This window comes from Ancylobacter sp. GW821-FHT10E12 (assembly GCF_058809335.1).
The window spans coordinates 56,424-113,703 of the sequence record NZ_JBXASN010000015.1; the positions used below are offsets into that span (position 1 = coordinate 56,424).

Here is a 57,280-nt window from a genome sequence, read left to right on the forward strand (position 1 = left end):
GCAGCTTGGGCCGCCCGCGGCTCCGCCTCGGCACGGCGGCGGTTTCACCCGGATTTGCTCCATACCCGTCCATGTCGCTCCTCGCCCGTTCCGGTGAATGGATTTGACATCCGTCTCCATTGCTCATTATAGATACTTAGCAGTTTTATAAATGAAAGAGCACCCCTGATGTCGTGGCGCCGCCCGAAAACTTTCGACGAAATGCCCGGGCGGGAACGGCCGCGACTGGGGATGGCCAGCGTTTGCGTGCTGGTCCTGGCGCTGGCGGGCTGCTCGGAATCCTCCTTGCCGCAGGCGCCCCCGGCGGCCGGGCGCCCGGAAGTCGGCGTCGTGACGCTGCGCCCGAGCTCGGTGGCGATCACCGCGGAACTGCCGGGCCGGACCACGGCCTCGCTGGTGGCCGAGGTGCGCCCGCAGGTCGGCGGCATCGTTCGCGAGCGGCTCTTCGAGGAAGGCGGCGAGGTGAAGGCGGGGCAGTCGCTCTACCGGATCGATCCCGCCAGCTATCAGGCCACGGTCGACAGCGCGGTGGCCGCGCTGCAGAAGGCGGAGGCCTCCGTGCCCAGCGCGCAGTCGAAGGTCGAGCGCTATGAGGGTCTCGCGAAGCAGAACGCGGTCAGCAAGCAGGATCTCGACGATGCCGTCGCCGCCCTGGCGCAGGCCCGCGCCGACGTCGCCTCCGCCAAGGCGAGCCTGGAGACGGCGCGGATCAACCTCGCCTATACCGATATCACCGCGCCGATCGGCGGCCAGATCGCCAAATCGACGCTGACGCCGGGCGCGCTGGTCACCGCCAGCCAGGATACGGCGCTCACCACCATCCGCACTCTCGACCCGATCAACGTGGACGTGACCCAGTCGAGCACCAACCTGCTCAACCTGCGCCAGGCGATCGCGCAGGGCCGCATCAAGCTCAGCGGCGAGAACGTGTCGGGCAAGCTCAAGCTCGACAACGGCACCATCTATCCGCATGTCGGCCGGCTGGAATTCTCCGAATCCTATGTCGACCAGACGACCGGCACCTTCGCGATGCGGGCCGAGTTCCCCAATCCCGACCGGCTGCTGCTGCCGGGCATGTATGTCCGCGCCGTCGTCGAGGAGGGCGTCGCGCCGAACAGCTTCCTCGTCCCGCAGCGCGGCGTCACCCGCAACACCAAGGGTGAGCCGACCGGCCTCTTCGTCGATGCCGACGGCAAGGTGGAGCAGCGCGTGCTGACCGTCAGCCGCAGCGTCGGCAACAACTGGCTGGTGGATTCCGGCGCCCGCGACGGCGACCGGCTCATCGTCGAGGGCAGCCAGATGACCCGCCCCGGCCAGGAGGTCGCCGCCGTCGAGGTGGTGATCGACGACACCACCGGCGAGGTGCGCGAGCGCGGCCAGCAGAGCGCGGCGCCGGCCGGCACGGGCACGCTGGCGGCGGGCAGCACCGCCACCACCGGCACCGTGCGGGAGTAGCGCGCCATGTCCCGCTTCTTCATCGACCGGCCGGTCTTCGCCTGGGTCATCGCCATCGTCATCATGCTGGGCGGCGTCCTGGCGCTGCAGACTCTGTCCATCTCGCAATATCCGCAGATCGCGCCGACCACGGTGCGCATCACCGGCACCTATCCGGGCGCCGATGCCCAGACCGTCGAGAACTCGGTGACCAAGATCATCGAGCAGGGCATGACCGGCATCGACAATCTCGACTACATGACGGCGACCTCGACCTCCACCGGCCAGGCCCAGCTGAACATCACCTTCACCAGCGCCGCCGATCCCGACGTCGCGCAGATGCAGGTGCAGAACAAGCTGCAGCTCGTCACCTCGCAGCTTCCGGAGATCGTCCAGAGCAACGGCCTGACCGTCACCAAGTCCTCGTCCGGCTTCCTGATGGTGATCGCCTTCGTCTCGACCGACGGGCGCCTGAACGCCACCGATCTCGCCGACTATGTCGACAGCACGCTCAACGACACGCTGAAGCGCGTCGAGGGCGTCGGCGAGACGCAGCTGTTCGGCGCCAGCTACGCCATGCGCGTCTGGCTCGATCCCGACAAGCTGGCCAAATACCAGCTGATGCCGAGCGACGTGGCGTCGGCGATCGAGGCGCAGAACGCGCAGGTCTCCGCCGGCCAGCTCGGCGGGCTGCCCGCCCGCACCGGCCAGCAGCTCAACGCCACCGTCACCGCCCGCAGCCGGCTGCAGACGCCCGAGCAGTTCCGCAACATCATCCTGAAGAGCAGCACCGACGGTTCGCTGGTGCGCCTGAACGACGTCGCCACCGTCGAGCTCGGCGCCGAGAGCTATACCACCTCGTCGGGCTATAACGGCATGCCGGCGGCCGGCCTCGCCATCAGCCTCGCCACGGGTGCCAACGCCATCAGCACCTCCGAGAACGTGACGGCGACCATCCAGCGGCTTTCCACCACCTTCCCGCAGGGCGTCGAGGTGGTCTATCCCTATGACACCACGCCCTTCGTGCGGCTCTCCATCGAGGAGGTGGTGCGCACGCTGATCGAGGCGATCGTCCTCGTCTTCGTGGTGATGTTCGTCTTCCTGCAGAATCTGCGCGCCACGCTGATTCCCACCATCGCCGTGCCGGTGGTGCTGCTCGGCACCTTCGGGGTGCTGGCGCTGTTCGGCTATTCGGTGAACACGCTCACGATGTTCGCCATGGTGCTCGCCATCGGCCTCCTGGTCGACGACGCCATCGTGGTGGTCGAGAATGTCGAGCGCGTCATGCAGGAGGAGGGGCTTTCCCCGCGCGAGGCGACGCGCAAATCCATGGACGAGATCACCGGCGCGCTGATCGGCATCGCCACGGTGCTGTCCGCCGTCTTCGTGCCCATGGCGTTCTTCGGCGGCTCGGTCGGCATCATCTACCGGCAGTTCTCGGTGACCATCGTCTCGGCGATGATCCTGTCGGTGCTGGTGGCGCTGATCCTGACCCCGGCCCTGTGCGCGACGCTGCTGCGCCCGGCAAAGGGCCACGGCAGCGAGGGGCATGGCAGCAAGGAGCACGGCAGCGAGGGACACGGCAACCGCGGCGGCCCCTTCGGCTGGTTCAACCGCGCCTTCGAGCGCGGCACGCAGGGCTATCGCACCGGCTTGCAGGGCATCCTGAGCCGGCGCCGGCGCTTCCTCGCCCTGTTCGTGCTGATCGTCGTCGCCATGGGCTGGATGTTCGCGCGCCTGCCGAGCTCGTTCCTGCCGCAGGAGGATCAGGGTATCCTCATCACCTCCGTCCAGCTTCCGGTCGGCGCCACGCAGGACCGCACGCTGCGCGTCCTGGACAAGGTCAAGGAGCACTTCCTGAAGGAGGAGGCCGATGCGGTGGAAGGCGTGATGACGGTCTCCGGCTTCGGCTTCGGCGGCCAGGGCCAGAATGTCGGCATCGCCTTCGTGCGGCTGAAGGATTTCGACACGCGCACCACGTCGAACCTTTCCGCCCAGGCGGTCGCCGGCCGCGCCATGAAGGCCTTTGCCGGCATTCGCGACGCGCGGGTCTTCGCCCTCGCGCCGCCCGCCATCCAGGGCATGGGCAATTCCAACGGCTTCAGCTTCTTCCTGCAGGACATCAACGGCGCGGGCCACGCCAAGCTGATCGAGGTGCGCGACCGGCTGCTCGCGGCGGCGGCCAAGGACCCGCGCCTCGCCAATACGCGGCCGAACGGGCAGGAGGACGAACCGCAATTCACCATCGACATCGACCAGGAGAAGGCGCGCGCGCTCGGCCTCGGCCTCGGCGACATCGACGACACGCTGTCGATCGCCTGGGGCAGCGACTATGTGAACGACTTCATCGATCGCGGCCGCATCAAGCCGGTCTATCTGCAGTCCGAGCAGAATTTCCGCATGCAGCCGGAGGATCTCGGCAAATGGCATGTGCGCAACGACGATGGCGGCATGGTGCCGTTCTCCTCCTTTGCCTCCAGCCGCTGGACCTTCGGCTCGCCGCGCCTCGAACGCTATAATGGCGCCGCGGCGGTCGAGATACAGGGCGAGGCGGCGGCGGGGGTGAGCTCGGGCGAGGCCATGACCGCCATCGACGACCTGGTGGCGCAGCTGCCGGCCGGCTTCTCGCATGAATGGACCGGCCTCTCCTACCAGGAGCGGCTCTCCGGCAGCCAGGCGGCCTCGCTCTACGCCATCTCGGTTCTGGTGGTGTTCCTGTGCCTCGCGGCGCTCTACGAGAGCTGGTCGATCCCGTTCGCGGTGATGCTGTCGGTGCCGATCGGCGTGTTCGGCGCCCTCTTGGCGGCGCTGATGTTCGGCCAGACCAACGACGTCTATTTCAAGGTCGGCCTGCTCACCACCATCGGCCTCGCCGCCAAGAACGCCATCCTGATCGTCGAGTTCGCCATCGAGCGGCAGGCTCATGGCCTCGGGCTGGTGGAGGCGACGCTCGATGCCGCCCGCCAGCGGCTGCGGCCGATCCTGATGACGTCCTTCGCCTTCATCCTCGGCGTGACGCCGCTCGCCATCGCCAGCGGCGCCGGGTCGGGGGCGCAGAACGCCATCGGCATCGGCGTGATGGGCGGCATGATCGCCGCCACGCTGCTCGGCGTGTTCTTCATCCCCCTGCTGTTCGTCGCGGTGCGCTCGCTGTTCAAGGGCCGCGCCCACGCGCCGGCCGACGCGCCCCCCACCGCCCTTCCCGACGCCCCTCCGCGGAACGCTTCCTGATGTCCTTCTCCCTCATCGTCCGGCTGGCGGCGCTCGCGCTTGCCGGCACCGTCCTTGCCGGCTGCGCCGTCGGGCCGGACTACGTCACGCCGACGCTGGCCGTCCCCGCCCATTGGGGGGCGAGCAAGCCGAAGCAGGCCCCCCGCCCGCCCGAGCTGGCGCAATGGTGGAAGCAGTTGCGCGACCCGCTGCTCGACGAACTGATCGAGGAGGCGGTCGCCGGCAATCTCGACGTCGCCACCGCCAAGGCGAAGATCCGCCAGGCGCGGGCCAGCTATCGCCAGTCGGTCGGCGCGCTGCTACCGAGCCTCGACGGCTCGGGCTCGGCGACGCGCAACAGCAATGGCTCCAACGTGTCGAGCAGCGGCGACGTGACCATTTCCGGGCCGTTCACCCAGTATGATGCCAGCCTCGACGCCAGCTGGGAGCTCGACCTGTTCGGCGCCAACCGCCGTGCGGTGGAGGCGGCGCGCTACGGCCTCGACGCGGCGGAAGAGGAGCTCCGGGCGACGCTGGTGACGCTCGTCGGCGACGTCGCCGCCTATTATGTCGATGCGCGCTCCTACCAGGCGCGGGTGGCGCTCGCCCGGCGCACCGCTGCCTCGCAGCGCGAGACCGCGGCGCTGACCCGCACCAAGTTCGACGCCGGCGCCTCCTCGGCGGTAGACGTCGCCAACGCCTCCGGCCTCGCCGCCAGCACCGAGGCCGATATCCCGGCGCTCGAATCCTCCTATGCGGAGGCGGCCCACCGGCTGTCCGTGCTCACCGGCCGGCCGCCCTCGGCGCTGTCGATGCGGATGCGGCAGGCAAAGCCGATCCCCAATCCCCGGCTGCCGATCCCGACCGGCATTCCCGCCGACGTGCTGCTGAGCCGCCCGGACCTGCGGGTGGCCGAGCGGCAATACGCCCAGTACACTGCCCAGATCGGCCAGGCGCAGGCGGCGCTCTATCCGAGCGTGAGCCTCACCGGCAATGTCAGCTCCTCGGCGCTGAAGGTCGGCGACCTCGGCAAGAGCTCGTCGATCAGCTGGTCCTTCGGCCCGTCGCTCACCGTGCCGATCTTCAATGGCGGGCAGCTTGCCGCCGCCGTCGACGAGGCCGAGGCGCTGCGCGACCAGTATTTCCTCGCCTATCGCGCCGCGGTGCTCACCGCGCTGGAGGATGTGGAGAATGCCAGCGTCGCGCTCGGCCAGGAGCGCATCCGCCAGGGGACGCTCGCCGTTTCGGTGCGGCATTACCGCGAGGCGACGCGGCTGGGCCGCTCGCTGTACCAGTCCGGTTCGTCGAGCTTCCTGGAGGTGCTCGACGCCGAACGCTCGCTCTATTCGGCGGAGGATTCGCTGATCCAGAGCCGGGCGGCGATCGCCACCGACTATATCGCCCTCAACAAGGCGCTGGGCGGCGGCTGGGACGGGGCGATCGACACCTCCCGCCCGGAGGTGGTCGATACCGGCACCGGGCCGCATTTCGCCCGCGCGCCCTCGCCGCGCCTGCCGCAGCCGGGCGCCGGGCAGGGCGACGTCCGATGAGCCGGGCCGCCGCAGCCCTCTGCGCGGGGGTGCGGCGGCGCGGACATGCGTGACCTTCGGCCCCGGCGCCTTGCTCCGCTCAGGCGGCGAGGTCGGCGGCGTGGTCGCGCGCATAGGTCTCCAGCGTGCGCGGCGCCTTGCCGGTCAGCGTCTCGACATCGCCGGTGACCGCCGCGGTCCAGCCCTGCCGGACCGGATGGAAGATCGAGGCGAGGAAGCCGGCATAATCGGCCGGGACGCCGGCGCCGGTCAGCATGCCGATGAAGGCGGCGTCGTCGATCGCGTCATAGGCGACCGGCTTGCCGAGGGCGGATGACAGGATCGTCGCGGCCTGCGCATAGGAGAGCGCCTGCGGGCCGGTGAGATTGAAGGCCTTGCCGTCGAAGCGGCCGGTAGTCAGCGCGGCGGCGGCGCTGCCGGCAATGTCGCGCGCGTCGATGAAGCTCGACATGCCCTCGCCGGCGGGAACCGCGATCCGGCCATGGTCGATGCCGGGTTTCCAGAAGACATGGAAATTATCGGCGAACCAGTTCGGCCGCAGGATCACATAGAGCGTGCCGGATTTCTCAAGCGCGATCTCCACCTGCCGATAGGGGATGGAATCGTCGGCGACGCCGAAGACGCTCTGGAACACCACCTTGACCCCGCGGGCGGCCGCCGCCTCGATCACCGGGACGAGCAGTTCCCGCGCATTCACATAGCCGGTGGGCAGCCTCACATAGGCGCGGTCGACGCCTTCGAAGGCCGGGCCGAAGCTCGACGGGTCGGCAAGATCGAACGCGACGCCCCTCCGCGCCGTCCACGGGCCTGCCGATGCGGGAGGCCGCCTTCACCTTTTCGCCCGCCGCGACCAATGCCTTCACCAAGGGCCTGCCGACATTGCCGGTGGCGCCGAGCACGAGAATCTTGCCTGTCATCGTAAAATACTCTTAGTATCTAATGGAAACTATCTATCCGTTGTATAGATAGTTCCGATAAGGGTGACGCGGAAGAGAGCACTTTCAGCGCACCTGGTTTCCCCGAGGAAACCGATAGCCGGCGAAAGGACGGAGGGATCGATGAGGCGGGCCTACGACGTCTATCAGGACAATTGCCCGACCCGCCGCGTGTTGGACCGGCTGGCGGATAAATGGGCGCTGCTGATCCTCGACCGGCTGGAGGACGGGCCGGTGCGGTTCAACCACCTGCGCCGCGACATCAAGGGGATCTCGCAGAAGGTGCTGTCGCAGACGCTGAAGAAGCTGGAGCGCGACGGGCTGGTCTCGCGCTCGATCTTCGCCACCGTGCCGGTCACGGTGGAATACGCGCTGACCCCGCTCGGCCGGACCTTGACGCAGACCGTGTCGGCGCTGGCCCATTGGGCCGAGAGCAACATGGACGCGGTGGCGAGCGCGCAGGCGAGCTATGACGCTGCCATGAAGAAGGATTAAGGGTGCTGCCGAGAGCCGGGATCCGACGAATCAGCGAGAGCGTGACCGTGAATATCAGCAGCCTTTACGACGCCTGCGATGCCGTTGCCCTAGCGGAACTGGTCCGCCGCCGTGACGTCAGCCCCGACGAGCTGCTCGACGAAGCGCTGGCGCGCGTGGCGGCGCTCAATCCGCAGCTGAACGCCGTCACCATGCTGCAGGAAGCCACGGCGCGGCGCCTCATCGCCGAGGGCCTGCCGGACGGGCCGCTCGCCGGCGTGCCGTTCCTCATCAAGGATCTCGGCGCCGAGGCGATCGACTTTCCCTCCAATAACGGCTCGCGCCTGTTCGCCGACACCCGCTACGGCAAGGATTCAGCGATCTATGCCCGGCTCAAGGCGGCCGGCCTCATCACCTTCGGTCGCACCACCTCGCCGGAAGGCGGCGTCGGGCCGACCACCGAGGCCGCCGTCTATGGCGGGCCGACCCGCAACCCGTGGAACCCCCTGCATACGCCGGGCGGTTCCTCCGGCGGCGCGGCGGCCTCCGTCGCCTCCGGCATCGTTCCCGCCGCGCATGGCTCGGATGGCGGCGGCTCGGTGCGCATCCCGGCCTCATCCTGCGGCCTGTTCGGCTTCAAGGCCACCCGCGCCCGCCTGCCGGACGGGCCCTATGTCGGCGAAGGCTGGGCCGGCATGGCCATTGACGGTTTCCTTACCCGCTCGGTGCGCGATACCGCCGTGCTGCTCGACGCCACCCATGGCGCCGATCTCGGCGCGCCCTATGCCGCGCCGCCGCTGGAGGCGGGCTTCCGCCAGGCGCTGGAGCGGCGCGACGGCGGGCTGAGGATCGCCTTCGCCACCACCAGCCTGACCGGCGAGGCGATACACCCCGAATGCCGCGCCGCCGTCGAGGCGGCGGCGAAGCTGCTGGAGGGCCTCGGCCACCAGCTGGAAGAGGCACGCCCGGTCGCCGACACCTCCGGCATGATGGCCGCCTGGACCCGGATCGTCGCCTGCGGCACCGCGCTGTCGGTGGAATCCGCCGTGCGCCGGCGCGGCACGCCGCCCGGCGAGGGCGAGATCGAAAGCGTCGCGCGCACCGCGATCGACTATGCGCGCACGATCAGCGGCAGCGACTATCTGGAGGCGATCAACCGGGTCCACGCCTATGGGCGCGAGATGGCGGCCTTCTTCCTGAATTACGACGTGCTGCTGACCGCGACGCTCGCCGAGACCCCGGCGAAGCTCGGCCGCTTCAACCATGTCGGCAAGGAATATGTCGACTACCGCATGGGCCCCGGCGGGGTGTTCGCCTATTCGCCCTTCACCGCCGCCTTCAATGCGTCGGGCCAGCCGGCGGCGTCGCTGCCGCTGCACTGGAGCGCCGACGGGCTGCCCGTCGGCGTGCATCTCGCCGCCGCCTATGGGCATGACGAGATGCTGCTCGGCCTGTGCGCCCGCATCGAGGAGGCGGCGCCGTGGTTCCAGCGCCGGCCGCCGGTCAGCTACGCGGCGCTGCGCTCATAGGTGAGCGCGCCGCCGCAGATGGTGGCGGCGACCTTGAGCGTGTCGATCTCCTCCGGCGGGGTGGCTTCGATGTCGCCCGAGAGGATGACGACATCGGCCAGGGCGCCGGGCGTCAGCCGGCCCTTGCGGCCCTCCGCGAACTCGGCGAAGGCGCCGTCGGTGGTGAAGCCGGCGATCGAATCCGTCAGGCTCTGCCGCTCGTCCGGGGCGCCCTCGAAGGCCGGGAGCCGTGTCATCGCGGTCTTGATGCCCAGCAGCGGGTCGAGCGGCGCCACCGGCCAGTCGCTGGCGAAGACGAGGCGCGCGCCGGTATCGCGGATCGTCTGCCAGGCATAGGCGCTGCGCATGCGCTCGCGCCCGACCATGGAGAGGATCGGCTCCGGCGGATAATAGCCGCCCGGCGCGTGCGTCGGCTGCATCGAGGCGATGACGCCGAGCTGCGCGAAGCGCGGCAGGTCGGACGGCAGCAGCATTTCGATATGCTCGATGCGGTGGCGGCTGTCGCGGGCGCCATTGGCGCGGCGCGCCGCCTCGTAGCCGTTCAGCGTGCGGTTGACCGCCGCGTCGCCGATGGCATGGACGGTGATCTGGAAGCCGAGGCGGTCGATCTCGGTGCAGATGGCGTCGAACGCGTCCGGCTCGAAGAACGAGGAGCCGCGCTCCCCCGGCGCGGTGCAGTAGTCCTCGACCATGTGGGCGGTGGTCGATTCGACGACGCCGTCCATGAAGATCTTGACGAAATCGGCCTTGAGCCGGTCGGAGTGCCAGCGGCGGCGCATCTCGACGGCCTTCTCCAGCTCCGACAGAGCCATGCCGGGTGTGAGGCGGAACGGGACGCGGCCGCGGACGATGAGCTCGCCTGCCGCCTCGATCTCGCCCAGCCGTTCGAGCTGGTAGAAATTGCCGTCCATGTTGTGGAAGCTGGTAATGCCGAGCGAGGCGCAATAGGCCAGCGCCTGCTTGATGATGTCGCGGTCGATGGCGCGCTGGGCGCTCGTCGGCGGGGTCGACGGCTCGTGGCCGGACAGGCCGAGCATCTCGCGCCCGCCGGTCGGCGTCAGCGCGGCGATGGGGGCGAAGGCCTCGAACTCGCGCAATTCGCCGGTCGCCAGCCCGTCCGCGCCCATCACCACCTCGTTGCCGGGCGGCATGTCGAGGCCGTGCAGCAGGCCGGCGGCTTTCAGTGCCGGCGTGTTCGCCCACATGGTGTGATGGTCGCTGGCGAAGAGGGCGAGCGGCCGGTCGGGCAGCACGCGGTCGAGGACCTGCCGGGTGATCGGCTCGTTGTCGCCGAACATGAAATAGGCGGCCTGCTCGGCGATCAGCATCGGCGAATTCGGCTCCGCCGCCGAGCGCTCGCGTATCGCCGCGGCGATGCGGTCGAAACCGGTCATGCCGGCGAGCGACAGGCTGCGCAACTGGGCGCCGCCGGTGAACAGATGGATGTGACTTTCGACGAAGCCGGGCAGCACCGAGGCGCCGCCGGCGTCGATCCGGCGACGTGCGGAGGGTGCCGCCCCGGCGATGTCGGCCCGCGTGCCGACGGCGAGAATCTGCCCGTCCTTCAAGGCGATAGCCTCGGCGGTGGGGCGCCCCGGATCCATCGTGACGATGCGGGCATTCTCGATGATGATGTCGGCAACCGGCATGGGCGACTCCTTTTTGATCACATTCATACCGACCCGCCTTGCCGGAATCCAACCCGTCCCATAGGCTGATCGACATAAGAATATCGGCGCACGGAAATACCGCGGCGTCTCCAGAGAACGACAACGATCGACGGGTGCGAAGTATGCCGGAGCCTGCAGCGGCACAGGACAAGCGCGTTGCGATCGAGGCTCGGGGTATCGTCAAGCAGTTCGGCCAGGGGCCGAGTGCGCTGCGTGCGCTCGACAATGTGTCGATCTCCATCCGCGAGAACGAGTTCTTCACCCTGCTCGGGCCTTCCGGCTGCGGCAAGACCACCCTGCTCAGGCTCATTGCCGGCTTCGAATATCCCAGCGAAGGCGCGATCCTGCTGCATGGCGAGGATATTGCCGGCCTGCCGCCGTTCAAGCGGCCGATCAACACGGTGTTCCAGAGCTACGCGCTGTTCCCGCACCTGACCGTGTGGGAGAACATCGCCTTCGGCATGCAGATGCTCGGCCGGCCGAAGGCCGAGATCGCCTCCCGCGTCGCCGCCATGCTGAAGCTGGTGCACATGGAGGAGCTTGCCCGGCGCCGCACCGACCAGATTTCCGGCGGCCAGGCGCAGCGCGTGGCGCTGGCCCGCGCCCTGGCGCCCGGCCCCAAGGTGCTGCTGCTCGACGAGCCGCTGTCGGCGCTCGACTACAAGCTGCGCAAGGAGATGCAGATCGAGCTGAAGCGCATGCAGCACGAGACCGGCATCACCTTCGTGTTCGTCACCCACGACCAGGAAGAGGCGCTGACGATGTCGGACCGCATCGCGGTGATGTCGAAGGGCAAGGTGCTGCAGATCGGCTCACCCTGGGACATCTACGACAAGCCGGCGGAACGCTTCGTCGCCGACTTCATCGGCGAGACCAATTTCCTCACCGCCTCGGTGCTCGGCATCCAGAACGGCGTGGCGAGGGTGCGGCTGAAGTCGGGCGCCGAGATCGCGGCGACCATCGCCGAGGGCCTGCAGCCGAAGAGCGAGGCCACGGTCGTGGTCCGGCCGGAGCATGCGCGCGCGGTGCCGGAAGGCGGGCAATTGTTCGGCACGGTCGACAACGTGGTCTATTTCGGCACCGACACGCATATCCACGTCAGGCTGGACGATGGCGAGGTGTTCACGGTGCGCCAGCAGAACGCCCGCACCCGGTCCTGCGGCTTCCAGGTCGGCGACCGCGCCGGCATCGAGATCGCCGCCGACGCCGCGCAAGTGCTGAGGGACTGACCATGGCCACCGCAGCCGAGATCGCCAGGCGGAGGGAGCGCGAGAGCATCGCCTCGCGCTGGCTGCTCTCGGCGCCGGCGCTCGTCATCATCTTCGTCGCGGCGACCGGTCCGCTCTTCGTGATGCTCGCCTATTCCTTCATGGCGAAGGGCGATTACGGCGACGTGAAGGTCGGCGAGTATTCGCTCGACGGCTGGTTCTCGGTGTTGTTCCAGCGCGACATCTTCGACGACACGCTGACCTTCGCCGATGCGCATCTGTCGATCCTGTGGCGCTCGGTGCGGCTGTCGATCATCACCACGCTGGCGACGCTGCTGCTCGGCTTTCCGACCGCCTATTTCATCGCCACCCGGCCGCGCAGCACCCGCGAGGTCTGGGTGTTCCTGGTGACCATCCCGTTCTGGACCAACCTGCTGATCCGGGCTTTCGCGATGCAGCAGGTGATCCGCAACGAAGGCGTCCTGAACTCGCTGCTGCGGGCGCTGGGCATCATCGATCAACCGCTGCAGATCCTGTACACCGACTGGGCGATCCTGTTCGGCATGGTCTACGTGTACCTGCCGCTGATGGTGCTGCCGCTCTATGCCAGCATGGAGAAGCTGGACTTCCGGCTGATCGAGGCCGGCTACGACCTCTATGCCGGGCGGCTCGCCGTGCTGCGGCGGATCATCATCCCGATGGTGAAGCCCGGCATCGTCGCCGGCTCGATCCTGGTCTTCATCCCCTCGCTCGGCGCCTATGTCATTCCGCGCGTGCTGGGCGGCGGCAAGAACTTGATGCTCGGCAACCTGATCGAATTGCAGTTCGGCGCCGGCCGCAACTGGCCGCTCGGCGCGGCGATCTCCATCACCCTGATGGCCATCGTGATGCTCGCCCTGCTGGTCTATGTGCGCAACGCCTCGCGTTCCGGGGGGCAGCATGGCTAGGCGGCGCTTCGACATCCGTGCCCAGCCGGGTTTCGCCGCCGTGGCGATGTTCACCTTCGCCGTGCTCTACCTGCCCATCGCCACGCTGGTCGCCTATGCCTTCAACGCCAGCGAGTCGGTCACCACGTGGGGCGGCTTCTCGCTCAGGTGGTTCGTCGATGCGTCGAGGAACGTCGCCGTGCAGGACGCGGCCTGGCGCTCGCTGATCGTCGCGGGCTGGGCGGCGTCCCTCGCGACGGTGGCCGCCACCATGGCGGCGATCGCGACGACGCGCACCGCGCCCTATCGCGGCCTCGGCTTCAAATATGCCTTCATCAACCAGCCGCTGATGGTGCCGGAGATCGTCACCGCGGTGGCACTGCTGATCGTGTTCTCGCGCATCAAGGTCTGGACCGGCTATTCCGGGCTCGGTTACCTGATCCTCGCCCATACCGCCTTCTGCATCCCCTTCGCCTACCTGCCGATCCGCGCGCGGCTGGAGAGCATGGACGCCTCGCTGGAGCGCGCCGCCGCCGACCTCTACGCCACGCCCTGGATGGCGTTTCGAAGGGTGACGCTGCCGCTGCTGCGGCCCGGCATCATTGCCGGCTTCATGCTGGCTTTCGTGATCTCGCTCGACGACGTCGTCATCACCGAGTTCGTCAAGTCGGGCGGGCAGGACACCTTGCCGACCTACATGCTCGGCCAGATCCGCCGCACCGTCACCCCCGAGGTCAACGCCATCGCCGCGGCGTTCCTGGCGCTGTCGGTGGTGCTCGTCACCGTGTTTTTCTTCATCAATCGCCAGAAGACCTGAACCACAACAAAGCCTTCGGAGACGGAATATGAACTGGAAGATGACGGTCGCGGGCGCGGCCATCGCGGTCATGGGTTTTGCGGGCAGCGCCGCAGCCGAAGGCGCGCTCAACATCTATAACTGGGGCGACTATACCAGCCCCGAGATGATCAAGAAGTTCGAGGACACGTACAAGGTCAAGGTCACGGTGACCGACTACGATTCCAACGACACCGCGCTGGCCAAGGTGCGCGCCGGCGGCCATGGCTTCGACATCGTGATGCCCTCCGCCAACTACGTGCCGATCTGGATCAAGGAAGGCCTGCTGCTGGAAGCGCGGCCCGACCAGATGGAGAACTTCAGGAATGTCGACCCGCGCTGGGTCGACGTGGCGTGGGACAAGGGGCGCCACTACACCGTGCCGTGGCAGTGGGGCCTCACCGGCATCGGCGTCAACAAGAAGGCCTATGGCGGCGACATCAACACCTCGGCGATCTTCCTCGATCCGCCGAAGGAGCTGGTCGGCAAGATCAATGTCGCGCCGGAAATGAACGACGTGCTGTTCGCCACCATCAAGTATTTCGGCGGCGACTGGTGCACGGCTGACAAGGACGTCTTGAAGAAGGTGCGCGACAAGCTGGTCGAGGCGAAGCCGAAATGGCTGGCCATGGACTACAGCGTCACCGAGAAGCTGCCGGCGGGCGACTACTCGGCGGTGTATTACTGGAACGGCGCGGTGATGCGCTCCCGGCTGAAGAACCCGGACATCGCCTTCGGCTATCCGAAGGAAGGGTTCCCGTTCTTCATGGATAGCGCCGCCATCCTCAAGGACGCCAAGAATGTCGAGAATGCCAAGCTGTTCCTGAACTTCATCATGGACCCGGAAAACGCCGCCATGATCTCGGCCTTCGCCAAATATGCCAACGGCATCAAGGGCTCCGACAAGTTCATGCCCGCCGACATGAAGGACGCGCCGGAGCTCGTCGTTCCCGCGCAGTTCGAAAAGGCCGGCGAGTTCCTCACCGCCTGTCCGCCGGAGGTCAGCCAGCTCTACACGCGCATCTGGACCGACGTGAACAAGTGACGCGCCTTTTTGCGGGGACGGGACGGCCATCCCGCCCCCGCGAGCGCGTGAAGTAACCGCTCACCGCGGCGGTGTTCCCGCCGTCACCGAGCGAACGAAGCCGACCGTGTCGGACAGCGCCGGCGCGAGCAGGCGCAGCGGCGGCGAGAACGCGCCGATGATGCCGCGATGGTCGACGCCGGCATAGAGCACGTCCGTCACCGATCCGCCGCGCTGGCGGATCCGGTTCGCCAGCCGGGTCGTGTTGCCGGGATCGACCGTGGTGTCGAGCCGCCCGGCGGCCAGGAACATCGGCGCTGCCTTTCCGTCGACGAAGTTGATCGGCTGTGTCCGCGCGAGCTGGTCCGCCGGACCGAATATCGTCTTCAGCGTCGCGTCTTTGAGCGGCAGGAAATCATAGGGCCCGGCGAGGCCGACCATGCCGGCGATGTCGCGGCGATTGTCCAGCCCGACGCGGCCGAGCCACTGGGCATCGAGTGCCAGCATCGCGGCGATATGCGCACCGGCGGAATGCCCCATCAGTACGATCCTGCGCGGATCGCCGCCATATTCGGCGGCATGCTCGCGCGTCCAGCGCACCGCCTGCGCCCCGTCGCGCAGAAAGCCGGGAAAGCGCACGTCCGGGTAGACCCGGTAGTCTGGGATGATGGCGAGGATGCCCCGATCGGCGAGCGCGGCGCCGACGAAGCGATAGGTCTCCCGATCGCCCTCCTGCCAGCTTCCGCCATAGAAGAACACCACCACCGGGCGGGGGTCGCTGCCGCCGCGCGGTCGATAGAGGTCGAGCCGATGCCGCGCACCGGGTGCGTAGGGAATGTCGGAGCTGAGCTGGTACGAGCCGAATCTGGCAAGGCCGTTGAGGGCATCGACCGGCGAGAACAGCATCGCATATCCGAGACCGGTGGCCGCTGCCATCAGGGCGAGGCCGACGAGAGTCGGGCTGGCGCCCGATCCGCGGCGGATGGAGGGGAAGGTGGATCGAGGCGGACGAAGGTGGTCGACCGGGCCGGCGGCAACGCGCCAGCCGGCATCCACGGCCATGCCTTCCGCGGCCATGCCTTGCGCGGCCAAGCCTTGCGCGACCATGCGCCGGACCGGCCCGAAGAGATACGAAACGAGGCGAGACATCGAGAGCATGATGTCTTTACGGCGAGCGGCCCCGAGCGGATCACCGAAGGCCCGGCGCGCCGCCGGGCCTTCTCACGGGAGCAGCGGCATCCGGTTCACCGGCCGAGGCGCTTCGCGTGCCAGGTGATATGGTCGGCCATGAAGGTCGAGATGAAGAAGTAGGAGTGATCGTAGCCCTCGCGCATGTTCAGCGTCAGCGCGATGCCGGCCTGTTTGCAGGGCTCCACAAGCAATTCGGGCCGCAATCCGGTGTTCAGGAACGGATCGGCGGTTCCCTGATCCACCAGCAATTCGGGAAAGCGCCGGCCGTCTTCGATCAGGGCGAGCGCGTCATATGCGCGCCAGGCGGCTTCGTCCTCGCCGAGATATTTGGCCAGCGCCGGCCGCGACCAGTCCGCCGTGCTGGGCTGCACGATGGGGGCGAAGGCCGAGCAGCTAACGAAGCGGTCCGGGTGCTTGAGCGCGATGGTCAAGGCGCCATGGCCGCCCATCGAATGGCCGAATATGCCCTGGCGGGCCATGTCCGCCGGGAAGGCCGAGGCGACCAGCGCCGGCAGTTCCTGCGCGATATAGGAATACATCCGGTAGTGCCGGTGGAACGGCGCCTGCGTCGCGTCGAGATAGAAGCCCGCCCCCGAGCCGAACTGCCAGTTGTCGGGTTCATCGGGCACGCCCTCGCCGCGCGGGCTGGTATCCGGCGCGACGACGATCACGCCATGCTCGGCCGCCGCCGCGCGGTACTCGCCCTTCTCCATGACATTGGCATGGGTGCAGGTGAGGCCGGACAGATACCACAGCACCGGTACCGGGCCATCGGCCGCCTGCGGCGGCACGAAGACCGCGAAGGTCATCGGCGTGCCGGTGACCGTGGAATCATGCCGGTAGACGCCCTGCACGCCGCCATGCGACTTCGCCTTGGAGACCGTCTCCATCCGTAGCTCGCCCATCAGTAGATCACGACCGAGCGGATCGACTTGCCCTCGTGCATCAGATCGAAGGCAGTGTTGATGTCTTCGAGCGGCATGGTGTGGGTGATCAGGTCGTCGATATTGATCTTGCCCTCCATGTACCAGTCGACGATCTTCGGCACGTCGGTGCGCCCGCGCGCGCCGCCGAAGGCCGAGCCGCGCCAGTTGCGCCCGGTGACCAGCTGGAACGGGCGGGTGGAGATTTCCGCTCCCGCCGGCGCGACGCCGATGACGATCGAGGTGCCCCAGCCGCGATGGCAGGCTTCCAGCGCCTGGCGCATCACGTTCACATTGCCGGTGCAGTCGAAGGTGAAGTCGGCGCCGCCATCGGTCAGGTCCTGGATGGCGGAGACCACCTTGTCGTTGCCGACGTCTTTCGGGTTGATGAAGTCGGTCATGCCGAACTTCCGCGCCATCTCGACCTTGGCCGGGTTGATGTCGACGCCGATGATCTTGTCGGCGCCGACCATCCGCGCGCCCTGGATGACGTTCAGGCCGATGCCCCCGAGGCCGAACACCACCACATTGGCGCCCGGCCACACCTTGGCGGTATAGACCACCGCGCCGATGCCGGTGGTGACGCCGCAGCCGATGTAGCAGATCTTGTCGAACGGGGCGTCCTCGCGCACCTTGGCGAGCGCGATCTCGGGCAGCACGGTGAAGTTCGAGAAGGTCGAGCAGCCCATATAGTGGAAGATCTCGCCGCCCCGACCATTGACCGGCTCGCAGGAGAAGCGGCTGGTGCGGTCCGGCATCAGGCCCTGCCCCTGGGTGGCGCGGATCGAGGTGCACAGGTTCGAGCGCTGCGACAGGCAGGTTTTGCACTGCCGGCATTCCGGCGTGTAGAGCGGAATGACGTGATCGCCCACCTTCAGCGAGGTGACGCCCGCGCCGATCTCGCGCACGATCCCGGCGCCCTCGTGGCCGAGGATGGCGGGGAACTTGCCCTCCGAATCCAGCCCGTCGAGCGTATAGGCGTCGGTGTGGCACACCCCTGTCGCCATGATTTCGACCAGCACCTCGCCGGGCTTCGGCCCACCGATCTCGATGGTCTCGATGGTCAGCGGCTTCTTGGCTTCCCAGGCGACGGCGGCGCGCGATTTCATGGCGCAAGCTTCCTTTTGTGATTCTGCGAGGGCGTAGATTCGAATGCAGGCATAGGTGATGTCGATAGGGTCATCCACCTCATATCCGTATCGCCCGCCGCGGACGATGCAATTCTGGCGGCGCGGTCGAGCGGCCTGCCGAAGGCGGGCGACGCGCCGCGATGCGACGGCATTCTCGCATATGAACGGCGGCCGGATGCGCCGAATCGTGCCGAAACCTATGATGTCCGGCGCAGTTCGGTCCATTTCTGGGGCGCGCGATCGTCATGGGCCCACGGCCCGCCGCCGTGCCGAGAACGGGCTGATCCAGGTGGCGACGGCGAGGGAGGACGGGGTCGAGCGCGTCCTTACGCCGCTGATAGCCAGGGACGGCGCCGGTCTCCGATCAAGGTCGGAATTGGGTCGCGCCGTCGCCTCCGGGCGCCGCGTGCGGAGCCGGGCCGTCTATGCGCGCCTCACTCGCCGCGCCACTCCGGCGTGCGCTTTGCCAGGAAGGCCTCGACGCCCTCGCGGAAATCCGCCGAACCATAGGTCAGCCGGATGAGGTCCGCGTCGCCGGCATGCGGATCGTGCGCGAGCCGGCGCACCATCTCCTTGGTGACGCGCAGCGTGATCGGCGCATGCGAGGCGAGGCGGGCGCATAATTCGTCCACGCGGGCGTCGATCTCCGCCACCGGCACCAGCGTCACATAATCGGCCGGCAATTCCTCGGCCTTCGGCATCTCGGCGAGCAGCAGCATGCGCTTGACCATGCTCACCCCGAGCGTCGCCACGAGCCGCTGGACATTGGAGGCGGAGAGGCAGTTGCCGAGCGTGCGGGCGATGGGCACGCCGAAACGCGCGCCCGGCGTCGCCACGCGGAAATCGCAGGCATTGGCGAGCGCCATGCCGCCACCCACGGCCCAGCCTTCGACCACCGCGATGGTGGGCACGGCGAGCCCTTCCAGCACGCCCACATAGCGCTCGACCTTCTCCTCGTAGGCGATGCCGTCGGCGCCCGACGAGAAGGCGCGGAACTGATCGATGTCGGTGCCGGCGACGAAGGCCTTGCCGCCGGCGCCGCGCAGCACCGCGACCCGCACCTCGCGCGTGGCGGAGATGACGCGGCAGGCATCCGCGAGCTCCTCATACATGCGCCAGGTCATGGCATTGCGGGCGGACGGGCGATCGAAGGTGAGGCGTGCGACCTGTCCCTCGATGGAGAGGCGGACGGTGCCCTCGCCGGTCTCCGGCTTCGGGTTTTCGGGCTTGGCGACGACGTTCATGGGGCGAAGGCTCCGCGGGCGGCGAGATCTTCAACGGCGGTGCGATCGAGGCCGATCTCCTTCAGCACCTCGTCATTGTGCTGGCCGAGCAGCGGCGGATGGCGGTGCACCTGCTGCGGCGTGCCGGTGAGCTTAACCGCGAAGCCGATGTTCGACACCTTGCCTTCGTTCGGGTGGTCGATCTCGATGCGCATCTGCCGATGGCGGCCGTGCTCGCTCTCGAACGCCTCCGGGTAGGTGTGCATGGTGCCGGCCGGAATGCCGACGGCCAGCAGCGCCTCCACCCATTCATCCGAGGCGCGGGTGACGAAGGTCTTCTCCAGTTCCTCGATCAGCACCTCGCGATGGGCGAGGCGGTCGGGATTGGTCTTGAAGCGTGGATCCTCCACGAGGTCGGGACGCGCCAGCGTCTCGCAGAGCTGCAGCCAGAGCTTCTGGTTGGTGGCGCCCATGACGAAATAGCCGTCGCTGGACTTCACCGCCTGATAGGGCGCGCTCATGCGGTTGGCGGTGCCGAGCGGGATCGGCTGCGTGCCGCGGCCCCAGTATTCCGAGATGTCCCAGACCGAGAAGGCGAGCGCCGCCTCGAACAGCGAGGCGTCGATATACTGGCCCTCGCCGGTGTTCCTGGCGCCGATATAGGCGCCGAGTATTGCATAGGTGGCGAAGAGGCCGCAGCCGATATCGGCGACCGGCACGCCCGCCTTCACCGGCGGCCCGCCCGGATGACCGGTGACGCTCATCACGCCGGACATGGCCTGCGCCATCAGGTCGAAGCCGGGACGCCCGGCCCAGGGACCGGACTGGCCGAAGCCGGAAATGGAGGTATAGACGAGGCGCGGATTGTAGCGGCGCACCGTCTCGTAGTCGCATTTCAGCCGCTTCATCACCCCCGGCCGGTAGTTCTCGACCAGGATGTCGGCGGTCTTCACCAATTCGTAGAACAGCTCGCGTCCGGCCTCGCTCTTGAGGTTGATGGCGACCGAGCGCTTGTTCCGGTTCATGTTGAGGAAGCCCATGCTGTCAGGCCCCTTCATCTTGAAGCCCATGGCGCCGCGCGTCTGGTCGCCGGTGCCTGGCGGCTCGACCTTGATCACGTCGGCCCCGAGATCGCCGAGCAGCATGCAGCTATAGGGTCCCGCCATCACCTGGCTGACATCGAGCACCCGCACGCCGGCGAGGGGGAGCGGCCGCGGCGGCGGCGTGCCTTCCGCCTGGTGCTGGGTGGCCGGCTTCTCCCTCGAATGGTCCAGAAGATCGGTCATCGGTTTCGAGCCTTTCTGCGGAGCGGAATCCGCATGCACAATCAATAATTACGAATGGCATAGACGCCGCCCTTGTCGGGCGGGCGGCGCGGTCAGCTGGTGAGCGCGCCCGAAGGCCGGCGACCGCGAATGCGGGGCTTGGCGGGCGCTGCCTCCGCCGGCTCGCCACCGGCCTCGATGCGGCCGATGAAGGCGCGGGCGATGCCCACCGTGGTGCCGGTCACATGGCTCTCGAGGATGGCGGCGAGACGCGGGCCGTCACGTGCCTCCAGCGCCGCGATCATCTGCGTGTGCTCGGTCACCGCCGCCTGCCAGTGCTCGCGGCTCTTGCGCACCACGAAGCGGCAGGCGTGGATGCGGGTGAGGATCTGCTGGTAGAAGGCCGACAGGGTGGCGTTGCCGGCGATGGCGAAGATCGCCTCGTGGATCAGGCGGTTGTGCCGCAGATACTCGACCTCGTCGCCGGCCTCGAAACACTCCATCATCCGCTCGTGCAGGGCCCGCACCCGCGCGATGTCCGCGTCGGCGGCGCGCCCGCAGGCGAGCAGGCCGGCAAGCCGCTCGAGCGAGGCCATGATCGGGAACAGCTCCTCGATCTGCTCCTCGGTGATGCGGGCGACGATGGCGCCGCGATGCGGCAGGATCTGCAGCACCCCTTCCGCCGCCAGCACCTTCAGCGCCTCCCTGATCGGGGTCCGCGACACCCCGAACCGCTCGCAGAGCTGTTCTTCCGGCACCTTCTCGCCCGGCCGCAACTCGCCCTGCAGGATCATCTCGCGCAGCGGGGCGACGAGGGATTCGTGGAGAGAATGGCGGATGATCGGGGCGGAGGACATGCGGTCTGTTCCTGGCGGCTTCTGCGAGCCTGTGCGTTTCCCACCGGAAGCATAGGCGGGAAAGGTCGGCATCGGAAAGTCGATCACACCGACCTCCCTTCCGGCGCCGGGGCGTCGGCGCCCTTATGTGCGGCGGAGCGGCCGCCGTTGAGGATCAGCGAGATCACCGGCAGGCACAGCAGCAGCAGGCCGAGGCCCATCATCGTCGCCACGAGGCCGTTGGAGAAGAAGATCGCCGGCGAGCCGTCCGAGGTCAGCATGGCCTGGCGGAAGGCATCCTCCGCCTTGTCGCCCAAGACCATGGCGAGCACGAAGGGCGCGAGCGGGTAGTCGAGCTTCTTGAACACGTAGCCGACTATGCCGAAGCCCAGCGCCAGCCACACGTCGAACATGTGGTTCGCCACCGTATAGGCGCCGATGACGCAGACGACGGTGATCAGCGGTCCGACGACGGTGAACGGCGCCCGCAGGATATAGGCGAAGAGCGGGACGGTCGCGAGCACCAGCACGACGGCGATGAGGTTGCCCATATACATGGAGGCGATGAGGCCCCAGACGAAATCCGGGCGGGTGGAGAACAGCATCGGGCCGGGCGAGAGGCCCCAGATCATCAGCCCGCCCATCATCACCGCCGCGGTGGCGGAGCCGGGAATGCCCAGCGCCAGCATCGGCAGCAGCGCGCAGGAGCCGGCGGAATGGTCGGCGGTCTCCGGCGCGACGATGCCTTCCGGCTCGCCCTTGCCGAAGAAGCGGCCGCGCCGGGAGAAGCGGCGCCCGAGCGCGTAGCTCATGAAGGAGGCGGCGGTGGGTCCGCCGGGGGTGATGCCCATCCAGCAGCCCACGACGGCGCTGCGCAGGAGCGTCGCCCAGTAGCGCGGCACTTCCGCCACGGTGCGCGCGATGACGCGGATGTCGAGCTTCGCCTTCACGCCCTCGAACTTCAGGCCTTCTTCCATGGTGAGCAGCAGCTCGCCGAGGCCGAACAAGCCGATGACCGCGATGAGGAAGCTGATGCCGCCGATCAGCTCGTCCATCTCGAAGGTGAGGCGCGCCTCGCCGGAAATGGTGTCGATGCCGACCGTGGCGGCGGCAAAGCCGAGCATCATCGCTACCAGCGTCTTGAAGGGCGAGCCGCCGGACATGCCGATGAAGCTGGCGAAGGCCATGAAATAGACGGCGAAATATTCCGCCGCGCCGAAGCGGAGCGCGAAGTTCGCCACCCAGCTCGACAGCAGGGTGATCACCAGGACGCCGGTGAGCGCGCCGATGCCGGCGGAGGTGAAGGCAAGGGTGAGGGCCCGCACCGCCTGCCCCTGCTTGGCCATCGGATAGCCATCGAAGGTGGTGGCGACGGAAGAGGGTTCGCCCGGAATGTTGAACAGGATGGAGGTGGTCGATCCGCCGAACAGCGCGCCCCAATACATGGAGGTGAGCAGGATGATGGCGGAGATCGGATCCATGGTGAAGGTGAGCGGCAGCAGCAGCGACACGCCATTGGGCGCGCCGAGGCCCGGCAGCACGCCGACCACCAGCCCGAGAAGCACGCCCATCACCATGATCATCACGTGATGGGCGGTGAGCGCGACGGCGAAGCCGTCCATCAATTGCCCGAAATTGCCCATGGCGCGTCCCTCGATGTTTTCTTTTCGTCAGTAGATGCCGAAGGCTTCGAGGATCGGTCCCTTGAGCAGCGGGACCATGAAGAGCTTCTCGAAGATGACGAAGTTGACCGCGACGACCGCCAGCGCCGCGAGCAGCGAGGTGGCGGTGCGGAAGCCGGCGGCGACGCGCAGCGCGTAGAAGATGTAGAGCGCCATGCCGATATAGAGGCCGAGCCAGGCGGAGATGGCGACCATGGCGACGATCGGCAGGAAGAAGACGACGATGGTGCGCAGCCGCTCGCCGTCGATGAAGGGCTCTGCATCGGGGCCGGCGCCGCGTGCCGCCCGCCCGCCGGTCCGGCGCAGAAACGCCTGCACGATGGTGCCGGCGCTGCCGAGGATGATCAGGCAGCCGATATAGAAGGGGAAATAGCCCGGCTGCGGCCCGGATTCGCTCCAGGCGATGCCGTTCAGCGTGGCGCCGTAGCAGACCACCGCGCCGACGGCGGCGGTGGCGCAGGCGGCGGCGATGTCCATGGTGCTGCGCGAGATGTCCATATGCCTCACTCCGACGCGGCGGGATGGAAGGACGGACGGCGGCGAGGCGCCGTCCGCGAGGCGTGTCACTGTTCGGCGCGCAGCCAGCCGTTGCGCCGGTAGATCTCGGCGTAGGTGGCCTCGTGCTGCTTGATGAAGCCCTTGAAGGCGTCGCCGGTCAGCATCCGCGGGATCTGGGCGCCGCGCTGCTCATAGGCCTTGAACTCCGGCGCGGCGGCGGCCTTGGCAAGCAGGTCGACGTAATAGGCGAGCGCCTCGGGTGGGAGGTCCGCCGAAGCCCACACGGTGCGGGGCTGGGCGAAGCTCTTCACGTCGATGCCGGCCTCGATGCAGGTCGGGACGTCGTGCCAGGACATGCCGTCGGCAATGACGGCGGTATCGGCGAGGCGCTCGCTCTCGAAGACGCAGAGCGGCTTCTGTACGCCGGCCTTCCACTGCTCGACGCTCTCGCTCGGATTGTTGACATTGGCGGTGATGTGGCCGCCGGCGACCTGGATCGCCGCCTCGCTGCCGCTCTTGTAGGGGATATAGGTGAGGTCGACGCCGGTCGAATGCTCGATGAGCGTCATCAGCGTCTCGTCGGCTTCCTTCGCCTTCGCGCCGCCGAGCTTGATCTGGCCGGGAGTTTCCTTCGCCTTGGCGATGAAGCCCTTCACGTCCTCGATGCCGGAGGCCTTCGGGTTCACCCACAGGATGAAGGGGTCGAACACCATTGCCGCGACGGGGGTGAGGTCATTCAGGCTGTAGGACAGCTTGTTGGCCAGCGGCAGCACATAGGCGTCCTGGGTGCCGAAATACAGCTTGTACGGATCGCCCTTGTTCGACTTCGCGTAGATGAAGGTCTCGGCGCCGCTGCCGCCGGCCTTGTTGCTGACGATGATCGGCGTCGTCAGCAATTCGTTCTTGCTCAGGGCCGATTGCACCACGCGGGCGAAGGTGTCGGTGCCGCCGCCGGGGCCGGCCGCCGCCACGAATTCCACCGGGCGGTTCGGCTTCCACTCCGCGAAGGCGATGCCCGGCGCCGTGACGCCGAGGCAGAGAGCAAGCGCAACAAGGGTATGCTTCGGCATCGTTTCTCTCCCATTGGGTTTTTTGAGCGGACCATTGAGGTTCCGCGATTATTGAGGTGACGTTATCGCATCAATCATTTCAAATCAATAATTACAGATTACGTTTTTGCGCATGGCGTCTGGAACGCGCGTCCGAGGGCGTGCGACAGAGGACGAAGCGAGGGAGAGGGCGCTATTCGGCGGCCTGAGAATCAGGCTCGCTCAGCGATTCGTGGACCATCGCCGCCTTGTGGCGCAGATGCTCCTTGAGAATGGCACCGAGCCGGGCGCCGTCGCGTGCCCTGAGGGCGGCCATCATCTTTTCATGGTCCTCGACCGCCTCGCGCCAGCGTTCCATCGATTTCTGGGCGATGAAGCGGACGGCGTGGATGCGCACCATCAGCGTCTGGTAGAGCAGGGTAAGGGCGGTGTTGCCGGCGATCTCGAAGAAGCGTTCGTGGATCTGGCGGTTGAGCCGCAAATAGCCGGCCGGGTCGCCGGCACGATAGAAGGCCAGCATCTCGTCATGCAGCGCCTGCACGCCGGCGACGTCGGCGTCGGAGGCGCGGGCGCAGGCCGTCTCGCCGGCGAGCGCTTCCATCGCGCCCATGATCGGGAAGAGGTCGTCGACCTCGCCGGGGCTGATGCGGGCGACGCTGGCGCCGCGATTGGGCGAGAGAATCACCAGCCCCTCGCTGGCGAGCACCTTGAGCGCCTCGCGCAGCGGAGTGCGCGAGACGCCGAAGCGCTGGCACAGCGCCTGCTCGTTGACTTTGTCGCCGGCCTTGAGATCGCCGCGCACCATCATGTCGCGCAGTTGCGCGGCCAGCTCGTCGTGCAGGCTGCGGCGCGGGATGATCGCGGTTTCGGACGGCGCCATGATGCGACGATCTTCTCTCGGTGGCTTACGCGGATGATCGGGTGATCGGCGATTCCACCCTAAATTGCCCCGGCCAGCGAAATTCGCAAGCTGCCCGGGGCGATGCGGTTCATGCGGCCGCCTGCAACGGCTTCACCGCGCAATCGGTCAGGTAGTCCATGGCCGCCTGCACGCCGCCCTTCCGGTGCGGCACGCCGGCCACCGAGAGCCCCATCTCCACCCCCGACAACGCGCCGAGAATGGTGAGGTCGTTGGTGTCGCCGAGATGGCCGATGCGGAACACCCGGCCGGTGAGCTTGGTCAGGCCGGTGCCGAGCGACATGTCGAAATGGTCGAGCGTCTTCTCGCGGAAGACGTCGGCGTCGTGGCCGTCCGGCATCAGCACCGCGGTGAGCGAGGAGGAATAGTATTTCGGGTCGCGGCACAGCACCTCCAGCCCCCAGGCGCGCACGGCGCGGCGCGTGGCCTCGGCATGGCGGTCATGGCGGGCGAAGACGTTGTCGAGCCCTTCCTCGTGCAGCATGTCGATGGCCTCGGCGAGGCCGTAGAGCAGGTTGGTGCCGGGGGTATAGGGGAAGAAGCCCTTGGCGTTGTGGGGCAGCATCTCCTCCCACGACCAGAACAGCTTCGGCATGGTGGAGGCCTTCGCCACCGCCAGCGCCTTGTCGGAAATGGCGTTGAAGGAGAGGCCCGGCGGCAGCATCAGCCCCTTCTGCGAGCCGGCGACGGTGATGTCGACGCCCCATTCGTCGTGGCGATAGTCGATGGAGGCCAGCGAGGAGATGGTGTCCACCATCAAGAGCGCCGGATGGCCGGCGGCGTCGATCGCCCGGCGCACCTCGTCGATGCGGGAGATGCAGCCGGTCGAGGTCTCGTTGTGGACGACGCAGACCGCCTTGAAGGCGTGGTCCTTGTCCTCGCGCAGCCGCGCCTCGATGGCGGCGGCGTCGGCGCCGATGCGCCAGTCGGAGGCGATGAACTCCGGCTGCAGGCCGAGCTTCAGCGCCATGTTCCTCCACAGCGTGGCGAAATGGCCGGTCTCGAACATCAGCACCTTGTCGCCGGGCGAGAGCACGTTGGCGAGCGCGGCTTCCCAGGCGCCGGTGCCGGAGGCGGGGTAGATGATCACCGGGTTCGCGGTCTTGAAGATCGACTTCACGCCTTCCAGCACGCGCTTGCCGAGCTTCTGGAACTCCGGGCCGCGATGATCGATGGTCGGCATGTCCATGGCCCGCAGGATACGGTCCGGCACCGGGGTCGGGCCCGGAATCTGAAGGAAATGGCGACCCGCGACTCGGGCGGCATTGCTGGACATCGGCATGTTCTCCCCTTGGCTGCGCAGCGGTCCACCGCGCCTTCGCCCATCTTCCCGATCCGGCGGGAACGAGCTTCCCGTTCCGTGACCTCTTGCACAAATGAATTATGAATGCAGAATGCAGTCAAGCCCGCCAGCGTCATTCGCGACGTGAAGAGCGCGGCAAACGGGAGCGAAGCACCATGGCGGCACGGCTGGCACCGGGGCTGGAACGGCGCCTGAAGGCGGAATTGTCGGGGGATGTGTGGTTCGACCGCTTCAATCGCGGGCGCTACGCCACGGACGCCTCGTTCTACCAGATCATGCCGCTGGGCGTGGTCGTGCCGCGCACGGTGGAAGAGGCCGAGCGCGCCATCGCCCTCGCCCGTGCCGAAGGCGTGCCGGTCACCGCACGCGGCGGCGGTACCTCGCAATGCGGCCAGACCATCAACGAGACGCTGATCGTCGACGGCTCGAAGCATCTCAACCGCATCGTCGAGCTGGACGTGGAGGGCCGGCGCTGCGTCGTCGAGCCGGGCATCGTCCTCGACGACCTCAACCGTGCCCTGAAGCCGCATGGCTTGTGGTTTCCGGTCGACGTGTCGACGGCGTCCCGCGCCACCATCGGCGGCATGGCCGGCAATAACAGCTGCGGCGGGCGTTCCCTGCGCTATGGCACCATGCGCGACAACGTCCTTTCCCTCGACGCGGTGCTGGCCGATGGCAGCCCGGCGCATTTCGGTGAGGTGGGGGCGGATCTTGCCGGCCTGCCGGCACCGCTTGCGCCGCTGGCGCACGATCTGCTCGCGCTCGGCGTGCGGGAGGCCGACGAGATCGCCGTGCGTTTTCCCAGGGTGCAGCGCCGTGTCGGCGGCTACAATCTCGATGCGCTGGTGCCGCATGGCGACGGGCTGAACCTCGCCCATATCCTCGTCGGCTCGGAAGGCACGCTGGCCTATTCCACCCGCATCGAGCTGAAGCTCTGGCCGGTGATCGGCAGGAAGGTCATCGGCGCCTGCCATTTCGGCAGCTTCTACGAGGCGATGAACGCCGCCCAGCACCTGGTGAAGCTGAAGCCGATCGCGGTGGAACTGGTCGATGCGACCCTGCTCGCGCGGGCGAGCGAGATCCCGATGTTCCAGGCAACGCTGAAGCAGTTCGTGCGCGGCATGCCGGACGCGATCCTGCTCGTCGAGTTCGCCGAGGACGAGGCGGAGAACGAGCGGCGGCTGAAGCTTCTCGCCGACACCATGGGCGATCTCGGCTTCGGCTGGGACCGCGACGGGGCGAGGTGGGGCGGCGTGGTGCCGGTGCGCGAGGCGGGCCTTCAGGCGGCGATCGCCGATGTGCGCACTTCCGGCCTCAACATCATGATGTCGATGAAGGAGGCGGGAAAGCCGGTCTCCTTCGTCGAGGATTGCGCGGTGCCGCTCGAGCATCTCGCCGACTACACGGCGCAGCTGACGGAGGTGTTCGCGAAGAACGGCACCCGCGGCACCTGGTATGCCCATGCCTCCGAGGGGTGCCTGCATGTGCGCCCGGTGCTGAACCTGCGCCAGGAGAAGGACGTCAAGGCGATGCGTGCCATCGCCGAGGAAGCCTTCGCCATGGTGCGCGCCTACAAGGGTTCGCATTCGGGCGAGCACGGCGACGGCATCGTGCGCTCGGAATTCCACGCGGCGATGTTCGGCGCGCGGCTGGTGCGCGCCTTCGAGGAGGTGAAGGACCGCTTCGACCCGAAGGGGCTCTACAATCCCGGCAAGATCGTGCGTGCGCCGAAATTCGACGACCGCTCCCTGTTCCGCTACGCGCCGGACTACAAGGTGGAGCCGCTACGCGCGGCGCTCGACTGGGCCGGCTATTCCGGCGAGGGCGGCGGCCTGCAGGGCGCTATCGAGATGTGCAACAACAATGGCGCCTGCCGCAAGGCGGCGGGCGGCGTGATGTGCCCGAGCTACCGCGTCACCCGCGACGAGCGCGACGTGACGCGCGGGCGCGCCAACACGCTACGCCTCGCCATTTCCGGCCGGCTCGGCCCCGACGCACTCGCCTCCGACGAGATGATGGAGACGCTGAAGCTCTGCGTCTCCTGCAAGGGCTGCCGGCGCGAATGCCCGACCGGCGTCGACATGGCGAAGATGAAGATCGAGGCGCTGGCCGCGCGGGCCAAGGCGAGGGGCATCAGCCTGCATCAGCGGCTCGTCGCCTATCTGCCGCGCTATGCCGGCCTCGCCGCCCGCGTGCCATGGCTGCTGAATCTGCGCGACCGGCTGCCATTGGCGGCGCGGTTTTCCGAAAAGCTGGCGCAGTTCAGCGCGAGGCGCAGCCTGCCGCGGTGGCGCTCGGACGGATTCCGCGAGGGGGCGCCCGCCGTCGGGCCGGAACATGGGCACGAGGTGGTGCTGTTCGCCGATACCTTCAATCGCTGGTTCGAGAGCGAGAACCTCCACGCCGCGCTCACCGTGCTTACCGCCGCCGGCTATCGCGTGCACCTGCCGCGCCCGGTCGACGGCAAGGCGCGGCCATTGTGCTGCGGGCGCACCTTCCTCTCCGCCGGCCTCGTCGAGGAGGCGCGGGCGGAGGCGAGGCGGGTGATCGATACCTGCGCGCCCTTCGTGGAGCGCGGCGTGCCGGTGGTGGGGCTGGAGCCGAGCTGCCTGCTCGCCTTCCGCGACGAATTTCCATCGATGTTGCCGGGCGAGGCGACGCAGCGACTCGCCGCTCACGCGCTGCTGATCGAGGAGTTCATCGCCCGCGAGATCGATGCCGGCCGCTTCCGGCTGCCGCTGGCGCCGATCGCGCCCAGGGCGCTGCTGCATGGCCATTGCCACCAGAAGTCTTTCGGCGCCATGGGCGCGGTGGAGAAGACGCTGCGCCTGGTGCCGGGGCTCGCGGTGGAGGTGGTGGAATCGAGCTGCTGCGGCATGGCGGGCGCTTTCGGCTATCACGCCGACACCATCGACACCTCGCTCGCCATGGCGGAGCTCTCGCTGCTGCCGGCGGTGCGGAAGGCCGGCGCCGACACCCTCGTCGTCGCGGACGGCACCTCCTGCCGCCACCAGATCCATGACGGTGCCGGGCGCAACGCCGTCCATGTCGTCCAGATCCTGGCGCGCAGCCTGGCGGCGGCACGGACGGGGGAGGGGCGCCAGCAGGTGGCGGCGGAATAGGGGCGGAGCAGGAAGGTCGCGGCGCGCGCCGTCAAAACGTGCTTGCGTCCTAATCGATGATTTGCATTATGAATGCATAACTCAAAAATTCGAGGAAACGCGGGGAACGAACCGACGCCAATCGGTCTCCCGTACAAGAGAGGAAACGTCGCATGCTGAAGAGCTTCGTCTCGAAACGCGCCGCGGTGCTGGCCGCCTGCGTGACAGGCTGTCTTGGCGGCCTCGCCTTGTCGTCGGCGCAGGCTGCCTGGCAGCCGACCAAGCCGGTCGAGATCATCGTGCCGGCCGGCGCCGGCGGCGCCTCCGACCAGATGGCGCGCATGATGCAGGCCGCCATCCAGAACAACAAACTCTCGCCCACCCCGATCATCGTCACGCTGAAGGGCGGCGCCAATGGCGGCGAGGGGCTGATGGACATGCTGGCGAGCGCCGGCGACCCCTACAAGATGGTGATCTCCAATTCGGCCATCTACACCCTGCCGCTGGCCAACAAGCTGCCCTTCGACTGGCGCAAGCTCACCCCGGTCAGCATCCTCGCCTTCGACAATTTCGTGCTGTGGGTGAATGCAGGCGCGCCCTACAAGACCGCGCCGGAATTCATCGAGGCGATGAAGAAGGAACCGGCCGGCGCCTTCAAGCTCGGCGGCACCGGGTCGAAGCGCGAGGACCACATCCTCGCAGCCGCCGTCGAGCGCATCGCCGGCGTCAAGTTCAGCTACATCCCCTACAAGTCCGGCGGCGAGGCGGCGACCCAGCTGGTCGGCGACCACATCCGCGCCAACGTCAACAACCCCTCAGAGAACGTCGCGGTATGGCGCGCCGGGCAGGTGCGGGCGCTGTGCGTCTTCGACACCGAGCCGATGAACTATCCGGTCAAGGTAACCGCCGACCAGTCCTGGAAGGACATCCCGACCTGCAAGTCGCAGGGCATCGACTTCCAGTGGATCATGCTGCGCGGCGTCTTCCTGCCCGCGGGCGTCACCCCGGATCAGGTCGCCTTCTATCAGGAGCTGCTGGGCAAGTTGGTCGAGACGCCCGAGTTCAAGGACTACCTCGAGAAGCAGGCGCTGAAGCCCTCCGATCTCAAGGGGCAGGAGATGGTGAAGTTCCTCGAGAAGGACGAGGCGCTCTACCGCGACCTGATGACCCAGTCCGGCTTCGTCGCCACCAACTGACGCGATCGTCCGCGTGCCGGCGTGGCTGCGCGCCGGCACGTCCCCTCAGGACCTCTTCTGGAGAATTCCGATGTCGGATGGACCGCACGTGGATGTCGACCCCGCGCTGGTTTCGACGCGCAGCGTCGAGCTCGCGGTGATGGCGCTGCTTCTCTGCCTGGCGATCTTCCTCGGCTGGGACAATTGGCGCATCGGCGCCGGCTGGGCGCCCGACGGGCCGCAGGCCGGCTACTTCCCCTTCTACCTCTCGGTGCTGCTCGGCGGTGCCGCCCTCTGGGGCATCTTCAGCGCGCTGCGCAGCGAGGAACTGCGCGAGGAGATCTTCGTCGGCCGCTCCGCCTTCGGGCGGGTGCTGCGGGTGTTCCTGCCCACCGTCGCCTTCGTGCTGCTGGTGCAGCTCATCGGCCTCTATGTCGCGAGCTTCGTCTTCATCGCGGCGTTCATGGTGTTCGTCGGCAAGCTGAAGCTCTGGAAGTCGCTGCTCACCGGCTTCGTGTTCTCGGCGCTGATGTTCTACGTCTTCGACGTCCAGTTCAACGTGCTCATGCCCAAGGGTCCGCTCGAAGCGGCCTTCGGCTTCTGACGGGAGGACGTCATGGAAGCTCTCGACTCCCTCATCCACGGCTTCGGCGTCCTGCTGACCTTCCACAACATGCTGCTGATGCTGGTCGGCATCTGCCTCGGCATCCTGGTCGGCGTGCTGCCCGGCCTCGGCGGGCCCAACGGCGTCGCCATCCTGCTGCCGCTCACCTTCACCATGGACCCGACCTCGGCCATCGTGCTGCTGTCGTGCATCTATTGGGGGGCGCTGTTCGGCGGGGCGATCACCTCGATCCTGTTCAACATTCCCGGCGAGGCCTGGTCGGTCGCCACCACGTTCGACGGCTATCCGATGGCGCAGAAGGGGCAGGCCGCCGAGGCGCTCACCGCCGCCTTCACCGCCTCCTTCTTCGGCTCGATCGCGGCGGTGATGCTCATCACCTTCCTGGCGCCGTGGATCGCCGGCTTCGCCATCCAGTTCGGGCCACCGGAGTTCTTCGCGGTCTATTTCCTCACCTTCTGTTCCTTCGTCGGTCTCGGCAAGGAATCGCGCCACAAGATCGTCATCTCGCTCGCGCTCGGTTTCCTGCTCGCCGCGGTGGGCATGGACACGGTCTCGGGCGAACTGCGCATGACCTTCGGCTCGGTGGAGATGCTGCGCGGCTTCGACTTCCTGGTGGCGGTGATCGGCCTGTTCGGCATCTCCGAGATCCTGCTCGCCATGGAGGAGCATCTCGCCTTCAAGGGGCAGGAAGCGAAGATCCGCCTCTCCGTGGTGTGGCGCACCTGGCTGACGCTGCCGCGCTACTGGCTGACGCTGCTGCGCTCCTCCGCCATCGGCTGCTGGCTGGGGGTGACGCCGGGCGGGGCGATCGCCGCCTCCTTCATGGGCTACAACCTCGCCAAGCGCTTCTCGCGTGACGGGGCGAATTTCGGCAAGGGCAAGATCGAGGGCGTGCTGGCGCCGGAGACCGCCGCCCATGCCGCCGGCACGGCGGCGCTGCTGCCGATGCTGGCGCTGGGCATTCCGGGCTCGGGCACCGCGGCGGTGCTGCTCGGCGGCCTGATGGTGTGGGGCCTGCAGCCGGGGCCGCTGCTCTTCGTCGAGCAGAAGGACTTCGTGTGGGGCCTCATCGCCTCGATGTATCTCGGCAACATCGCCGGGCTGATCATCGTGCTCGCCACCGTGCCGCTGTTCGCCTCGGTGCTGCGCGTGCCCTTCGCGACCATCGCGCCGATGATCATCGTCTCCTGCGCCATCGGTGCCTTCGCGGTGCAGAACGCGATGTTCGATATCTGGCTGATGCTCGGCTTCGGCGTGGTCGGCTACCTGTTCAAGAAGACCGGCATCCCGCTCGCGCCGATGACGCTCGCCCTCGTGCTCGGCGACAAGGCGGAGGATGCCTTCCGCCAGTCGATGATCGGGCTCGACGGCGGGCTGGGCATCTTCTGGTCGAACAAGCTGGTGGGCACCATCACCACCGTGGCCCTGATCATGCTGTTCTGGCCGTTGATCGGAAAGCTCATCGACACGATCCGTGGCGGGGGGCGCAACGTGCCCGCGGGTACGACCGGCAGCGAGAGCTTTCGCGCATGACCGGCGGCCTGAGGTCCCGAGCGCACGGCTCGGGACCCGTTCAGGGCCGTGCGACGGGGGTGTCCTGATCTTCCAGCATCGCTGATATCTGCTTCGCAGCGGTCTGGATCGCCCGTGCAAAGGCTTCCGCCTTCGACTGATCCTTGCGCACGCTCGCGGCCAGCACGAGGCTGATGCTGGCGATCACCTGGTCGCCGCGCAGGATCGGCGCCGCGATGCCCATTCGGCCCGGCCCGATCTCCGCCTCGGTCATCGAATAGCCGGCCTTGCGGACGGCGCGCAGCTGCTCCTTGAACTGCACCCAGGATTCCAGGCCCGAGGCGCGCAGCGTCTCCTCGTTGCGCAGATAGAGCCCGCGTAGCATCCGGTCGGGCATGAAGGCGAGAATCACCTTGGCGGGAGCGCCGAGGAACAGCGACATGGCTGCGCCGCGCTCATAGCTCGCAGGCAGGTGCGGCGCCCGCCCCTCGACCATATGGACGCTCATCACGCAGTCCTTGAAGCGGCGGCACAGGATGACGGCCGCCTCCTGGCTCGTCTCGTCCAGCAGGCGCGCCATTTCCGGCGAGGCGATGCGGATCAGCGGGTCGTTCTGCCGGATCACCCTGTCGAACCGAATGAAGGCCGGCCCCAGCACGTAGCCCGCCCCGGATACCGGATCGAGAAAGCCGCTCTGCGTGAGTTCGCGCACATGGCGATAGGCGGTCCGCACCGACAGGTCGAGCGCGCGGGCGAGGTCCTCGACGGTCCAGACCGCGGCGCCGGTATCGAACAATTGCAGAATCGAGAGGATGTCGCTTTGCCGGCTCATAGGAAAATCCAGAAGGGGAGACCGTCTCTGATTACAAAACATGCAGGTTTTTTGCAAAATGACTAAATTGACGTATTTTGGCAAAATTGCTTGAAATGGCCCTTTGTTGCCGCCACACTCCAGCTGTCGTCCAACGAGGCGGCATCCAGAGGCGGCTCCTTCGGCTGCCGACCAGAGGGAAAAGCAATGAACGCATTCATGCGAGCCGCCGGCGGCGTGCTGGCGTCGGCCCTGATCTTCATGGCGCCTGCCGCTCAGGCCCAGCCGAAGACGGAAGTGCGCGTGGCGATGCTGGCGCCGAGCTCCCTGCTCTGGCTGCATGCCATTGCCAAGGACCAGGGCTTCTATGCCGAACGCGGGATCGAGGTGAAGGAGCTGGTGGCGGCCGGCAGCCCGGCGCTGCTTCAGGCGGTGTCCACCGGCAGCGTCGAGGCCGGCGTCTCGGTGGCGGACCTCGCCATTCGCGCCATCGACCAGGGCGCCCCCATCGTTATTTCCGGCGCCATCCTCAGCAAGTCGATCCTGCGCCTCGTCGGCGGCAAGGACGTCACCAGCATCCCGCAGATGAACGGCAAGCCGGTCACCGCCGGCGGCGTCAAGGGCGGCACGGCCAATCTGCTGCGCTATCTCGTGAAGCAGGGCGGCGGCGATGAGCCGTCGCTGCAGATGGTCGCCATGGCCAATTCCAAGGACCGCGTCGTGGCGCTGAAGAACGGGCAGGTGTCCGGCTCGCTGCTGATCGCGCCGTTCGATACCATCGCCCAGCGCGACGGCATGAAGGTGCTCGACGATTATACCGAGCCCTATCTCCAGACGCCGCTGATCCTCAACAAGGACTGGGCCGCCAAGAACCCCGAGGTCGCGGCCGGCCTCACCCAGGCGACCCGCAAGGCTTCCGACTGGATCTACGATCCCGCCAACAAGGAAAAGGCGATCGACATCCTTGCCGCCTACACCAAGGTCGATCGCGACATCTGCGCGGATTCCTACGCCTTCATCGTCGAGCAGCAGAAGGCGATCGGTGCCGGACTGGAGGTTTCGGCCGACAGCCTGAAGAACCTCATCGTCATCGCCAAGGCGGTGGGCGCCGACCCCGACTCGACCAAGGAATTCGAGCTGTCGCGCTATTTCGACCCGAGCTTCCTCGCGGCGAAGTGAGCCTGCGCTCCCCGATGCCTGCGCTCCACGACGACGGCCGGAGCTCCGCTGCGCGGGGTTCCGGCGCCTCGTCCCACCCGTGCCGGGATAAAAGCAATGTCAGCCGAACGTATTCCCGCCAGCCTGCTGACGGGCTTCCTCGGCAGCGGAAAGACCACGCTGCTCAATAGCTGGCTTTCCAGCCCGCTGCTCTCCGATGCCGCTGTCATCATCAATGAATTCGGCGAGGTCGGCATCGACCATGCCCTCATCGCCGCGAGCACCGACAACACCATAGAGCTCAGCACCGGCTGCCTGTGCTGCACGGTGCGCGGCGATCTCGTCGACACGCTGCGCGAGCTCAACGAGAAGCGCGAGCGCGGAGAAGTGCGCGCCTTCAGCCGGGTGATCATCGAAACCACCGGCCTTGCCGACCCGGCGCCGGTCATCCAGGCGCTGATGACCTTCCCCGTGGCGCGCCGATTCGTGCTCGACCGGGTGATCGCCGTCATCGACGGCGTACAGGGCGTCTCGACGCTTGACCGGCATGCCGAGGCGGTCAAGCAGGTCGCGGTGGCGGACGACGTCATCGTCACCAAGTCCGATATCGCGCCCCCGCCGGAAGCCCTGGTGGCGCACCTGCGGCAGCTCAATCCCGGTGCCCGGCTGGTTCACGCCGGCCTCGGCCGCGCGCCGGCGCCGGCCCTCATCGGCCGTCCCGGCATCTATGATCCCGCCACCAAATCCGCTGACGTGATCGGCTGGCTCAATGCCGAGGCCTATGACGCGGGCCACGACGACCCCGATGGTCGTCACCGGCACGAGGGGCATGAGCAGCGGGGGCACGGGCAGCGGGGGCACGGGCATCACCACCATGATCGCAACCGGCACAATGCCGAGATCGGCTCGTTCTGCCTGAGCTTCGATGAGCCGCTGCACTGGGAGCACGTCGCGCATTGGCTCGATGCGCTCGTCATCGCCAATGGCGAAGACCTGCTGCGCGTGAAGGGCATCGTCGATGTCGTCGGCCGCGACCGTCCCATCGTCGTGCAGGCGGTGCAGAAGCTGTTTCATCCGCCCTTCGAATTGCCGGCCTGGCCGGAAGGCGGGCGGCGCTCGCGCGTCGTCTTCATCACCCGCGGCCTCTCGCGCGACTACGTCGCCGAGGTTCTGGCCACGATGCGAACCCGCCTTGTCGAACCCGAGCCCGCGCGCGCCGCCGGCTGATCTCCCTCGCTTCACCGAAGACAACGAACCGACATCGAAAAGGGCTGGCCCATGGACTGCGTCATTACCAACGGCCTCGTCATGACACCTGGCGGACGGCTCAACGGCTCCGTCGGCATCAAGGACGGCCTGATCGCCGGCATCTATGAGCCCGGCACCGAGCCGGCGGCGGCGCGGACCATCGACGCCACCGGGCTCGCGGTCCTGCCCGGCGTGATCGACATGCATTCGCATCACCGACAGGGCTCGCAGCCCGGCTTCGAGTACAAGGACACGATTCTCACCTCCACGCGCCAATGTGCGGCCGGGGGCGTGACTACCTCGGTCGCCATGCCCAACGTCACTCCGCCGCCGAACACGCTCGACCTCCTGAGGAAGCAGTTCGCCGTCTACGCGAGCGACGCGGTGGTGGACTGGAACTTCAATCCGGCGCCCACGATCCTGGATGAAGTGCCGGCCATGGCGAAGGAAGGCATTGCGGCGTTCAAGTTCTTCATGGTCGTGGACACCGGCCGCGACTACCCGCACATGCCCGGCATCGGCGTCCACGACCATGGCAGGATCCTCGAGATCATGAAGGCCTGCGCCGCCGTCAACGTGCCGCTGATGGTGCACCCGCACGATCAGGCGCTGATGGATGTGATCGAGCAGGAGTTCTGGGCGCGCGGCGAGCGCGACGCCCTCGCCTATGCCAGGGCCTATGCCGCCCATGACGGCGTGATCTGGGAAACCGCCATCGCCACGCTCCTGCGCCTGCAGAAGGCGGCCGGGTGCCATCTCCACATCCTGCACACCCAGACCGCCGGCAGCGTCGACCTCATCCGCAAGGCCAAGGCGGCCGGCCAGAAGGTGACGTGCGAGATCAACCCCTGGGCGCTGTTCCTCGGCTGCGACTGGTCGTCGATCCAGCGCCTCGGCTCCTATGCCCTGTCCTACTGGGTGCCGGAGAAGAACGTGCCGGGCCTCTGGGAAGGGCTGAACGATGGCACCATCGACATCGTCGCCACCGACCATGCCCCGCATCTGCGCGAGGAGAAGGAGATCGGCTGGACCGACGGTTGGAAGGCCCATACCGGCACGCCCTCGACGCAGTTCTATCTCTCGATGTTCCTCACCGCCGCGCGTGAGGGAAAGATATCGCTCGACCGCGTCGTCGACGCCTGCTCCGCCGCGCCCGCCCGTCTGTTCGGACTGGAGAAGAAGGGCGCGATCCTGCCCGGCAACCACGCCGACCTCGTGCTGGTCGATCTTGAGCGGGAATACGAGATCCGCGACGAGGACGTGCTCAGCCTCACCGGCTGGAGCCCCTATGCCGGCCGCAAGGTGACCGGCAAGCCGGTGCGCACGCTCGTTCGCGGACAAACCGTCTATGTCGACGGCGAGGTGGTCGGCGAGAAGGGCTATGGCCGCCAGGCGACCGCCAGGCACGCCGGGTGATCGCCATGTCCCACCCCGCGTCTTCCTCGCCGCACATCGCCGAAACGCTCGGCGCATGGGCCGCCGAACTGCGCTTTGCCGATGTGCCCGAGGCGGCGCGGCGATCGGCGCGCAACGCGATGATCGACGTGGTCGGCGTTGCCTATGCCGGCTCGTCCCTGCCCTTCGCCCGCACGGTGCGGATGCAGGCTCTGGCCGAGGCCAGGGCGGGGAGGGCGACGCTGATCGGAACCGGCGATGCCGCGCTGGTCGCCCCCGCGGCGGCACGGGCGAACGCCGTCGCCGCGCATGTGCTGGACTTCGACGCGAACTTCAATATCGGCATGGTCTTCGCCCCCGCGGTGCTGTTTCCCGCTCTCCTGGCCGTCGGCGAGGAGACGGGCGCCAACGGCGCGGACATGCTCGCCGCCTTCGCGGCCGGCACGGAAATCGTGCGGACCCTCGCCGAGTGCCTCTCCGAGCAGCCCTACCGCAAGGACCGCGACAGCCTGTTCTACAAGGGCTGGTTCAACAGCGCCGTGCTCGGCCCGATCGGCGCGGCGGCGGCGGTTTCACGCTTGCTCGGCCTCGACGCCCGCCGCGCCGCGCACGCCATCGCCATCGCCACGGTGCAGGCCGGCGGCCTGCGGATCGCGGTCGGTTCCGACATGAAGCCCTATCTGTGTGCGCGCGCCAGCGAAGCGGGCCTGCGGGCCGCGCTGCTGGCGCGGGACGGCGCGCAGGCGCCCCTCGACGTTTTCGAGGGTCCTCGCGGTTTCATCCAGGTCATCAATGCCGGCGCCTGGACGGCACCGGCCTTTGCCGGCCTCGGCGCCTTCCATGAGCCGGGAACCTCCTACAAGCTTTATCCGGCATGCTCCTCCGTGCAGGCGGCCGCCGAAGCGCTGGAGTTGCTGCTGGAGCGCGACAATATCGAGCCGGCCGAGATTGAGTCGGTGCGCTGCGACGTCACCCGCCACATTGCGAGCAACCTCGCCTTCCCCGATCCGGCGAACGTGACACAGGCGCAGTTCTCCATGCCCTTCGCGCTCGCCTGCCTGCTCGCCCGAGGCCGCTTTACCGCCGACCTGCTGACCCAGGCGACGATCGAAGCCGCCGATATCCGGGCCGCCATGGCGCGGGTGGAAATGCACCCGGCCGACCTGTTCGACAGTGAGGAGGCCGCGCGCAACGGCACCGAAGCGACGCGCGTCACCGTGACCACCCGCGACGGCCGCTCAGCCTCCCACTTCCAGCCGGCCGCGACCGGCAAGCCGGTCCATCCCATGCCGGAGGCGCTGCTGGAGCGCAAATTCCTGCGCAACGTGACGCCCTTCATGCCACCGGAAGCCGGCGCGGCCCTGCTGGGCAGGCTGCGCGGCATCGATGCGATCGGCGATGTGCGCAGGCTTCTCGTCGCCCGGGACCCGGCCCCCGCTCCTGCCCGCGACGTGGCGTGAAACACATGACGGAACTTCACATTCTTCCACCCGCGAGGCCAGCATGACCCCCCGTCCCGCCAAGGTGGCAGTCCTCGGCGCCGGCGCCATGGGGCTCGCCACCTGTGCGCTGCTGGCCTCGCGCGGCTACAGGCCGATCCTGTGGTCGCCCTCCGGGACAAGCACGGCAGGCATGGGTGCACATGCCGCGATCACCGCGACCGGCGCGCTCGAGGGCACCTGGGAGATCGCGGTCGCCGGCAGCGTCGCGCAAGCGCTCGATGGCGTCGATGCGGTCCTCCTCGCCGTCGATGCCGGCGGGCATGCGGCGGTGATGGAGGCGGCGGCACCCTTCCTGCAGCCGGGCGTGCCCTTCATCATCGGCGCGGCGCATTCCATGAGCGCGGTCCGTCTGTCGGCTCTCGCGGCCGCGCGGGGCATCGTCCTGCCCGTCGTCTCCTGGAACACCACGGTCGGCACCGCCCACAAGACAGGTCCGGCAACGGTCGATATCCGCACCCTGCGCCCGCGCATCGAAGCGGCGGTAATGCCGACGCGCTTCACGCCGACGGCCGTCGAGGCATGCCAGATGCTGACCGGGGCGAGGATCGAGACGCGCGCCGACGCGCTCGCCATCGCATTGCTGTCAAACTCGAACCCGGTTTTTCATGTTCCGGTATGCCTGCTCAACGTCGCGCGGATCGAGCATGGCGAGGCCTGGGCGCCCTATGGACAGACGACCGGCTCGGTCGGCCGCCTCATGGAGGCGCTGGATGCCGAGCGCATCGCCATCGGCTTGGCGTATGGCGTGACGATCCACAGCGTGAACGAGCATTTCCACCGTTCATTCCGCACGCCGCTCGGTTCCATGGCGCAGATGAACGCGACGCTGCACGCCGCCGGCCGCGGACCCAGAGGGCCGCGCAGCACGGCGCATCGCTATCTGAGCCAGGACATTCCCTACGGATTGGTGTTCGCGTCCGAGGTGGGCCGTCTCGCCGGCATCGGCACGCCGGTCCACGATGCCACCATCACGCTCGCCTCTGCCGCTATCGGCCGCGATTTCCGCGCCGACAACAACCTGCTCGTCCATCTGCGGTTCGATGGCCTTTCAGTTGCAGATATCCTGCGGCGGGCTGCCGAAGGCTTTTTCGAACCGTGCGCCGACGCAACCGGGAGACATCCATGACCGTCTGGCAGAAGACCCACGCCTTTCTCGAAAGCGAAACGCGGGTCGCCACATTCTTCCGGGTCGCCTTGTCCATCGCGTTCGTGCTGGCGGTGTGGGAGGTGTTGACCGCCACCGTCGTCACCAACCGCCTGCTGCTGGTGCCGCCGGCCGAGGTGTTCGCGGCATTGATGCAGGAGGTACGCTCCGGCGCGGTATGGACGAATGGCTGGGCGACGATCCTCGCCGTCGGTGTGTCCTTCCCCATTGCCGTCCTCGTCGGCGTGGCGGGCGGGCTGATACTCTCCTCGAACCGCCTGCTATCGCTGACGGCGGGACCCATGCTGACGGCGCTCTACTCCGTGCCGATCGTCGCGCTTGCCCCGCTCGTGATCGCCTGGCTCGGCCTCGGCTTCGCCTCCAAATTCGTGCTGGTGGTGCTGATCGCCGTGTTCCCGGTGCTTGTGACGACCGAGGTGGGCCTGCGTTCGACCGACCGGGGGCTGATCGACGCCGCGCGCTCGTTCAACGCCAGCAAATGGCAGATCTTCACCACCGTGACGCTGCCCTTCGCCTTGCCCTTCGTCGTCAGCGGCATCCGGGTCGCCTGGGCGCGCGCGCTGGTCGGCATCGTGGTCGCGGAATTCTTCGGTTCCTTCGCCGGCTTCGGCTTTGCCATCCTCGCCGCCGGGCAGACCTTCGACACCGCGACGCTGCTCGCCTACGTCATTCTGCTCGGCGCGATGGGTCTCGTCGGCAGCCTCGTATTCGAGGCCATCGAGCACCGCATGGCACCCTGGAGGCACGAATGAACCTTCCGGCAAGCCAGTCAACGAGCGAGGGTTCCATGAACAGCAACGCGCCGGGCAACGATGCGGCCCTGAACATCGCCGGCATCAGCAAGACGTTCCTGCGCCCCGGCAAGCCGAGCGTGGAAGCCTTGCGCGACATCGACCTCACGGTGAAGGAAGGCGAGTTCCTCTCGATCGTCGGGGCGAGCGGCAGCGGCAAGTCGACCCTGCTGCGTATCGTCGACGGGCTGATGCCGGCGAGCGCCGGCAGGATCAGCGTCGGCGCAAGGACCGTCACGCGGCCCGGCCCCGACCGGGCCATGGTGTTCCAGAACGATTCGCTGCTGCCGTGGAAGACCGTGATCGAGAACGTCGCCTACGGGCTCGCCATCGGCGGCATGAAGCGGGCGGAGCGCGAGGCCATCGCCCGCCGCTTCATCGATCTCGCCGGCCTGAAGGGGTTCGAGCACCACTTCCCGCACCAGCTCTCCGGCGGCATGCGCCAGCGGGTGAACGTCGCGCGGGCGCTGGCGGTGAACCCGAAAATATTGCTGCTCGACGAGCCCTTCGCCTCGCTCGACGCCCAGACGCGCGAAATCATGCAGACCGAGCTGCTGAACATCTGGAGCGCCCAGAAGAAGACCGTCGTGCTGATCACGCACCAGATCGACGAGGCGGTGTTCCTGTCGGACAGGGTCGTGGTGTTCAGTGCGCGTCCCGGCCGGATTCGCGCCGATATCCCGATCCCGCTGCCCCGGCCCCGCGATCTGGAGGTGAAGCGAAGCATGGAGTTCGTCGGGCTGGTCGACGAGATCTGGCGGCTGATCGAACATGAAGTCAGGCTCGGCATGGAGTTGGCCTCCGACTGACGCGACGACGTCCGGCCCGCCGATTGCCGCTGGTCGGCACGAAGGAATGGCAGAAGCGCTGCGGGACGCATCGGTGCGTTACCGGTCTTCGCCGGTGACGTTCTCGTCCGGGCTGACTACGCGCGGGTCGGGCGCCGGATGTAAGCAACAAAACTTAACATCTCGAAACCCCGCTTCACATGGGATTGGCCACAAAGGGGATGGATAGTCGGTGCGAGAGGAAGATCGATGCGCAGCCCCGCCCCATTCGGATCCGGTGAGGTCCTGCTCTGCCTGCCGGACCAGAGAGCCTTGGCGATCCTGAGCCACGTGCTGACGTCGGCCGGCTTTTCGGTCACCAGCACCCGTGACGTGGTCGAACTGGAGGAAGCGCTCCCGCTCGGCGGCTATGTCGGCATCCTCACCGTCGCTGCCCTCATGGGTCCGATCACGGCACGGTCGGATCTGCCGCTGGTCGACATCTTCCCGTTCAGCCGCGGCTGGCTTGATTCCCAGGCGCGACCCGACCTCCTCGACGGGGAGGCGGTTCTGAAGCGCGTCCGCATCCTTCAGGAACATCGCTTGCGACGGCTGACGAGCGCCGCGTGATATGGGCTTAATGAGCCTCAACCGGGACGTCGGCCAGCGCGTCGCCGATGTCGCAAGTGCCGTCGATCCTACGGAGTGACCAGTCAATGATGGAGGCGGCAACAACGCCCGTTGAAGGCGCTCATCGCGTACCCGCATGCGTCCTCATCGTCGAGGATGATCGGGATATTGCGGCGATGCTCGTCGACCTTGTCACCGAGGCTGGGTTCTTCGCCTGCACCACTTTGTCCGGCCACGAGATGGATCGCTTGTTGAAGCGCCAGGCGTTCGATCTCATCGTCCTCGATGCGATGCTTCCCGGCGAGGACGGCTTCAGCATTTGCCGGCGACTGCGGGGTTCCGGGCCGATCCCCATCCTGATGCTCACGGCGTTGGGAGAGGATATCGATCGCGTGCTGGGCCTGGAGCTCGGTGCCGATGATTATGTCACGAAGCCCTTCAACTCCCGCGAGCTTCTGGCGCGAATCAAGGGACTTCTGAGGAGGGCCTCCTATGCCAGCCAGGCCGATGCGCGACATACGGTCATGACCTTCTCCGGCTGGCGGCTCGACCCCGTCGCCCGGAGCCTGCACGATCCCGATGGGGTCGAGATATCCATGACCACCGCCGAGTTCGATGTCCTGCTCGCCTTCTGCTCCAATCCCGGGCGGGTGATGACCCGTGAGCAGCTGCTTTCATTGACGCATGCCGGGACCGCCGGCCCGATCCAGCGCAGCATCGACGTCCATGTCAGCCGCGTCCGCCAGAAGATCGAGCCCAGCGCAAAGGAGCCGTCCTTGATCAAGACGGTTCGCCTGGGCGGCTATCTGTTCACCCCGACGGTCGACAAGGGATGATTCTCGGGCGCCTCGGCCTCGCCTCGATGCGCAAGCAGATCTTTCTGCTCGCCGTGCTGCCGATTTTCCTGCTCGCGACGTTTGCTGCCATACGGGCGTCGCTGCGGGAGACGGATCACCACCGCGTCGAATGGGCGAGTTACGTAGCAAGCAATATCCCGATCCTCGCCGAACAGATCCGCAACGCGACATCGCCCGAACAACTGGGCTCCGTGCTCAAGGCGGCGGCGCGAAGCGGTGTGGCGGCCGAACTGACGGAGCAGGGGCATGTCGACGAGTTCGACCTGAGATCGCGCTACATCGAAGAGCGCACGTTCAAGCAGCTCATCGCGAGATTGGTGGCCCTGAGCGAGGTTGGATCAGCGGACAGCGCGGCGGGTCAAGCTGCGTTGGCGGTGAGGATCGACGAAACCCGCTCGATCGTCGTCCGGCCGGAGATGCCGGCATTCTCATCGCGTCGAGACGGGCTGCTGTGGAGTCTGGGCATCACCTCTCTGGTGGTGCTCCCGGTGCTTCTTCTATCGTACTACCTCAGCTACCGCCTCACGCGGCCGCTGATTGATTTCGCGGCCGCCGCCCGCAGGATCAGCCTGGACGAGGAGTCGCAGGAGCCGTTCAGCGCCAGGGGCGCCCTGGAGATTCGTAGTCTCGGCGATTCCCTGAACGTCATGCGGGCCCGGATCAAGCGCATGATCGATCAGCGAACGAATCTGCTGCGATCGATCGGGCACGACCTGCGGACCCCGCTTACGCGGCTGCGGCTGCGGGCCGAGCGCTGCAGCGATGCGGAACTGCAGCGCTCGATGCTGCAGGACATCTCGGCGCTCACGGCGATGATCGACGAGAGCATGCGGTATTTGAGCAATAGGGAATCGGGGATGGAGCCGCCGCGCCGGGTCGATCTGTCGAGCCTGCTGCAGACGCTCTCCGCCGACTATGCCGATACCAATATCGCCGTATCCGTCGCCGGACCGCGACGCCTCGTCTGCAAATGCATGCCGCGCGCGCTCACGCGCGCCCTCTCCAACTTGATCGACAACGCATCGCGCTACGCAAGCCATATCGAGCTGGAGCTTTCTGAAGATGACAGCGGCGCTGTCGTAATCGACGTCCGCGACGACGGCCCCGGCCTCTCGGACGAACTCAAGAAACAGGCGCTCGAACCCTTCTTCAAGGCCGACACGGCGCGCACGCCCGGTCCGCGCAGCGGCGGAATCGGGCTTGGCCTGCCGATCGCCAACGGCATCGCGAAAGCGCATGGCGGCACGCTCGCCCTGCTCGACCGCAAGCCGCACGGCCTTGTCGCCCGCATCATCCTGCCGGCTGAGCTCAAAGAGCGGACCGCGAAGCCAACAGCGTAGCCGCCGTGCGGTTTCAGTGCAGATCCACAGCACGCGCGGGTATTCACGTAACATTTCTTAACATCAAAACAGCCACGAAAATATTTCGGCGCCTAGGCTGCACTCATCCAAAAGGGAGCTCTACAGCCCTTTTCAATGAGGAATGTCGCGTCGATGCGGAGCCGGATTTATTCAATGATTGCCATGAGCCTGATCCTGGCGGGGTGCCAGACCGCAGCTCCGAGCCATTATCAGGAACTGGCCTCGTCATCAGTGCTGCAGCCGAATTCGGGAGCGAACGCGAACCGCGTTCCATTCAACTATGCGGGCAACGTCAACTGGTCCGGCTATAGCAGCGCGATAGTGGAGCCGGTTGTCATCTATAGCGGCGCGGACAATCAGTTCGGCGATCTGTCGCAAGCGGACAGGAAAACACTCGCGGACTATATGTATGCGCAGTTCACGCAACAGCTGGCGACCCGCTTCACGCTGGCGAGCAAGCCGGCACCGCAGACCTTGCGCATCCGGCTGACATTGACGGGGGCGGCCAGGAACACTCCCGTCCTGGGCACCTTTTCACGCATCGACGTCGCCGGCCTCGTCTATAACGGCGTGCAGACGGCTCGCGACGGCGAGGGAAGCTTCACCGGATCCGTGATGTATGCGGTCGAGATCTACGACGCGCGTTCCAATCAGCTCCTCAGCGCCTTTGTCGGCAAGCAGTTCCCCAAGCCGTCCAATATCGGCGCGAGCATGGGGGACCTCGCCGCGGCGAAAGTCGGAATCGCCATGGGCGCCGAAGATCTCGTCGCGAGGCTCAAATAGCGTTCGTCCATTTCCGGGGGAACAGTGCGCATGTCGAGCGGAGCCGTGCGGCCAGGTGGATCGAGCTGCAGTGGCTTCTGGCAAGCGACTCCCGCTGCCCCGAACGAGTAGACCATCCGATAGCGGGGAAGTGGCGAACACTATCCCTCGCGCAAGGTTCCGTCGACCGACCTCAGAGGATGTGCCTGTTGCGCGGCACATGAAAGTGATCTGCCCGCGGGCAATCCTTCTGAGCATCGACGGAACCCGAGCTGCGGGCGTCCGCGTCATCCGCCCCCCATCGCGGCGCCCGCAGCTCACTCTTCCCGGCACATGGCTTCCATCACCCCATGGCACGATCTCGGGCGTATCGTCGACGAGCGCTGCCGCCGGTCGGCGCTTCACCAGCGGCTGTTTGTCCTGCAACGCGAATACCTTGTCGCCTCCGGCAATGCTGCGACCGCCACGAAGAAGGTGCAGGACCTGAGCATCGAGGAAGCGGCCGTCGCGGGAACGTGACAGCGCTTCCGCCCGATAGCCATGACGGCTTTCGCCTCCGTTTCCGGCCTACGGCCCCTCGTACCCGCCCTCGCATCATCGCGCTCGGAAACCGTTCGAGAGAGCGGCGGGGCGCGCCACGTACAACGCCCACCCGCCGCCTGCAACTCTCTCAGCCTTGGCCCTGGCTGCCACTCCTCTCGCCGTGGGCCCGATCGAGTCTCCAGCCTGGAGGACGGTCAGAAGCACCATGCCGAGACAGGACGTTGACGGCGCCGAAACATGGCAACCCAGGCCGTTTTCCATTAGGCTCGCCCGGTGCTCCGCGAGGGACAGGCGGTATGGGTTCAGCCTGCAGAACGATAGGTGCTTTGCGGCTTCGCTTGCCGGGGAGCAGGATAGGCCGTCCGACATCCGGTGCACCGAAGAGCGCTCACAGTCCGGCCGGCATTGGCCTAAGTCAGCTGTGGCCAGCCGTTGCCTTGCTGTTTCTGAGCGCCTTCGCGCTAAGTGGAACGATGCTTGCTGCGGATGAAGCTACGGAGCATGTCGCCATCGTCGCTCCTCCTTGGTACGGCGCCGGACAGACGATGGAACTGGTTGGCCGGGCAGGCGGAAGGGTCGTTGAAATGGGCAGCTTCGACAATATGGTGATCGCGATCCGCGACGAAGGAGCCGCGCAAACGACCTTTCTTGCGGCCCTGCATCGCGAAGGTGCCTGGCTGGCGCTCGATGCCGGCTCTCTACGAGGATGTGCTGTGCAATAAAGCGTATTTCCCACGCTGATAACTGGCGCGCCACCCGCCAAACATATAGCCCGACCAGCGCCCCAAGGCTCCTTCCGGGAAAACGCCATGATCGAAATCGACCGCTTGCGGGTTCGCTTCGGCTATCTGCTGCTCGTGCTGCTCTGGCTGCATGTGCCCGTAGCCATGGCCATCGCCCATGAAGTCGGGCGGGGGATGGTCGCTCCCGTGCTGATCGCGTCCGCACTGGCCGGGGCCTACACGCTCTCCTGGCTACGCTATGGCGCGGAGCCCGTGACCCGTTATGTCTCGGCGGTGGCGTTGATGGGCATGCCGTCATTGTTCGTGCTCCTGCTCGCCGGACACGGCTGGCAGATGGACCTGCACATGTATTTTTTCGCCTCGCTGGCCCTCATGATCGGCTGGTGCGACTGGCGAAGCATTCTCATGGCGGCTTTCGCGGTGGCGGTGCATCACCTTGCCCTGAACTACGTGTTTCCCGCCGCCATTTTCCCGACAGGGGAAGAGCTTTCGCGGGTGTGGTTGCATGCCGGCATCGTTGCATTTCAGACCGCAATCCTGGTCTGGATCTGCGAAATGCTCGTCAGCAGTTTCAATCGCGTCCAGACGATGAGCGAAGAGATCCTGCTCAGCAATGAAACGCTCGAGCAAAAGGTGGAGGACCGCACCCGCGAGGCGCAGTCGGCCAATGCTGCGAAGGGTCTCTTCCTGGCCAATATGAGCCACGAAATCCGCACGCCGATGAACGCCATCCTCGGCTTCACCCATTTGGCGCTGCGCGGCGAGCTTGCCCCCAAGCAGCGCGAATATCTCACCAAGATCAAGCAGGCCAGCACGGCATTGCTCGGCCTGATCAACGACATTCTCGATTTCTCGAAGATCGAAGCCGGCAAGCTGGTGCTCGAAAAGTCCAGCTTCGACATTCGCGAGGAACTGAAGGCCACGGTCGACATCGCGGCGCTCAAGGCAAGCGAGAAGGGCGTCGAGGTCAGCGTGGCCTTCGCCCCGAACGTGCCGGACATGGTGGCCGGGGATGCGCTCCGCCTCAACCAGATCATCCTCAATCTCGTCGGCAATGCGGTGAAGTTCACCGAGCGTGGAGCGGTGCGGGTCCGCGTTCGTCGCCTGCCCGACACCGCGCCTTCCGACGTCGTTCTGGAAATTGCGGTGCGCGATACCGGCATCGGCATGGATGCCGAGCAGCAGGCGCATCTTTTCCGCTCCTTCGCCCAGGCCGACAGTTCGACCACGCGCAAGTTCGGTGGCACCGGGCTCGGTCTCGCCATCACCAAGCAACTCGTCGAACTGATGGGCGGCTCGATCAGCGTGCAGAGCACGCAGGGGGCGGGCAGCGTCTTCACCGTTGTCGTGCGCCTCGAGGAAGGGTTCGCCCGGCCCGTCAAGGCACTCGTCCTCCCCACGAGCCTGCTTGGCCTTCGTGTGCTGATCGTCGACGACAATCCGGGGGCTCGGGAAATCCTGCACGCCATCTTCGCGAGCTGGTCGCTGGACGCCGATGTCGCAGCGTCTGCCCAGGAAGCACAGGCGGCGCTGGAAGAAGCCGCCACGCAGGGGACGCCCTACGATCTGCTGCTGGTGGACTGGAAGATGCCGACCATGAATGGGGTCGATCTGGTGCGCAATCTGGAGGGCAGCCCCAATCTCACCCAATTGCCCGTCGCGCTCATGGTCAGCGCCTATGCGCGCGAGGACGCGATGGCGGCGGCGCAGAACGCCGATATCGCCGCCTTTCTGGTCAAGCCGATCGATGCCGGCACGCTGCTGGACACGATCGTCGATCTGTTCAAGCCGAAGGGCGAAGCGGTGGCGCCTGCCGAGCCTGCCGGTTCCAACGAGCCCGGCCAGGTGCCGGTCGTATCCGCGGCGGTGCGCGGAGCACGGGTGCTCCTGGTCGAGGACAATGAGATCAACAGCGAGGTCGCCTTCGAGATTCTCACCGATAGCGGCCTACTGGTGGAGCTGGCGGGCAATGGCCGCATCGCGTGCGACATGGTGCTCAAGGAGGGGCGGCACTATCATGCCGTACTGATGGACGTGCAGATGCCGGAGATGGACGGTCTCGAAGCGACGCGATGCATTCGCCAGACCATCTCGTCCGCGCAATTGCCGATCATCGCCATGACCGCTCATGCTTATGAGCGCGAGCGCCAGGCCTGTCTCGCGGCCGGAATGGACGATCACATCGCCAAGCCTGTCGATCCGCAGCGCCTGATCGACACCGTCGACAGCTGGATAGGCCGGCGCCGCGACGGTGCTCGGGGAACGGGCGGTGCGCCGACGGAAGCGCAGCCGCAAGCGCCCGCCAGGGCGCCGGCGGAGGCGAGCCGCATATTGGCGACCGAACTGCCCGACACGCTGCCGCCGTTCGATATTGCGGCCGCCCTTGCCCGCGTGAATGGAAAGCGCCCGCTGCTGCTGAAGCTTGTGGTCGGCTTCGGCGAGAAATATGCGGACACGGCAGCGACACTGCGCGAGCAGATCGCCGCCGGGCAATTCGACGAGGCACGGCGGCTGGCGCATACGGTCAAGGGCGTGGCCGGCTCGCTTGAACTGCGTCATGTCCTCGAGGCTTCGCGCCAGTTGGAGGACGCTCTGGCTCACCGCGAGACGGACAAGCTGGATCCGCTGGTGGCGCGTTTCGACGAGGTCCTGCAACCCGCTCTGGCCGCCTCCAGGTCGCTGAGGCCTCACGACGAAACACGCCCGGCAAATATCTCGCCCTCGACCTCGGTCGCGATTTCGATCGACACGAATGCCCGAGAACTGCTTTCCACTCTGATGGTCCAGCTTGAACGCCGAAGCATGGGCGCGCGAAAAACCTTCGAGAAGTTGGAACGCAGCGTCGAAGGCGGCCACGCACTGCTGGAGCCGCTGAAGATGGCGGTCGCCCGCCTTGATTTCAGCGAGGCGCTGGTACTGGGGCGCCGGCTGACCGAACAGACGAAGAGTGAGGAGGGTCTATCTTGAACGAGCGCCAATCGGTGCTGATCGTCGACGACGAGGTCTCGAACATCGAAATCCTCTCGGCGGCGTTGGAGGACGACTACGATATCTATTTCGCGATATCTGGCGAGGAGGCACTCGGCATTGCTCGCACAAATCTCCCGGATCTGATCCTGCTCGACGTGCTGATGCCGGGCACTGACGGCTATGAGGTCTGCAGCATCCTAAAGGCCGATCCGTATATCGGCGATGTTCCCATCATCTTCACCACGGCGCTCGGCGATCGCGATGCGGAGCTTCGCGGGCTGGGCCTCGGCGCCATCGACTATATCACCAAGCCGATCAGTCCGGTTTCAGTGCGCGCGCGCGTGCGCAACCATCTCGACATGAAGCGTATGCGCGACCAACTCGCGGAGATGGCGGTGACCGACGCACTTACAGGCCTCGGTAATCGCCGTCGTCTGGAGGCTACTCTTGATCGGGAGACCCGGAGGCTGTCCTCCAGCTCGGCGTTGCTGTCGCTCATCTTCGTGGATATCGATTTCTTCAAGCGCTATAATGACTCGTACGGCCATACTGCCGGGGATCGCTGCCTGTCGATGGTGGCGGCGGCGCTGAAGCGGGCAATGAGCCGCACAATAGATGTTGCTGCCCGGTTCGGGGGCGAGGAGTTTGCCTGCGTGCTTCCTGAGTGCGGTCATGCCGAAGCGATGGAGGTCGCGCACCAGATCCATCAGCGCGTGCAGTTGCTCAATATTCCGCACGAATCATCGGAGGCCGCAGCTTTCGTGACTGTCAGCATCGGAGTCGCTACCGCGCCCTGCATCGTGGGCGCTTCCCCCGAGACATGGGTGCGCGCAGCGGACAAGCAGCTTTATCTCGCCAAATCTGCCGGAAGAAATCAGGTGATCGGGACGCAATTCAACGTGGAGATACAAGCGGACGCCGTCTCCAAGTTTTGAGGGGTGATCCGATTTTTGGCCGAAGTTTATTTCGAGAAGAGTGCTTAGGAAGATCCGCTGTTAAGCGGTTGGAAAGGTTAAGGGCACGGTCGCATGACCGAAGGCGTCCTGCAGCACCAATAACCCGCAGGATTCATGCTCTCCTGAGCGCGTCAGCGGAATCTTCGAGAATGCGGTCGGCCTTCGCAAGACGTTGCCGAATGTTCTCGACCATCTCGATATCCGCCGCCAGCCGCCGCCGTCGGCGCGACACCATCTCCCGCACCTTGTGTGGCGCCGGCCCGCCGCTGACGCTCCGCGCCACGACGTTGTCGTGCGGATCGAGCGCGCGGCGGACGACGTCGTCTTGCACCACGCAGGGAACGCCGAACAGGACCTGGCTTGCCCGTGTGATGTCCTGCGTGGTCAGCTCGGGGGCCGTGCGCCCGCTCCCCAGCGCGTCGCGCACCATCCATCCGACTATATTGTGCGCCTTGCGGAAGGACAGTCCGGTCTCCCGGACGATGACGTCGGCAAGTTCGGTTGCCGTGCCGAAGCCGACTTTGGCAGAGCGGAGCATCGCTTCAGGATTGGCGGCAAAGGTCTCGATCACGCCCTTGGCGACCACCAGGGCGAGCGTCGTCCGCTCGACCGCATCGATCGTCACGGCGTTAAGCGAGGTTACACCATCGTTTACATCGGCGAAATGCGTGTTCTTGCTGCAGGAAAGCACCGTGGTCAGCGCGCCCGTCACATAGGCCGCGGCGGCCTTGATGTATTCGAGCCCCTGCGGGTTCTTCTTCTGCGGCATGATGCTGCTGACGCTGGAGAAGGCGTCGCTCAGCTCGATGAACCCGTATTCGAGCGTGTTCCATTCCTGCAGGTCCGTTGCCAGACGCGACAGGCCGGTCATCAGGATCGCCAGCGCGGCCACCGCCTCATGTGCGTCGTCGCGCGAGGAAACGGCGTCGTAGGCGACCTCCATGAGGCGCGGAAAGCCGAGCAGATCGGCAGTATAATCGCGGTCGATCGGAAACGCCGTCGTGGTCAGCGCCCCGGCACCGAGCGGGCAGCGATTGCAGCGGTCGAGCGCGCCGGCAAGGCGCTCGGCATCGCGTTCCAGCACATCCGCATAAGCGAGGAAATAATAGCCGAGCGAGATCGGCTGGGCATGCTGGGTATGAGTATAGCCCGGCATTATGGTGTCGGCGTGCCCGGTCGCGAGCGACAGGCAGGCCTCGCGCAGCCCGGACAGCCCGTCCGCCAGAGCGAGCAGCCGGCGGCGCAGCACCATGCGCCAGGCGGTGATGTTGAGGTCGTTGCGACTGCGCGCCGTGTGCAGGCGTCCCCCGACATCGGGGCCGAGCCTTGAGACGATGTAGCGCTCCGAATAGGAGTAGAGATCCTCCTGCAGGTAATCGATATCGAGCACTTCCGGCCCGGCGGCCTGAAGTTCGGCCACCACCTCGAACGTGGCGGCGATATCCCGTCCGGAGACGATGCCCTGGCGCGCCAGCATCAGGCCATGCGCGAAATGAATGCGCATCTCCTCGGGAAAGAGATGTTTCGCGCCATACGCTATCGCTGGCTTGTAGTACGCCTCGACCAATGCCGTCGCGGGCGGCAGCGTCACACGCTCCCGAAGCGAGACTTTCTCGTCACTCATAAGTCTTCCTCACTTCCGCGCATCGGCGCGTCTACTGGTCGACGACCGAGCCGTCCACGCCGAGGCGGGTCTTCAATTCGCGGGGCCGGTAGGGAAATTTCTCGACGGCGTCCGGATGGAGCGACAGGCCGAGCCCCGGTGCGTCGCTGATCTCGAGAAAGCCGGCCCCGTCATGGCGCGGCGCCCCGCTCACCAGCGCATCGAAATCGGGACGCTGCTGCTGGTCGCTCCACGTATCGGCCGGGAACTCCTGCAGCACGAAGGTCGGCGCGATTGCCGCGATCTGCAGGCAGGCGACCGTCGAGACCACGCTCAAAGGATTATGCGGCACGACGCCGATATGCGACGCCTCCGCCAGCGCCGCGATCTTCCGCGCCCCCGATATGCCGCCGACCATGCACACGTCTGGCCGCACCAGTTGAACGGCCTGGCGCGCGATCAGCATCTGGAATTCCCACAGCGAGGTAAGGCGCTCGCCGGTGGCGATGGGTATGCCGACCTTGCCGGCGACATAGGCCATCTCGTCGAGATTGTCGGGCGTGACAGGGTCTTCCAGGAACAAGGGACGATAGGGCTCGATATCGCGACCGAACTGTACCGCCTCGTAGGGCGTCATGCGCCGGTGATGTCGGCCCGGCCCGGTCGCATCGTGGCGACTTTTGAGAACAAGGCCGCGCGGCCGCGCCGCTTCGACAGCCTTGCTTCAATGGAACTGAGCGAACTTGCCTCGAATATCCGCAAGTGCCTCGATCAAGCATGTGTATCGTGAGGGTGTCATGGCCATGGCAAATGAGAAATCACTCACGCTTCCTTCTCACCAGCGCGGGATTGGCGCGATGAGCGGCATGAAAAGATCCCTGGCGACGGGCAAGCGCGTTTTGGAGCCGCTTGGCTATTTCATTGTTCTGGTGGCGCTTTGGGAAGCTATTATTCGCTTCTTCGCCGTACCGCTCTATCTCTTTCCGGCTCCATCCGAGGTGTTCAAGGCGTTGTGGCTCGGCGTTTCGTCAGGCGTCTATCTGACGAATCTTGCCGTCACCATGACCGAGGTGATCGCAGGCTTTGCGCTCGGCGCGCTGGCAGGCCTCCTGCTCGGCATAGGCATCGTCACCATTCCTGTGCTCGAACGCATCCTCTACCCCTACGTGGTTGCTCTGCAGACGGTGCCCAAGGTCGCGATCGCGCCCCTCATGATCGTCTGGTTCGGCTTCGGCCTCCAGTCGAAGATCTTCATCGTGGCGATGAGTTGCATGTTCCCGGTGCTCATCAACACGATCGCCGGCATGCGCGCCACGGATTCCGACCGCATCTCCCTGGTTCGGGCGATGTGCGGCAGCGAGCTTCAGGTGCTGCGCTATATCCGCCTGCCGAGTGCTCTCCCCTATATTTTCGCGGGCCTCAACACCGCCATCGTCCTCGCCGTCATCAGCGCCATCGTCGGCGAGTTCGTCGGCGCGCGTGCCGGCATCGGGGTGCTGATCCTCCAGGCGAACTTCGCCCTGGATCTTGCCAGCGTGTTCGCACTGCTCGTCCTGCTCTCCTCGACGGGCGTCGCCCTCAATCTCGGCTTTCGCTATCTGGAAAGAAGGGTCTGCTTCTGGAGCGGCAAATCGACGAAGTGAACGCCATGCGGACGGCCTTCATCACCGGGGCGCGGATCGGGCTCGGCGAGGAATTCACGCGACAATATCGGGACGATGGCTGGCAGGTGATCGCCCCGACTCGGGCAGAGTTCGATGTCACGGACCGCAAATCCATCGATTCCTTCGTCAGGGATCTCGGCGGCGCGCCCATCGATCTATTGATCAACAATGCCGGCGTGCGGATGGTGGATCCATCCGCGTGCAAGCTCGGCGCCTTCACGCTGGAAGGCTGGCTGCCCACATTCGCCGTCAACACGGTAGGCCCTGCCTTGGTGACACAGGCATTGCTGTCGAACCTGATGCGAGGCGCCGGCAAGAAGATCGTCACCTTGTCGAGCCGCCTCGGCTCGATCGATGCCGGCAATGGCACCAATTCCGGCGGTGGTGGCAGCAGCTATTATGCCTATCGGGCGTCAAAGACCGCCGTGCATCAGGTCAACAAGTGCCTGAGCGTCGATCTCGGGCCGCTGGGCTTCGTCTGCGTGCTCTTGAATCCGGGGTGGGTACGGACCGGCATGGGCGGCGAACAAGCACGGCTCAGCCCGAGCGAAAGCGTTGCGAACATGAGAGCCGTTATCGAGCAGTTGCTCCCGGAGCAGAACGGCAAGTTCGTGGATTGCGACGGGACGATCCTTCCCTGGTAGCGCCAGATTTCGGGTGGCCGAAGGGGAAGCGGGATTTTTCTGGAGCTTTTTGGAGATGACCTGAGCCCCTGATCTTCCTCCAGGTTTGAGTAGAGCCCGTCGATCACGGAGAGCCGTTCGAAAGGCAGGAAGTACGCGGATGCACCCGAAGAAGACATTGCTGAGCCTATCTCACTCCTTCAGTTGGTTGAGCGTCGGCCCAGGGGCCGGCTAAAGAACAACCAAAAAACGCCATCGCCATCGTTCTCGGCGACAGATATCGTTTGCCCGACTCCGCTTCGGGGTTGCGGGGCGTATCATGAAAATTCGGTCGGTTGCACACGGCGTGTCGCGGGCGCGCGCGCGCAAATTCGTCGCTATTGGTTTCGGTATCGGCGGCTTTGCGCAGTTGGCACAGGCAGATCCCACCACCTATCAGACGCTGAACTTTGGCGAGAACGCGACGTTCCTCACCGGCATCCGGGGCGACAACATCGTCGGCAACTACACTATTCCCGGCACCACCGAGACCGGCGGCCTCTATTACAACATGACGACCCAAGAATGGTTGCCGTTCCCGGAGGCGACTGCGGACGGGGCGAATCTGCCCGGTGCCATCGGCTCCTCACCCTATGGCCCGAACTTCGGCACTCTCGACGGCATCCTGCGCGTCGTCGGCAGCTACCAGACCGAGGCGTCGGCGCCCTATGATCTCAGCTATCTCTATGACGGTGCCGCCGCGCCCGGGCAGCAGATCACGACCCTGACCTATCCCGGCCAGGACACGCTCTACACCATCGCCCACAGCACGTTCGGCAATCAGGTGGTCGGCAATTACGACACCCAGCTCGCGACCGGCAACGCCTTCATCTACGACATCAATACCGGCACCTACACCACCAACAACATCCCCGGCGCCATCAGCACCACCGCCTATGGCATCTATGGCGACAAGATCGCCGGCGGGTACGGAGAGGTGATGGTCGATGGCGTCCTCCATGCCGAGCACGGCTATATCTACGACCAGACCACCGACACCTATGTCACCTATGACCATCCCGGCGCGGTCGCCACGCATTTCGAGGGCATAACCGGCGCCGGCCGGTCCGGGGAATACAACCTCGTCGCCAACTGGGTTTCCGCCGACGGCGTCGTGCATCCGGCGGTGATGCATGTCGACGCCCTCGGCGTCGTGACCTGGTACGAAATCGAGATCCCCGGCGCGGTGGTGTCGTCCAACTCCGCCTATGGCGACAATGTCGTCGGCATCTATGTCGACGATACCGGCATCAACGGCTATCTCGCCACCATTCCGGGCCTCTACAACCCGATCCGCAACACTGGCGCGCTGACGTCAAGCGCCGTCAATGAAGCCGCCCTTTCCGGCCGCCAGGGCGACGACATCATCAACAGCGGCACCATCCAGGTCAGCGGCAATGGCGGCATCGGCATGCGCGGCGAGACTTACGGCGTGTTGACCAATTCTGGCACCATTACCGCGACCGGGATCGCCGGCGCGGCGGTGGAAATGCACGGCGAGTACGGCACCCTGCTGAACACCGGCACTTTGCAAACCGCTTATGTCGCCGACGCCCTGCGCACCGGTCTCGACGCCTTCGGAACCATGATCGTGAACACCGGCATCATCGACGGCCGGATCGCCGCGACGGCAGGGCTGGAAAAGCGGTTCGAGAACAGCGGCTGGCTCGGCGTCAGCGGCACGGGCGAGTCGGTCACCCACCTCTTCAGCGGCACCTTCGTGCAGACCTCGGTCGGCACCTTCGCCGTCCGGATGGCGGATGATGGCCGCAATGATGCGCTGTACGTGACCGGCACGGTGCGGCTCGACGGTGCGCTGGAGGCCAATTTCCAGACCACGAACTTCGCACAGAGCTATACGATCCTCGGCGCAACCCAGGGCATCACCGGCACGTTCGAAACGGCCACCGCGACCGACCTACCCGCGCTGTTCGAGGCGACCCTCGCCTATGACCCGACCACGGTGACCTTGAACCTTGCCGCCGATCTCGCCGGCCTGCCGAACATCACGCCGAACCAGCGCGCCGTCGGCGGCGCGATCGACGGCATCATCAACGCCACGACCGGCAACATGTTGACGACCCTGCCGGACGCGCTGAGCCCGCTCTACGACGTTTCCGCGGCCGATCTGCCCGGCGCGCTGAGCGCCCTGTCGGGCGAAGCCTATGCCAGCCAGCAGACGGTGCTGCTCGGCGACAGCCTTTACAGCCGGCAGGCCGTGCTCGATCGCCTGCGGCAGGGGGCCTATAGGGGCGTGGCCGGCCCGATGGCCTCCCTGGCCCAGGGCGGTCCGGCGCTCGCCTATGCTGCGCCCACCACACCCGCCGTACCGTTCCCGACCAAGGCGCCGGCGGCGGCGCTCGAGCCCGCCTTCAACGGCACGATCTGGGCGCAGGTCTATGGCGGCTGGAGCGACTATGACGGCGGCTCCAGCACCGCCAGCGTGGACGCCTCCATCGGTGGAA

General features: G+C 66.6%; 47 protein-coding genes and 1 pseudogene (2 of these 48 only partly in view). 31 read left to right on the top strand and 17 right to left on the bottom strand.

The genetic code is table 11. From position 1 onward, the window contains the following. On the bottom strand, positions 1 to 73 hold the 5' portion of the coding sequence (locus AC1RU4_RS19340) for a TetR/AcrR family transcriptional regulator (RefSeq protein WP_492892759.1). The gene continues 590 nt to the left of window position 1, outside the view; only the first 73 of its 663 coding nucleotides appear in the window; its start codon is at positions 71 to 73; the stop codon falls past the left edge of the window. A gap of 158 nt (positions 74 to 231) precedes the next feature. On the opposite strand from AC1RU4_RS19340, the gene AC1RU4_RS19345 reads away from it, so the two are divergent. Genes AC1RU4_RS19345 through AC1RU4_RS19355 form a run of 3 tightly spaced genes read left to right on the top strand, consistent with a single transcriptional unit; the run spans position 232 to position 6,194 of the window. Continuing rightward, a complete protein-coding gene (locus AC1RU4_RS19345; RefSeq protein WP_492892760.1) occupies positions 232 to 1,455 on the top strand; it encodes an efflux RND transporter periplasmic adaptor subunit in 1,224 nt (407 codons plus the stop codon). A gap of 6 nt (positions 1,456 to 1,461) precedes the next feature. Further along, positions 1,462 to 4,665 carry an efflux RND transporter permease subunit gene (locus AC1RU4_RS19350; protein ID WP_492892761.1) on the top strand — a complete coding sequence of 1,068 codons (3,204 nt, stop codon included), beginning with the start codon at positions 1,462 to 1,464 and terminating at the stop codon, positions 4,663 to 4,665. Further along, positions 4,665 to 6,194 (top strand): efflux transporter outer membrane subunit, encoded by a 1,530-nt coding sequence (locus tag AC1RU4_RS19355; protein WP_492892762.1) that lies wholly within the window; start codon positions 4,665 to 4,667, stop codon positions 6,192 to 6,194. Before AC1RU4_RS19350 ends, AC1RU4_RS19355 begins: the two co-directional genes overlap by 1 nt. A gap of 79 nt (positions 6,195 to 6,273) precedes the next feature. Here the strand turns inward: AC1RU4_RS19355 and AC1RU4_RS19360 are convergent. Continuing rightward, a pseudogene (locus AC1RU4_RS19360) lies at positions 6,274 to 7,111 on the bottom strand (SDR family oxidoreductase). A 141-nt stretch (positions 7,112 to 7,252) separates the two neighbouring features. Here AC1RU4_RS19360 and AC1RU4_RS19365 point away from each other — a divergent pair. Both AC1RU4_RS19365 and AC1RU4_RS19370 read left to right on the top strand, forming a co-directional pair. Next, complete coding sequence (locus tag AC1RU4_RS19365) at positions 7,253 to 7,624, top strand: winged helix-turn-helix transcriptional regulator (RefSeq protein ID WP_492892763.1); 372 nt, start codon at positions 7,253 to 7,255, stop codon at positions 7,622 to 7,624. 47 nt (positions 7,625 to 7,671) lie between these two features. Further along, positions 7,672 to 9,132: an amidase gene (locus AC1RU4_RS19370; protein ID WP_492892764.1), complete on the top strand. Its 1,461-nt coding sequence runs from the start codon at positions 7,672 to 7,674 to the stop codon at positions 9,130 to 9,132. Here the strand turns inward: AC1RU4_RS19370 and AC1RU4_RS19375 are convergent. After that, entirely contained in the window at positions 9,111 to 10,781 is a 1,671-nt protein-coding gene (locus AC1RU4_RS19375; protein WP_492892765.1) for an amidohydrolase, read from the bottom strand. The two genes, AC1RU4_RS19370 and AC1RU4_RS19375, sit on opposite strands and share 22 nt — an antisense overlap. 143 nt (positions 10,782 to 10,924) lie before the next feature. Here AC1RU4_RS19375 and AC1RU4_RS19380 point away from each other — a divergent pair, with 143 nt between their 5' ends. From AC1RU4_RS19380 to AC1RU4_RS19395, 4 genes are read left to right on the top strand one after another with little or no spacing between them, the layout of a single operon-like run. Continuing rightward, positions 10,925 to 12,031, top strand: coding sequence for an ABC transporter ATP-binding protein (locus tag AC1RU4_RS19380; protein WP_492892766.1), 1,107 nt, complete (start codon positions 10,925 to 10,927; stop codon positions 12,029 to 12,031). 2 nt (positions 12,032 to 12,033) lie between these two features. Continuing rightward, positions 12,034 to 12,957, top strand: coding sequence for an ABC transporter permease (locus AC1RU4_RS19385; protein ID WP_492892767.1), 924 nt, complete (start codon positions 12,034 to 12,036; stop codon positions 12,955 to 12,957). After that, on the top strand, positions 12,950 to 13,753 hold the full coding sequence (locus AC1RU4_RS19390; RefSeq protein WP_492892768.1) for an ABC transporter permease: 804 nt from the start codon (positions 12,950 to 12,952) through the stop codon (positions 13,751 to 13,753). Before AC1RU4_RS19385 ends, AC1RU4_RS19390 begins: the two co-directional genes overlap by 8 nt. A gap of 28 nt (positions 13,754 to 13,781) precedes the next feature. After that, positions 13,782 to 14,816: an extracellular solute-binding protein gene (locus tag AC1RU4_RS19395; RefSeq protein ID WP_492892769.1), complete on the top strand. Its 1,035-nt coding sequence runs from the start codon at positions 13,782 to 13,784 to the stop codon at positions 14,814 to 14,816. Positions 14,817 to 14,876: 60 nt separating this feature from the next. Here AC1RU4_RS19395 and AC1RU4_RS19400 read toward each other — a convergent pair whose 3' ends face one another. From AC1RU4_RS19400 to AC1RU4_RS19450, 11 genes are all read right to left on the bottom strand, one after another. Next, positions 14,877 to 15,857, bottom strand: coding sequence for an alpha/beta hydrolase (locus tag AC1RU4_RS19400; RefSeq protein ID WP_492892770.1), 981 nt, complete (start codon positions 15,855 to 15,857; stop codon positions 14,877 to 14,879). Positions 15,858 to 16,039: 182 nt separating this feature from the next. Further along, positions 16,040 to 16,876 (bottom strand): S-formylglutathione hydrolase, encoded by an 837-nt coding sequence (fghA, locus tag AC1RU4_RS19405; RefSeq protein ID WP_492892840.1) that lies wholly within the window; start codon positions 16,874 to 16,876, stop codon positions 16,040 to 16,042. A gap of 14 nt (positions 16,877 to 16,890) precedes the next feature. After that, positions 16,891 to 18,018, bottom strand: coding sequence for an S-(hydroxymethyl)glutathione dehydrogenase/class III alcohol dehydrogenase (locus AC1RU4_RS19410; protein ID WP_492892771.1), 1,128 nt, complete (start codon positions 18,016 to 18,018; stop codon positions 16,891 to 16,893). Positions 18,019 to 18,473: 455 nt separating this feature from the next. After that, the gene (locus AC1RU4_RS19415; RefSeq protein ID WP_492892772.1) at positions 18,474 to 19,283 is read right to left on the bottom strand and encodes an enoyl-CoA hydratase/isomerase family protein; all 810 of its coding nucleotides are present in this window, start codon (positions 19,281 to 19,283) and stop codon (positions 18,474 to 18,476) included. Next, entirely contained in the window at positions 19,280 to 20,548 is a 1,269-nt protein-coding gene (locus AC1RU4_RS19420) for a CaiB/BaiF CoA transferase family protein (RefSeq protein ID WP_492892773.1), read from the bottom strand. The genes AC1RU4_RS19415 and AC1RU4_RS19420 overlap by 4 nt, the downstream gene beginning before the upstream one ends. 92 nt (positions 20,549 to 20,640) lie before the next feature. Then, positions 20,641 to 21,384 carry a GntR family transcriptional regulator gene (locus AC1RU4_RS19425; protein ID WP_492892774.1) on the bottom strand — a complete coding sequence of 248 codons (744 nt, stop codon included), beginning with the start codon at positions 21,382 to 21,384 and terminating at the stop codon, positions 20,641 to 20,643. An 83-nt stretch (positions 21,385 to 21,467) separates the two neighbouring features. Beyond that, complete coding sequence (locus AC1RU4_RS19430; protein ID WP_492892775.1) at positions 21,468 to 23,006, bottom strand: tripartite tricarboxylate transporter permease; 1,539 nt, start codon at positions 23,004 to 23,006, stop codon at positions 21,468 to 21,470. Between the two features lie 27 nt (positions 23,007 to 23,033). Next, a complete protein-coding gene (locus tag AC1RU4_RS19435; RefSeq protein WP_492892776.1) occupies positions 23,034 to 23,543 on the bottom strand; it encodes a tripartite tricarboxylate transporter TctB family protein in 510 nt (169 codons plus the stop codon). 65 nt (positions 23,544 to 23,608) lie between these two features. Continuing rightward, positions 23,609 to 24,613 carry a Bug family tripartite tricarboxylate transporter substrate binding protein gene (locus AC1RU4_RS19440; protein ID WP_492892777.1) on the bottom strand — a complete coding sequence of 335 codons (1,005 nt, stop codon included), beginning with the start codon at positions 24,611 to 24,613 and terminating at the stop codon, positions 23,609 to 23,611. A gap of 172 nt (positions 24,614 to 24,785) precedes the next feature. After that, positions 24,786 to 25,472: a GntR family transcriptional regulator gene (locus tag AC1RU4_RS19445; RefSeq protein ID WP_492892778.1), complete on the bottom strand. Its 687-nt coding sequence runs from the start codon at positions 25,470 to 25,472 to the stop codon at positions 24,786 to 24,788. Between the two features lie 109 nt (positions 25,473 to 25,581). Then, the gene (locus tag AC1RU4_RS19450; protein WP_492892779.1) at positions 25,582 to 26,787 is read right to left on the bottom strand and encodes a pyridoxal-phosphate-dependent aminotransferase family protein; all 1,206 of its coding nucleotides are present in this window, start codon (positions 26,785 to 26,787) and stop codon (positions 25,582 to 25,584) included. A gap of 182 nt (positions 26,788 to 26,969) precedes the next feature. Here AC1RU4_RS19450 and AC1RU4_RS19455 point away from each other — a divergent pair, with 182 nt between their 5' ends. The 4 genes from AC1RU4_RS19455 to AC1RU4_RS19470 all read left to right on the top strand — a co-directional run bounded on the left by AC1RU4_RS19455 (position 26,970) and on the right by AC1RU4_RS19470 (position 33,248). Next, the gene (locus tag AC1RU4_RS19455; RefSeq protein ID WP_492892780.1) at positions 26,970 to 29,936 is read left to right on the top strand and encodes an FAD-binding and (Fe-S)-binding domain-containing protein; all 2,967 of its coding nucleotides are present in this window, start codon (positions 26,970 to 26,972) and stop codon (positions 29,934 to 29,936) included. A 152-nt stretch (positions 29,937 to 30,088) separates the two neighbouring features. Next, positions 30,089 to 31,111, top strand: coding sequence for a Bug family tripartite tricarboxylate transporter substrate binding protein (locus AC1RU4_RS19460; protein WP_492892781.1), 1,023 nt, complete (start codon positions 30,089 to 30,091; stop codon positions 31,109 to 31,111). A 70-nt stretch (positions 31,112 to 31,181) separates the two neighbouring features. After that, positions 31,182 to 31,694, top strand: a complete 513-nt coding sequence (locus AC1RU4_RS19465; RefSeq protein WP_492892782.1) for a tripartite tricarboxylate transporter TctB family protein — start codon at positions 31,182 to 31,184, stop codon at positions 31,692 to 31,694. Between the two features lie 12 nt (positions 31,695 to 31,706). Next, the gene (locus AC1RU4_RS19470; RefSeq protein ID WP_492892783.1) at positions 31,707 to 33,248 is read left to right on the top strand and encodes a tripartite tricarboxylate transporter permease; all 1,542 of its coding nucleotides are present in this window, start codon (positions 31,707 to 31,709) and stop codon (positions 33,246 to 33,248) included. Between the two features lie 40 nt (positions 33,249 to 33,288). Here AC1RU4_RS19470 and AC1RU4_RS19475 read toward each other — a convergent pair whose 3' ends face one another. Continuing rightward, on the bottom strand, positions 33,289 to 34,059 hold the full coding sequence (locus AC1RU4_RS19475; protein ID WP_492892784.1) for an IclR family transcriptional regulator: 771 nt from the start codon (positions 34,057 to 34,059) through the stop codon (positions 33,289 to 33,291). A 186-nt stretch (positions 34,060 to 34,245) separates the two neighbouring features. Between AC1RU4_RS19475 and AC1RU4_RS19480 the strand changes: the two genes are divergently transcribed. From AC1RU4_RS19480 to AC1RU4_RS19550, 15 genes are all read left to right on the top strand, one after another. Beyond that, entirely contained in the window at positions 34,246 to 35,217 is a 972-nt protein-coding gene (locus tag AC1RU4_RS19480; RefSeq protein WP_492892785.1) for an ABC transporter substrate-binding protein, read from the top strand. A 96-nt stretch (positions 35,218 to 35,313) separates the two neighbouring features. Continuing rightward, positions 35,314 to 36,423, top strand: a complete 1,110-nt coding sequence (locus tag AC1RU4_RS19485; RefSeq protein WP_492892786.1) for a CobW family GTP-binding protein — start codon at positions 35,314 to 35,316, stop codon at positions 36,421 to 36,423. 51 nt (positions 36,424 to 36,474) lie between these two features. Then, the gene (locus AC1RU4_RS19490) at positions 36,475 to 37,860 is read left to right on the top strand and encodes a dihydroorotase (RefSeq protein WP_492892787.1); all 1,386 of its coding nucleotides are present in this window, start codon (positions 36,475 to 36,477) and stop codon (positions 37,858 to 37,860) included. Positions 37,861 to 37,865: 5 nt separating this feature from the next. Further along, positions 37,866 to 39,299: an MmgE/PrpD family protein gene (locus tag AC1RU4_RS19495; RefSeq protein WP_492892788.1), complete on the top strand. Its 1,434-nt coding sequence runs from the start codon at positions 37,866 to 37,868 to the stop codon at positions 39,297 to 39,299. Beyond that, positions 39,226 to 40,467 (top strand): NAD/NADP octopine/nopaline dehydrogenase family protein, encoded by a 1,242-nt coding sequence (locus tag AC1RU4_RS19500; RefSeq protein ID WP_492892789.1) that lies wholly within the window; start codon positions 39,226 to 39,228, stop codon positions 40,465 to 40,467. Before AC1RU4_RS19495 ends, AC1RU4_RS19500 begins: the two co-directional genes overlap by 74 nt. Then, a complete protein-coding gene (locus AC1RU4_RS19505; protein ID WP_492892790.1) occupies positions 40,464 to 41,258 on the top strand; it encodes an ABC transporter permease in 795 nt (264 codons plus the stop codon). The genes AC1RU4_RS19500 and AC1RU4_RS19505 overlap by 4 nt, the downstream gene beginning before the upstream one ends. A gap of 35 nt (positions 41,259 to 41,293) precedes the next feature. Further along, the gene (locus AC1RU4_RS19510) at positions 41,294 to 42,106 is read left to right on the top strand and encodes an ABC transporter ATP-binding protein (RefSeq protein WP_492892791.1); all 813 of its coding nucleotides are present in this window, start codon (positions 41,294 to 41,296) and stop codon (positions 42,104 to 42,106) included. Positions 42,107 to 42,334: 228 nt separating this feature from the next. Then, on the top strand, positions 42,335 to 42,694 hold the full coding sequence (locus AC1RU4_RS19515) for a hypothetical protein (protein WP_492892792.1): 360 nt from the start codon (positions 42,335 to 42,337) through the stop codon (positions 42,692 to 42,694). A gap of 86 nt (positions 42,695 to 42,780) precedes the next feature. Continuing rightward, positions 42,781 to 43,530, top strand: coding sequence for a response regulator (locus AC1RU4_RS19520; protein ID WP_492892793.1), 750 nt, complete (start codon positions 42,781 to 42,783; stop codon positions 43,528 to 43,530). Beyond that, positions 43,527 to 44,891 carry an ATP-binding protein gene (locus AC1RU4_RS19525; RefSeq protein WP_492892794.1) on the top strand — a complete coding sequence of 455 codons (1,365 nt, stop codon included), beginning with the start codon at positions 43,527 to 43,529 and terminating at the stop codon, positions 44,889 to 44,891. Before AC1RU4_RS19520 ends, AC1RU4_RS19525 begins: the two co-directional genes overlap by 4 nt. Positions 44,892 to 45,065: 174 nt before the next feature. Then, on the top strand, positions 45,066 to 45,695 hold the full coding sequence (locus tag AC1RU4_RS19530; protein WP_492892795.1) for a DUF3313 domain-containing protein: 630 nt from the start codon (positions 45,066 to 45,068) through the stop codon (positions 45,693 to 45,695). A gap of 312 nt (positions 45,696 to 46,007) precedes the next feature. Next, positions 46,008 to 46,193, top strand: a complete 186-nt coding sequence (locus AC1RU4_RS19535; protein ID WP_492892796.1) for a hypothetical protein — start codon at positions 46,008 to 46,010, stop codon at positions 46,191 to 46,193. Between the two features lie 461 nt (positions 46,194 to 46,654). Then, entirely contained in the window at positions 46,655 to 46,939 is a 285-nt protein-coding gene (locus tag AC1RU4_RS19540; protein WP_492892797.1) for a hypothetical protein, read from the top strand. Between the two features lie 87 nt (positions 46,940 to 47,026). After that, positions 47,027 to 49,927, top strand: a complete 2,901-nt coding sequence (locus AC1RU4_RS19545; RefSeq protein ID WP_492892798.1) for a hybrid sensor histidine kinase/response regulator — start codon at positions 47,027 to 47,029, stop codon at positions 49,925 to 49,927. After that, entirely contained in the window at positions 49,924 to 50,865 is a 942-nt protein-coding gene (locus AC1RU4_RS19550) for a diguanylate cyclase (protein ID WP_492892799.1), read from the top strand. Before AC1RU4_RS19545 ends, AC1RU4_RS19550 begins: the two co-directional genes overlap by 4 nt. Positions 50,866 to 50,998: 133 nt before the next feature. On the opposite strand, the gene argH is transcribed toward AC1RU4_RS19550, so the two are convergent. Both argH and AC1RU4_RS19560 read right to left on the bottom strand, forming a co-directional pair. After that, complete coding sequence (gene argH / locus AC1RU4_RS19555) at positions 50,999 to 52,510, bottom strand: argininosuccinate lyase (protein ID WP_492892800.1); 1,512 nt, start codon at positions 52,508 to 52,510, stop codon at positions 50,999 to 51,001. Positions 52,511 to 52,541: 31 nt separating this feature from the next. Further along, a complete protein-coding gene (locus tag AC1RU4_RS19560; RefSeq protein ID WP_492892801.1) occupies positions 52,542 to 53,126 on the bottom strand; it encodes an enolase C-terminal domain-like protein in 585 nt (194 codons plus the stop codon). 160 nt (positions 53,127 to 53,286) lie between these two features. Between AC1RU4_RS19560 and AC1RU4_RS19565 the strand changes: the two genes are divergently transcribed. The 3 genes from AC1RU4_RS19565 to AC1RU4_RS19575 all read left to right on the top strand — a co-directional run. Beyond that, positions 53,287 to 54,132, top strand: a complete 846-nt coding sequence (locus AC1RU4_RS19565) for an ABC transporter permease (protein WP_492892802.1) — start codon at positions 53,287 to 53,289, stop codon at positions 54,130 to 54,132. A 5-nt stretch (positions 54,133 to 54,137) separates the two neighbouring features. Beyond that, positions 54,138 to 54,797 carry an SDR family oxidoreductase gene (locus AC1RU4_RS19570; RefSeq protein WP_492892803.1) on the top strand — a complete coding sequence of 220 codons (660 nt, stop codon included), beginning with the start codon at positions 54,138 to 54,140 and terminating at the stop codon, positions 54,795 to 54,797. A gap of 298 nt (positions 54,798 to 55,095) precedes the next feature. Next, positions 55,096 to 57,280 carry the 5' portion of an autotransporter family protein gene (locus AC1RU4_RS19575; protein ID WP_492892804.1) on the top strand. It continues 737 nt past the right edge of the window, so the window shows 2,185 of its 2,922 coding nt (coding positions 1-2,185); it begins with the start codon at positions 55,096 to 55,098; its stop codon lies off the right edge, out of view.

What these genes read in the sequence shown, in the direction of transcription:
- AC1RU4_RS19345 (WP_492892760.1), top strand. Translation starts at nt 232, where the DNA reads ATGGCCAGCGTTTGCGTGCTGGTCCTGGCGCTGGCGGGCTGCTCGGAA.
- AC1RU4_RS19350 (WP_492892761.1), top strand. Translation starts at nt 1,462, where the DNA reads ATGTCCCGCTTCTTCATCGACCGGCCGGTCTTCGCCTGGGTCATCGCC.
- AC1RU4_RS19355 (WP_492892762.1), top strand. Translation starts at nt 4,665, where the DNA reads ATGTCCTTCTCCCTCATCGTCCGGCTGGCGGCGCTCGCGCTTGCCGGC.
- AC1RU4_RS19365 (WP_492892763.1), top strand. Translation starts at nt 7,253, where the DNA reads ATGAGGCGGGCCTACGACGTCTATCAGGACAATTGCCCGACCCGCCGC.
- AC1RU4_RS19375 (WP_492892765.1), bottom strand. Translation starts at nt 10,781, where the DNA reads ATGCCGGTTGCCGACATCATCATCGAGAATGCCCGCATCGTCACGATG.
- AC1RU4_RS19380 (WP_492892766.1), top strand. Translation starts at nt 10,925, where the DNA reads ATGCCGGAGCCTGCAGCGGCACAGGACAAGCGCGTTGCGATCGAGGCT.
- AC1RU4_RS19385 (WP_492892767.1), top strand. Translation starts at nt 12,034, where the DNA reads ATGGCCACCGCAGCCGAGATCGCCAGGCGGAGGGAGCGCGAGAGCATC.
- AC1RU4_RS19390 (WP_492892768.1), top strand. Translation starts at nt 12,950, where the DNA reads ATGGCTAGGCGGCGCTTCGACATCCGTGCCCAGCCGGGTTTCGCCGCC.
- AC1RU4_RS19395 (WP_492892769.1), top strand. Translation starts at nt 13,782, where the DNA reads ATGAACTGGAAGATGACGGTCGCGGGCGCGGCCATCGCGGTCATGGGT.
- AC1RU4_RS19400 (WP_492892770.1), bottom strand. Translation starts at nt 15,857, where the DNA reads ATGGCCGTGGATGCCGGCTGGCGCGTTGCCGCCGGCCCGGTCGACCAC.
- fghA (WP_492892840.1), bottom strand. Translation starts at nt 16,876, where the DNA reads ATGGAGACGGTCTCCAAGGCGAAGTCGCATGGCGGCGTGCAGGGCGTC.
- AC1RU4_RS19410 (WP_492892771.1), bottom strand. Translation starts at nt 18,018, where the DNA reads ATGAAATCGCGCGCCGCCGTCGCCTGGGAAGCCAAGAAGCCGCTGACC.
- AC1RU4_RS19415 (WP_492892772.1), bottom strand. Translation starts at nt 19,283, where the DNA reads ATGAACGTCGTCGCCAAGCCCGAAAACCCGAAGCCGGAGACCGGCGAG.
- AC1RU4_RS19420 (WP_492892773.1), bottom strand. Translation starts at nt 20,548, where the DNA reads ATGACCGATCTTCTGGACCATTCGAGGGAGAAGCCGGCCACCCAGCAC.
- AC1RU4_RS19425 (WP_492892774.1), bottom strand. Translation starts at nt 21,384, where the DNA reads ATGTCCTCCGCCCCGATCATCCGCCATTCTCTCCACGAATCCCTCGTC.
- AC1RU4_RS19430 (WP_492892775.1), bottom strand. Translation starts at nt 23,006, where the DNA reads ATGGGCAATTTCGGGCAATTGATGGACGGCTTCGCCGTCGCGCTCACC.
- AC1RU4_RS19435 (WP_492892776.1), bottom strand. Translation starts at nt 23,543, where the DNA reads ATGGACATCTCGCGCAGCACCATGGACATCGCCGCCGCCTGCGCCACC.
- AC1RU4_RS19440 (WP_492892777.1), bottom strand. Translation starts at nt 24,613, where the DNA reads ATGCCGAAGCATACCCTTGTTGCGCTTGCTCTCTGCCTCGGCGTCACG.
- AC1RU4_RS19445 (WP_492892778.1), bottom strand. Translation starts at nt 25,472, where the DNA reads ATGGCGCCGTCCGAAACCGCGATCATCCCGCGCCGCAGCCTGCACGAC.
- AC1RU4_RS19450 (WP_492892779.1), bottom strand. Translation starts at nt 26,787, where the DNA reads ATGTCCAGCAATGCCGCCCGAGTCGCGGGTCGCCATTTCCTTCAGATT.
- AC1RU4_RS19455 (WP_492892780.1), top strand. Translation starts at nt 26,970, where the DNA reads ATGGCGGCACGGCTGGCACCGGGGCTGGAACGGCGCCTGAAGGCGGAA.
- AC1RU4_RS19460 (WP_492892781.1), top strand. Translation starts at nt 30,089, where the DNA reads ATGCTGAAGAGCTTCGTCTCGAAACGCGCCGCGGTGCTGGCCGCCTGC.
- AC1RU4_RS19465 (WP_492892782.1), top strand. Translation starts at nt 31,182, where the DNA reads ATGTCGGATGGACCGCACGTGGATGTCGACCCCGCGCTGGTTTCGACG.
- AC1RU4_RS19470 (WP_492892783.1), top strand. Translation starts at nt 31,707, where the DNA reads ATGGAAGCTCTCGACTCCCTCATCCACGGCTTCGGCGTCCTGCTGACC.
- AC1RU4_RS19475 (WP_492892784.1), bottom strand. Translation starts at nt 34,059, where the DNA reads ATGAGCCGGCAAAGCGACATCCTCTCGATTCTGCAATTGTTCGATACC.
- AC1RU4_RS19480 (WP_492892785.1), top strand. Translation starts at nt 34,246, where the DNA reads ATGAACGCATTCATGCGAGCCGCCGGCGGCGTGCTGGCGTCGGCCCTG.
- AC1RU4_RS19485 (WP_492892786.1), top strand. Translation starts at nt 35,314, where the DNA reads ATGTCAGCCGAACGTATTCCCGCCAGCCTGCTGACGGGCTTCCTCGGC.
- AC1RU4_RS19490 (WP_492892787.1), top strand. Translation starts at nt 36,475, where the DNA reads ATGGACTGCGTCATTACCAACGGCCTCGTCATGACACCTGGCGGACGG.
- AC1RU4_RS19495 (WP_492892788.1), top strand. Translation starts at nt 37,866, where the DNA reads ATGTCCCACCCCGCGTCTTCCTCGCCGCACATCGCCGAAACGCTCGGC.
- AC1RU4_RS19500 (WP_492892789.1), top strand. Translation starts at nt 39,226, where the DNA reads ATGCGATCGGCGATGTGCGCAGGCTTCTCGTCGCCCGGGACCCGGCCC.
- AC1RU4_RS19505 (WP_492892790.1), top strand. Translation starts at nt 40,464, where the DNA reads ATGACCGTCTGGCAGAAGACCCACGCCTTTCTCGAAAGCGAAACGCGG.
- AC1RU4_RS19510 (WP_492892791.1), top strand. Translation starts at nt 41,294, where the DNA reads ATGAACAGCAACGCGCCGGGCAACGATGCGGCCCTGAACATCGCCGGC.
- AC1RU4_RS19515 (WP_492892792.1), top strand. Translation starts at nt 42,335, where the DNA reads ATGCGCAGCCCCGCCCCATTCGGATCCGGTGAGGTCCTGCTCTGCCTG.
- AC1RU4_RS19520 (WP_492892793.1), top strand. Translation starts at nt 42,781, where the DNA reads ATGATGGAGGCGGCAACAACGCCCGTTGAAGGCGCTCATCGCGTACCC.
- AC1RU4_RS19525 (WP_492892794.1), top strand. Translation starts at nt 43,527, where the DNA reads ATGATTCTCGGGCGCCTCGGCCTCGCCTCGATGCGCAAGCAGATCTTT.
- AC1RU4_RS19530 (WP_492892795.1), top strand. Translation starts at nt 45,066, where the DNA reads ATGATTGCCATGAGCCTGATCCTGGCGGGGTGCCAGACCGCAGCTCCG.
- AC1RU4_RS19535 (WP_492892796.1), top strand. Translation starts at nt 46,008, where the DNA reads ATGGCTTCCATCACCCCATGGCACGATCTCGGGCGTATCGTCGACGAG.
- AC1RU4_RS19545 (WP_492892798.1), top strand. Translation starts at nt 47,027, where the DNA reads ATGATCGAAATCGACCGCTTGCGGGTTCGCTTCGGCTATCTGCTGCTC.
- argH (WP_492892800.1), bottom strand. Translation starts at nt 52,510, where the DNA reads ATGAGTGACGAGAAAGTCTCGCTTCGGGAGCGTGTGACGCTGCCGCCC.
- AC1RU4_RS19560 (WP_492892801.1), bottom strand. Translation starts at nt 53,126, where the DNA reads ATGACGCCCTACGAGGCGGTACAGTTCGGTCGCGATATCGAGCCCTAT.
- AC1RU4_RS19565 (WP_492892802.1), top strand. Translation starts at nt 53,287, where the DNA reads ATGGCCATGGCAAATGAGAAATCACTCACGCTTCCTTCTCACCAGCGC.
- AC1RU4_RS19570 (WP_492892803.1), top strand. Translation starts at nt 54,138, where the DNA reads ATGCGGACGGCCTTCATCACCGGGGCGCGGATCGGGCTCGGCGAGGAA.